The sequence below is a fragment of the Eisenbergiella sp. OF01-20 genome, assembly GCF_003478085.1.
Classification (GTDB): domain Bacteria; phylum Bacillota; class Clostridia; order Lachnospirales; family Lachnospiraceae; genus Eisenbergiella.
The window spans coordinates 57,672-107,409 of record NZ_QUES01000020.1 but is presented as its reverse complement, the minus strand read 5'-3'; the positions used below and the strand labels follow the sequence as shown (position 1 = coordinate 107,409).

Here is a 49,738-nt window from a genome sequence, read left to right as displayed (position 1 = left end):
TTAGGGGGCGTGAACAGTATCGGAGGTACCTGCAGCCGGCAGCGGGAAGAACCAGGAAAGGTTACATATAAAACCAGGAGGTAGGAAGCAAAAACAGGTAAGGAGCTGTGAAAACGGAAAGGGAGAGGGCCAGTTTTTTCCGGATAACAGAATCCGGCACTGCTTTTTTCAGGGAGAAATGATAGTTAAACAGGTAAATGCACAAGCCGCTGAGAAGAATGCAGGCGGCCGACCAGAGAAATGCCGGGAGAGTGGAAAAGGGGTTGAAGGTAACGGCATTTGTCATATTATTGTACCACCATTGGCGAACGGGAGACTGATAATGCGGAAAATCCAGAAGGGAATCAATAATGTTTACCAGGAACATGAAAAAGGTTCCCACAAAATCGGAAAGAAAACCGAAGAGCCATATTTTCCAGATGGAACGTCTGGCCGTTTCCTTACGGCCGGAAAGCTTCAGGCAGCGCATGGTGATGACGAGCACGGCCAAATCAATCAGAAAGTTGGCTGGCAGGATGACTATCCAGGTAACAGGAAAAAGCCACAGAAGCCACAGCGGAAATATGACATTGTAAAGCGTGACCTTTTTTGCGGAAAATTTCAGAATAGACTTAAAAATAGATGATTTTTCTTTAATAATACTTTTTAATTTAAACAATTTTATATTTTCTCCTTACTATATTAAAACAAGGCAATGATGGCATCCAGTATCCCGGCAGCCAGCAGAGCTGGCAGCATATTTCCCACGCGGAATTTTTTGCCGAAGGCAAGATTGACTCCCACACAGAAAATCAGGACATTACCCACAAAAGAAAGATCGGATATGATCTGTGCTGTGAGAACAGGTTCCAGAAATCCGGCAAAGAGTGTTATGCCGCCTTGCCATATGCCTACAGGAAGTGCGGAGAAGATGGCACCTTTTCCATAAGAAGAGGCAAACACGAGAACGATAATCCCATCCAGGACAGCCTTGGCGGCCAGCATGGAATAATCGCCCCGCATACCGTCCTCCAGAGCGCCCACGATAGCCATGGCACCGACACAGATGATCAGGGATGCGGATACGAACCCCTCAACAAACTGGCTGTCATTTTTTCCGCCCGCTTTGATACGTAGCCATTCCCCGAAATGATCCATCCATTTTTCTATTTGGATCCATTCCCCGATAAGAGAACCCAGGACCAGAGAAGAGATCAGCAGCATGGTTCCCGAGGTTTCCAGAATACCGTCTTCTATGCGGTACATTCCCTTCAGGGCACCAGAAATGCCTATAAATATGGTGCAGACCCCCAGGGCCTGCATCAGGATCTGCTGATACCGTTCCTTAAGTCCTCCCTTCAAAAGCAGTCCGATGCCGCCGCCGGAAATAACAGCGGCTACATTAATGATGGTTCCTATTCCTCTCATAGATGTCTCTCCTCAGGCGGACAGATCCTTCTGTCACTAGTTTTTCTGTAATATATTCCATTAGAAGATGTGATTCGTACAGGCTGCGGGCTAAAAGGACATATCGGCAAAGAAGGAAAAGGGCTTTTGGCTGACCCGCCGCCGCCGGTATTTCTTTCCCTTACAGATGTTACGTTACCATGCGGAAAGCCACTTTGATACCTTGTCATCCACCTCGATCAATTGCTTATCATTCCCGCCGGGAGATTTAAAAAACAATATTTTTGTATCCGCCAGATGTTTTGACGCATATTTAGTCATCGGAGGTATTACGAAAATAGAACCTTCCTCAAAAACAAACTCTTCCCCCGTGTCAAGAATTAATATTTTGCTGCTGCCGCTTATCAGGTAATTGTATTCTAGTGCCTGGGTATGCAGGTGCGGAATGTCGGCCGTAAATTTTCGGTAGTGGCTGATGCCCATTTCATTTTTTTCATCATGTATGTACTTTAAATCCTGCGGTTTTTTCAGATTTCCGCATAAATACACCCGGTATTCAGAATCCAGGGCGCTCGTTAGATCTTTTCCATATATATAATTCATTTTATTTACCTCACGTCAGCCATTTTTGCAAGGACTCTAATCCGGCCTCTCCCTTTATCTCGGTACAGATGGATCGGTTATTTTTAATGGAAATAAAGTTATTGATAAAAAAATTATAATTGTCCGGATCATCTTCCTGCCAAATAATAAAACTCCTTCTCTCATAATCTTCAGTAAGCGCACAGGAATACAAATCGACTTTGACATGGTTATATTTGCGATTTCCAAATTCGACATTCAATATTCCATAGGGCATGCTTATTTTGAGAAGGTATAAATAGAATGTGACTGGAACATTTTTATATCTTTTCTGATACACGGTATTGGTGGTAAGCTTGGAGTACATTTCCCGCAGTGCTGAGATTATGGTTTGTTCCGTGCTGCCGGCTCCTTTGTTGACGATTTTGGTAGCGGCATCCGTCAGGTTATACGGATTTGGTTCCGTCAATATATACTCTACTTTTGCTTTTGTTTTAGATAATATCATTTTCAGGACATCTGATAGCTGAAGATCCTTCATTTCACAAAGCTGTCCGTAGTCAGCCATTTCCGGGTTAATAATCAGACTGCCGGCCAGGTTCATTATGCGGATACAGCGGATATCTTTATAATTATTGTCCGAAATATGAAAGCGGCTGTCTACGGAAATGAGTTTATGCAATTTGGTGCGCGAAAGCATCAGCACATTTGTGTTAAAACGTTCTTCCCGGTAATCCTTTACACTATTGTTTAACCATTGTTCCAGTTTCTTTTCCATGTCTTCCATATGGACCGGATCGTATGGAATATAGATTTTACCATCTATGTCGGTAGCTTGATGGACACCGGGAACTTTACACAATGCAATAGCTCCTTCTCCCAAAACTCCGGCAAATATTCCCGCTTCCAATATGACGTTATCCCGTGGAAGCCATTTCGATGTTTCTCCGGTATCACACGAAGCCCTGTCGTCCCGATCAAAGATAAATACGCCACCACTGTGTCCATGGGCAGCCTTTAACAGTGCTTCAAATAAGTATTCCGAAGGCGGGAAGACATTTGAATCTTGCCAAAGTGTCGTCTTTGCTCCGAGTTTTTCAAGGATAGACTGAATCACAAGCGCTTTGTCAAACGCCTGGCTTGAACTTCCAATAAATATCTTTTTCATTTAGGCACCTCCTCTTAATTGGAAATTTTTTACTCAAACTTCGCAGGTGCCAAGTTTGAGTTTTTTATCTATAAAGCTTATTTTAATAGATAAATTATACCAAATGGAAAAGGACACGGCTAGCCTGAATTACAATAATCCGCTACTTTTTGACTGATATATCCGCTTCGGAAGTGAATACCTTATATTTGGGAGTAAAACGGATTCTGTTATTTATAATAGACTCATGTCTGAATTTTCAGATACCTTAATAAAATTCCCCGCAGCTTGCTGCGGGGAATGTATCTTTTTATTCAAATGTTATAGCTACTTTGAAATCTCCATATTTTCCGGAGGCATAATCAAAAGCGGTTTCCCACTCTTCCAGCGAGAAGGTTTTGGAGACTACCCCGTCTGTTTTCAGCTTTCCATTGCTGATATTTTCAATGACAAAGGGGTAGCAGTAAGGGCTGAGATGGGATCCCATAAGATCCAGCTCCTTCCGATCTCCGATAATGGACCAGTCTACGGTAACCGGTTCTCCAAAAACGCTGAATTCCACGAAACGTCCCAGCTTGCGGATCATTTTCAGACCCTGTACCACGCTGGAGGGGTGTCCGGTTGCTTCTATATAAATGTCGCAGCCATATCCGTCCGTCATATCCAGGATTTTTTGTACAACATCCTCTTTTCCCGGATTAATGGTCAGATCCGCCCCGAATTCTTTTGCTTTTTCCAGACGGTTGTCGGCCATATCCAGGGAAATCAGTTTGGCGGGATTTTTCATTCTGGCATAGGTAATCATTCCCAGTCCCAATGTACCGGCGCCGGAAATGACCACCACGTCCTCATTTCCAATCAAGGCGCGGTCAACGGCGTGCTTGGAGCAGCCATAGGGTTCTATCAGAAGTGCCTGATCCAAAGGCATAGTATCGGGGACTCTGGAGATAACCGAAGTCTTGGGGTATCTCACATATTCCGCCATACCGCCGTTGTTGGTATTCTGGAAGCCGAAAATGGAATGGGGCTGGCACATCCAGTATCTGCCGCTTTTACAGAACCGGCATTCCCCGCAGGGCACGATCTGATCTGCGGTAATGCGGTCACCTATGGAAAATCCGTTTGCCGCAGCCGCTTTGGCCCCCATTTTAACAATACGGCCCACAAACTCATGGCCCGGGATAAACGGGGGCTTTACCCAGGGAGCTTCTTTTTCGTCCCCCCAGAACATGGCGGCTCCATGCTGGCATTTCAGATCGCCCGCACAGATGCCGCAGCCCTCCGTTTTAATAATAATGTCGTCCTCTCCGCATGCGGGGACAGGATAGGATGTTTCCAGGCGGTAGTCCCCGTTGCCGTAGGCTACCAGCGCTTTCATGGTGTCAGGTAAATCACTCATTGTGTTATTCTCCTTTTCGGATACAAAGCTAAAATTCATAGGAACACAGATGCGGTATCCCGGCGATGATATCCGCCACTTCCTCCCGTTCCAGACGGGTGGATATCGCAAATACAATACGCAGCCGTTCACTGTGCTTATCCCTGTATTCACATTTCATACGGAGGATATCGATACCGTTTTCTGCAAGCCTGGATGTGATTTCTTCCATGTTTTCCTTCGTATTGGTAAGCTGGAAATCGATCTGCCCTCTCCAGGAATGCCGGGCCAGCCGGATATTTTTGTGCATGAAAAAATGCCCGAACAGAAGGAAAAGGGTGGAAAACAGCCCGATCATATACATGCCGGCCCCCAGGGACATACCGATTGCCACGGTGGCCCAGATGCCGGCCGCTGTTGTAATGCCGCTGGCGTAGCCTTGTTTTCCTGTTATGACAAGCCCGCCGCTCATGAGGCCCACACCCGCCAGGATGCCGGATGCGACCCTGGATACATCTACCGAAGTCCCATCCGGCCCTATGGCATCATAGAAACCGTATTTTGATATAATCATCATCAGTGAAGCTGCAACAGAAATAATAAAGTGGGTTCTTACGCCGGCCGCTTTCGTACGGTACTGGCGTTCCCAGCCGATTGCCACGCCGCAGAGTCCTGCGGCGGCAATCCGGCCGAGATAAACGAGCTGCACCATTATGTAGTCTTGCATATGCCTCTCCCGGGGGTATTATTCATTGAGAATGATGTCTACGGAATCGCTGAAGGTTTTCAGTGATTCATCAATATCCTGATCATCCAGCATGATTGCCTGGATACAGGTCCTGAATTCCGCAATTACAGGAGTCAGGTTAGCGATTCGGTAGCTGTCGTCGCCGTACTGAAGAGCGTCATAAGCGATTTTATAGTTGTCGCTTTCTTTCCACAGCTGCTGGATAGCGTCTGACTGCGCCATGGTTTTGGTAAAGGGAAGGTAACCGGAGCCCATAACAAATGCAAGGCCACCCTTTTCATCTTCAATAAACCACTTCATAAATTTCCAGGCCGCTTCCTGTTCCTTGCTGGCGGCCAAAATGCCGAAGCCGTTTCCGCCGGTAGGCATGGATTCGATTTTGCCTTTTACAAGGGGAGCTACCACATATTCAAAGGAATCCCCGATGGTTTCCCGTCTGGAGGTGATGGCGCCGGAGGAATTGATGGTCATGGCTGCCATACCGGAAGTGAACATCTGGTTATCCTGATCGTTTGCGGGATCGTTGTAGTAAAGTGCGCCGGAATCCTGTAAATCCTTCATAAAGCTGAATGCTTCTTTTGCGGTCCCGTCCTCCAGGCATCCCAGACCTGTCTGATCTTCGTTAAAGAATTTGCCGCCTGCCTGCTGAATCAGCGCAAAGAACTCCCACTGGTCAAAAGGAACGGACAGTCCATAACGTTTGGTTTCCCCATTTTCCACAACGGTACACTTATTGGCTACTTCCTTCAGTTCTTCCCAGGTGGTGGGAATTTCACAGCCCATTTCATCCAGTACGGTTTTATTGATATGAAGTATCTGTGCGGAACGGCCGAAAGGAATAACAACAAGCTGTCCGTCATAATACGCGTCGTTTACAAAGGCGTCCACGAAATCCTTATCATCCACACCGTCCTTCTGCATATAAGGGAGCAGGTCGGCGAAAGCGCCGTTTACGGCAAGCCTGCCCACGTTGTCCTGGGCCACCTGAAGAATATCAGGAGAGTTTCCTGCGAAAATAGCCTGCTCCGCTTTGGCAGCGGCTTCCGCATAGCTTCCCTGGAAGGTGGCAACCACTTCCACTTCATCCTGGGAGCTGTTGAAATCAGTTACCATCTGGTTGATCAAATCCCCGTTAGTACCGGACATGCAGTGCCAGAACTGGACGGTTTTCTTTTCCCCGCCGGCCTGGACGTCAGCGGTGCTTTCCGCAGCCGGTGTCTCCGCAGCCGGTTCCGATTCTGCTGCGGCAGGCGCCGGGGCAGAACTTTCCGTGGATGCCGGGGCCTGGCCGCAGCCTGCCAGAGTGGCCGCAAGAACCGAAATCCCCATTAAAATACCTAATACTTTCTTTTTCATAACAATATCCCCTTTCGTATGGTTTGGTTTACTTAATCCCTGAATAGGCAAAGGATTTCATAATTTGTTTGGAAGCGAACAGGTACACCAGCAGTACGGGAAGAACGAGAATAGCGTTTCCTGCCATGACGATCTGCCAGTTGGCCATTCCCTCCATTTCCTTCAGCTGTGCGATAGCAACCGGAAGCGTCCGGTACATATCCGCATTGGTCATGACAAGAGGCCAGAAATACTCATTCCACTGCCCGACGAAGCTGAAAAGGATAATGGAAGCGATTGCCGGTTTGGACATAGGCATCATTATTTGTAAAATCACCCTCCATTCCGATGCGCCGTCCAGTTTTGCCGCTTCTATCAATTCATTCTCTACCTGCATAAAATATTGTCTTAGTAAGAAGATAGCGAATGCATTTGTTATAAATGGTAATATCTGAGGAACCAGGGAGTTAATCAGCCCCCATTTGGACATCATCAGATAAACGGGTAAGAAAGTAATCTGTGTGGGCATCATCAATGCGATCAGGATGCTGCCGAACATAATTTTCTTTCCCTTGAACTCGTATTTGGCAAAGGCATAGGCGGCCGGAACCACCACCAGCATCTGGAGCAGAATAACGCTGCCTACCACAATAAGCGAGTTTTTCAGATAGATCCACATGCTTCCGCCCGGGCCGGAATGCCAGGCATCCAGATAGTTATGGAACTGGAGCACCGCCGGAAAGAAGGTGGGCGTAACGCGGTTTACTTCATCTATCGTCTGTAAAGAGGTGGATATCATCCAGAAGAAGGGCCACCCGAAGATAAATAAAAGAAACAATTTCATGATTACGCCGCCGATTTTAACCAGTCTTTTTTTGAGCCGCATAAGATTCCTCCCTGTCACCTATTGGTAATGTACCTTTCTGGAAAAGCCCCAGAAGTAAATAATGGTCAGTATACTCACTATAAGAAGAAGAATGACCCCGATTGCAGCGCTGTAGCCGATCCGCAGATTCAGCAGGGCTTCGGTATAAATGCTGTAAACCAGCGTGGTAGTGGCGTTGTTGGGGCCTCCCTGGGTCAGGATACGCACGGTATCAAAGACCTTGAAGGAGCTTATGGTACGGATTATCAGCGTAAAGAACAGCTGGGGTGAAATCATGGGCAGGGTAATTTTGAAAAACATAACCACTTTGTTGGCGTTATCCAGTCTGGCGGCTTCGTAAAGGGAGGCCGGAACACCCTGGAGGGCCGCCATGAAAATCAGAGTGTCATAACCCACGGCCTTCCACACCGATACCAGAATGACGGAGGGCATCGCGGTGGAGGAGCCGGAAAGCCAGGAGGATGTGGGAAGGCCCAGCTTCCTCAGCAGAAAATTAAACAATCCGAAGTTGGGTTCCATCATCCACAGCCAAATCAGGGCAATGGAGACGATGGATACCACATGCGGGCAGAAAACGGCGGCCTGGACAAGCCGGTTAAGCTTTGTGCTTTTTTCATTGAGCCAGACGGCAAGCAGCAGTGCGATTGCCGTTATGATAAGAACCACGGCTATGGTGTAAACCACGGTATTATTTAAAGATTTATGGAAATCCGGCCTGCTGAGAACCTTCCTGTAATTATCCAGGCCGATGAACTTACTTTGGGAAGGATTGAGCATGTTGGTGTTCATAAGACTGAGCTGTATCAGCTTTATGACCGGATAAATGGTAAAAAGCAGAATTCCGGCCAGCGCCGGAGCGGTCATGATGTAGGGTCTTATTTTTGCGGCAAATTTCTTATTTTTCATACAAACATTCCCTCCCTGGTGCTTAACACCTCATTTCCCTGTACGACCTTGACACCTCTGTCCCGGAGCTGGTCAATGAACTCCGAAGGCGTGCGCCAGTCCGTAACTATGCCGTCCAGGTCGGATACGGAAGCGATGAGCCCCAGGGAATCATCTCCGAATTTACTGTAGTCCAGAGCAATATAATGTTCCTTGCAGGATGCCATCATAAGCCTTTTCATCCTGGCCTCCTGCAGGTCGGGAGTGGTAAAGCCATGCTCCAGGGTAAGATGGTTCCCGCTGATAAAGCCCTTGTCAAAGAACAGGGTCTTCATCATCTCCTCCGCATAGGCCCCCACACAGGATAAAATCCGGTGCCGGAAATTACCGCCGATGACAATTACGGAAATATCCTCCGCCTCGGACAGCTCCATGGCGATGTTGATGGCATTGGTACCTACCAGGATTTTGCGCTTGGAACCGCTGCGTATCACCCGGGCAAGCTGGGTGGTGGTAGTGCCGCAGTCCAGAAAAACCGCATCGCCGTCGCTGATACAGTCGTAAGCCGCATAAGCAATGGAAAGCTTTTCTTCCGTATGCTTCCACTCCTTTTCCTTATGGGAAAATTCATTCAGGGATCCATAGGCGCTTATGGCACCTCCCCATGTCCGTTTGACGACGCCTTCCTGCTCCAGGGCCGCCAAAAGCTTTCGGACGGAAACCTCGGATATTTTGAAGGCTTCACTGAGCTGGGATACGGTAACCGAAGATTGGGTGTCCAGCATCTTAATGATAAATTCTTTCTTCTCCTGTGTTGTCATTTAGTAAATCCCCCAAAAACGAAACATAAAATGTTAAATTTAATTACGAATTTCGTAAATATTTGTTTTGATTCTAGCATCATTGTGTTTTGATGTCAATTATTTACAAATATTATATTATTTTCGTAAATATTTCATATAAATTACCTTATAAAACTGTTAAAAATTTCGATTGACTTACAAATAAAGACCTTTTATACTACATTTATTGTTTTGAATAAAGAGGAAAAAAGAAAGTATTATGTTTCGAAACGAAAATATGAAAAGGTAAAAGTTTCATTTCGAATATATTTTGAAAAGGAGAAAGAAGATGAGTCCACATGCTACCAAGGTACTTGCTTTTGATCTGGACGGAACCCTGACACAGCACAAGTCTCCCCTGTCGCCGGAATACAGCGGACTTCTTTGCCGGCTGGGTGAAAAATACACGCTGCTCATGGTAGGAGCGGGTTCCTGTGTCCGGATATTTAAACAAATGAAGCGGTTTCCTATTACTATTATAGGAAATTACGGGATGCAGTACGCTACCGTCAAGGAGGAAGCCCCCCATAACCGGCTGATACTGGAGAGGGATAACCGGGTGGAGGTGGATAAAGAACTTGCGGTGAGCAGGGCGGATTCCCTTCGCAGGAAGCTGGGGTACACCTCCTATCAGGGAGATACCATTGAGATTCATGAAAGCGGTATGCTTACCTTTCCTATATTGGGCACGGCGGCTCCCATCCAGGACAAGCTTTCTTATGATCCCGACCGCACCAAAAGAAGAGAGGTCTATGCGCAGGTGGTGGATATGTTTCCCGAATATAAGGTCTATGTGGGAGGATCTTCTTCCTTTGATATTGTGCCCCACCCCTATGCCAAGCTGTATGCGTTGGATCTGTACTGCAGGGCCGGCGGGCTGACACATGAGGAAATTCTGTATTTCGGGGATGATTATGGGCTTGGCGGCAATGATGAGGACGTGTATTTGTCGGATGTCCCCTTTCAATGTATTGATGACTACCGGACCATTCCGGAATACTTCAAAAAGCTTTTATAAACAGGAGGAGAACATTATGCTCTGGAAGCAGTCGGAAACAAATATCTGGGTGGCAGGACACCGTGGAAATCCTGCAGAAGCCCCGGAAAACACCATGGCTTCTTTCCGAAATGCCATGGAAGCGGGCCTGGACATGATTGAACTGGATATTCAGATGTCAGGGGACGGGGAGCTGGTTATTATGCATATATGAGGTTCAAGAAACAGGCGAAGGTAAAAAACTTGAAATCGGTGGGAAAAGAGTTGTAGTCTTCGAAAGCAACGAATATAAAATCATAAAGAAAGCTGCTGGTGATGAATACGGGCTTAAGGAGATATGGGCTACCGGCACGATATTAGATGGAAACTCATCAGGTAGATTCTTTAGAGATTATTTAATCGGCCGTTACGAAAATGATGGATATGGAGTTCTATATAAGGTTTATGGAATCGGTGATGATCGCTATGATTATCGATATTTTACCGGTCCCAAACGAGCTGGTGCGACAAAAGGCAAATATTATCAGGGAGTTCCTGTGGATCAACTTGAGAGTGAAACTGTACAACGAAAAAAGCCGATAGGTGGCTTTTATGACCTTGCGGGGAATTTTGGTAACTGTAGACATGAGGGGGGAGTGGAATTCCGTAGTGGGAAGAAACCAGAAGCCTTAATTGAGATGATAATTAGATATTTTTCAAATAAGGGAGACTGGGTTTTGGACTCGTTTTTAGGTAGTGGCTCCACAATAGCAACAGCTCACAAAATGGGAAGAAAATGGATAGGTGTTGAACTTGGAAATCATGCTTATACTTTGTGCAAGGTTCGCATGGATAATGTCATAAACGGCGATAAAACAGGAATTTCCACAGATTACAATTGGGAAGGCGGAGGTGGATATCACTTCTACGAGTTAGCTCCGAGCCTGCTCGTTAGGAATGATAAACTGCCGATTTATCAAATTAATCCTTCCTACACCTTTGAGATGCTTTGCGAGGCTATATGTAAAATTGAGGGGTTCCGTTATAAGCCGCAGGATGTCTTCCACGGACATTCCTCCGAAAAGCGGTTTATTCATATAACTACGGAGTTTATAAATGCCGAATATATAAAATCGCTGTCCGCACGGCTTGCTGAGGGTCAATCTTTTCTGATTTATGGCACTAAGATACAGTCGGATATGGTCTTGCCTGACAACATTGAGGTTAAGAAGATTCCGAAAGACCTTCTGGAGAAATGCGATTTTGAAAGCGAGGTACAGTAAATGTCTGAGATAGTAAACAAGATTAAATATGCAATGAGCCTTAGAACTCCGCAGGAGGAGGCTCTCTCTTACTTCGATGCCATCAGTTCGCATTGCGATTACAAGAAAGACAGCAAGGATGTTGTCGAGACGGTCGCATCAAAGTACTGCGAAAAGCAGCGCAAGGTCAAAGCTGGGTTTGATTTCCCGTCTTTCTGCTATGCTATGGCTACTGGTATAGGAAAAACTCGTCTGATGGGTGCCTGTATCTATTACCTGTATAAAACAAAGGGCTATAAGCACTTCTTTGTCCTTGCACCTGGAAATACGATTTATGACAAGCTGCGCAAGGAGTCCAATCCGAATCATCCGAAGTACATCTTCAAGGGGCTGGAATCGGAAATGGGCAGACCGAAGGTCTATGATGGCGAGAATTATAGTAGCTATCCTGTGAAATTTGAGCAGATGATGCTGCGTATCGATAAGACATCTGAGATTCAGATTTTCATTTTCAACATCGGAAAGATTTTTAACAGCAAGACGGATACACAGTTTAATTTCCATAAGTTCAAGGAGACGCTGGGGGCTTCCTTTGCGGATATATTGGCACAGTTTGATGATCTTGTAATCTGCATGGATGAGGCACATCGCTATTATGCCCCGGCTTCAATGAAGGCAATCAACTATTTGAAGCCTGTTCTTGGATTGGAGTTTACTGCTACACCTAAGACCACCGCGAATGTGATCTATGCTTATGACTTGGCTCGTGGTGCTGTTGAGGGATATTTGAAAATTCCGGTTGTGATGGGACGTTCCAACATTGCGGGCTATAATCAGGATGATATCGAGGAGATGAAAATCCGTGATGGTCTTACTCTCCATGAGCATCGAAAGGCCATACTGCGCGAATATTGCAGTGTGAATGATTCAAATTATGTGAAGCCGATTGTTCTTATTGCCTGTAAGGATACAGACCACGCTAAGAAAATCCGCACGCTGATTGACAGCAATGACTTTCAGAACGGAAAGTATAGGGGCAAGGTTATAGAGATACATTCAAAACAGACTGGTGAGGAATCGGAAGAAAATATCCGGCTTTTGCTCTCTATAGAGAGCGCATCTAACCCAGTTGAAATTGTTTTGCATGTTTATAAGCTGAAAGAAGGCTGGGACGTCAATAACCTGTTTACAATTATTCCGCTTAATGCTGCAAAGAGCGACATTCTTGCCATGCAGACTATTGGTCGTGGTTTGAGATTGCCGTTTGGAGAACAGACAGGAAACGAGGACTTGGACTCTCTTGATATCGTTGCTCATGACCACTACAGAGAGCTTGTGGACGAGATTAGGAGCAGCGACATCTTCCGTTGTCGCGACCTTGATGAGATATCTGTTGAGCCATTTGAGTCGGTAGGCGTATCCGCCACCGTGGACGATGGGCAGCTTTCTTTACTGGATTTTGTGATTACAGCATCTGGCGTGAAGTCTTTTGCCGAGGTCAGCAAGCCGAAGACACAGCTTGAGATTTATCAAGAATATGTGAAGAATTTTATGGTTGCGCAGAAGAAGGACAAGAATGAAACCTCAGGTCAGATGACGCTGTTTGAACTCCACCCTGAAATGCTTTCCGACGATACCGCTGAATCTGCAGCATCTGCACCGGAACAGTCACAGACTTCAACTGGTATGAAGTCTGGTAAACAGCCACTCAGTAAAGATGAGTTTGTGAAAGTCATGTCAGAGTATTCGTCAAAGGCAATATCTGTTCCGAAAATCCTGGTGCAGACAACTTCTGAAGTGGAGTTTAACTGTTTTGAGGTAAAACGCACAATTGTTGATTTTGAGGTTGCTATGGCGAAAATCGAGCGTTTTGATGCAATCAATCAGCAGCTTCTTTCTGTCGTGGATGCACAGATTCTTGAAGTCAATGATGCTATGAACACGCTTGCTTGTATGCTCCTGGATTCTATCAGCGAGTTATCTTACGATGATGCCGACTTTGTTATTGACATAGTAGAGCAGTATCTCACCCAGATTCCGGGTGATGAAGAAAACAAGCGGAGAATTGTCCGCCGATATGCTTCTCTGATTGTGGCTGATATTCATAAGCAGATTTATGAGCATATGGTTAGGAAAACGCAGGATGTTCATATCATTCAGAAGGATCTCATTTTGTTCCGTAAGTTTGTAAAGAATGTCAAAGAGGATGGAAAGGTTAAATTTGATAAGCCTTTTTCGGACAAAAGCAATATTAAGAAGTACTTGTTCACCGGTTATAAGAAGTCATATTATCCGGCGAATGCGTTTGATAGCGATACAGAGCGTTTGTTCTCCGTCATTTTGGAAGAAGACCCGGATGTAATCCATTGGATTAAGCCACCGTTGAATCAGTTGGGGCTGTTTTGGAAAGCCGGGCAGCAGTATAACCCAGACTTCCTTGTAGAGACAGCTACAGAAAAATTCATGGTTGAGGTTAAGGCACTGAATGAAGTGACTTCGGAAGAGGTCGTATCTAAGGCGAAAGAGGGTATCAAGTGGTGCAGGTTCGCTTCTACGGCTGATCCGGATCTTAAACAGTGGGAATACAAACTGATTTCCGATGATAATATTCATCTTGGAAATACTTGCAAGTATATATTTGGTACTGCACACGCCGTGAAGGAGGAAGCATAATGGCTGACAGATTTAAGTATTCAGAGGTCAGGCAGAAAATCATTGATGCTATACGAACCGACCTTATTGGTCCCAGAGAAAAGGAAGAGGTTCTTGAAGAGAATCCCCGCTATGCCTATCTCGTGGGTATGCTTGACATTCAGAACGTTGATGAAGAATATTCCAGCGCAGGTGAGCAGGAAGTCGATACTGATATGGCATTTGAGGACGGCGTGGATTTTACTGCTGGTGAAGACGATGACAATGCCCCCATCTCTACGACTCATTTTCAACTGCCTTCTTCCATAGGTATCAGCTTTTATATTCAGAGCGATCTGCTTGGCATCAATCTGGATGTAAAATGGGGCGACTATTCAAGGTCGTCGGAAAAATACATGGGAAAAGATGAGAAGGAGTTCAGCAGAGCAATTTATACCCGTATTCCGATGAAGGAAACTGTCCGGGTGAATTTTGCGGATTTTACTCGTACAAAGGATTACCAGCTCGTTTGCGATTCCAATGTGCATGTTCATGTATCCCGTATAAGACTTAAGGGGGGCTATTCTCTTGTTACTGCATATGTGATCAATAAAAGGAGCAATCCGGCGAACAGTGTCGAGGCCATTATGTTTCAGGTAGAGTTGAAGGCATATGCTGAAGACGGATCAGCTGCGTTCATAGCGGAACATATCTGCCGCGAAATTCTCGCAACAGATGAGTTCTATTTTGAACAGCGTCCCATTCTTGGACGAGGGCGTGGCTGCGCAGCCGTATGGGATACCCCTGTTAATGGGAGAACAACATCCGTAAGATCCGCTTTCATCCCGGAGTATGAGTTTCCCGGGGTCAGTGCGGCACTTGACGGTTTCGACAAGTATTTCTTTTCTACCCTTACCATGTCCGCAAAGGCAAAGAAAGAAGAAACTATCGGAAAGCTGAACACATTGACGGATTCTTATGAGAAATGGATAAATAAGGCGCTGGTAGGTAACGCGAGAATGAATAAAGCTGATTTCGAAGAAAAGGTCGGTAATACTATAATTTATCGCTGCCAGGATGCGCTCCGACGTATTCGTGAGGGGATTCATATCATTGAAACAGATGAGACTTCATTTGAAGCGTTCTGTTTCATGAACCGTGTCATTTTTCTTCAGAACAGCATCAAGAACTATGCAAAGAAACATGGCACTGGTATAGAATGTAACTTCCAGGATTTTATGAATCCACGAAACGCAGAGAATAACTTCGGATGGCGTCCTTTCCAGATTGCGTTCATTCTGATGAATCTGGCAGGTATTGTTGACCCGACGAACAAAGAGCGCGAGATTGTTGATCTTCTTTATTTCCCGACAGGTGGCGGCAAGACAGAGGCATATCTTGGTCTGATGGCTTTTGTAATTGCGAACAGAAGGCTTCACGCTAACGAAGGAGGAGCATATAATCTTGATGGCGGCGTGACCGTATTACTCAGATATACTCTTCGACTGCTTACAACACAGCAGCGTGACCGTATTACGAAGATGGTTGTGGCGGCTGAAATGATAAGACGCCAGGCATATCCACGCTTCGGAAAGGAACCAATAAGCATCGGATTCTGGGTTGGAGGCGGAGTAACGCCTAACAAGTTTGAGGAATTTATCGAAAAATCTGATAGGCCACAGGATGCAAGAAGTGCAAGAAACCATGTTTACAAACAGCTATTGACCTGTCCTTTCTGTGGAAAGCCTCTGAAGGAAGAAAACTTCAATATCGACATAGACAAAAAGTCGATTGAAATATACTGCTCCGACAAAGACTGTCAGTTTTTCAAGTACAAGAACGGCAGAATCCCAATTCCGGTCTATATGGTGGATGAGGAGATATACGGCAAATGCCCGACTATTATTTTATCTACGGTTGATAAGTTTGCAAGACTGCCGTGGGATGTGAATACGAATGCCTTGTTTGGGCGTGTTGACCGCAAATGCAGCCGTGATGGATATGTTGCCATTGGAGCGAAGCATGGCAGGCATAACAGAACGAACTCGCTACCGGCTTCAGAACTCATAAACATCCGGCAGTTCCTTCCGCCAGAACTGATCATTCAGGACGAGCTTCACCTTATTACGGGACCACTTGGCACTGTTTACGGTGCTTATGAAACTATCATCGAGGATATGTGCACCCACGATGGTATTAAACCGAAGTATGTTGTTTCAACGGCAACGATCAAAAATGCGGAAGCACAGACCAGATGTCTTTATGCAAGGAAGCATACGACTCAGTTCCCGCCGAATGGATTTGAAATCGGTGACAGCTTCTTTATCAGAGAGATTCCTGTCGAGAAAGATCCATTCAGAAAATATGTGGGTGTTTGTGCCCCCGGACAATCTGTAAAGACTGCGTTGCTGCGTGTTTATGCGATCATACTGCAAGCTGCATATATGTTCTCTCAACAAGAAGAGTATAAGGATGTTATAGATCCTTACTATTCCTTGGTTGGTTACTTTAACAGTATACGAGAGCTAGGTGGTGCCGTACGTCTTCTCCAAGACGATATTCCGAAGAGAATCTATAGGATCAAGAATAAGTATGGTCTGGAAAAACAGCGGTATCTGAATCATAACGTGGAAATTACCTCTCGTATGTCTTCATATAAGATACCCGAAAAGCTGAATCAGCTGGAAACAACTTGTAAATCGAAAGATTGTCTGGATACTGCCATTGCAACGAATATGATTGCTGTTGGAATGGATGTCGATCGTCTGGGGCTTATGGTTGTAACCGGGCAGCCGAAACAGAACTCAGAATACATACAGGCAACGAGCCGTATTGGACGTGCATTCCCAGGACTTGTCGTTACTATTTACAATGCTTATCGGCCGCGTGACCTGTCTCATTATGAGAATTTTACGGGATACCATTCCCAACTGTATAGATTTGTTGAAGGAACAACTGCAACACCGTTTTCTGCAAGAGCAAGGGACCGCGTTCTGCATGCACTGATTATTTCCGCTATAAGGTTGAATTATCCGAACATGGCAAACAATCCTGATGCTGCGGCAATCGGTACTCTGACGGTGGAACAGCTTGATTCTGTCAAGAACCTCGTCATTGACAGGCTGAATATCATTAAGCCATCAGCAAGAGCGGATGTCGAGATGGAAATTGACCAGTTTATTGATTGGTGGAAACTGCGTGCAGTGCAGACAAAGCCTCTACGGTACTATGTTGTGGGAACTGAAAGATATAACCGTTTGATGAGTCCATATGACAAATCGCACGATGAAGATGAGAAAGCTACTCTGCAATCAATGCGTGAGGTTGAAAGCTCTGCAAGTATGTTCTATTACACGGAGGATTAGTATGGCTTTTAATAATAATAAACTTGGAGAGTTGCGTCCGAATCAGATTATTACTACCTTTGGACCGGGCTCTGTTGTGGACGCAGTCAAAGATTCGGTGACGATTCTTGACATCTCTTACTGGAAGAACAAGGGGCAAAAGATAATTGATGGCAGGATGGCATCTTACTTGGGCGTAGACTGCTTCTATATGCCGCGCACCAGCTTTTCAGGGGATGTTCCTGTTGTAACATTTCCTTACTGGCATGTATGCTCTAATCTGAAGTGTGGCCGACTGTTTGATGCAAGGAAGAATTTTGTTCTGGACAAGTATCTCAAATACGGCGTGACCTGCCCGGAGTGCCACCGTCCTGCGTATCCATCCCGTTTTATTACTATCTGCGAGGATGGACATATGTCTGATTTCCCATGGAAGTGGTGGGTGCACAGGAGTGAATCTGACTGCAACGGAGCATTGAAGATGTATTCGACCGGTGACACGTCCACACTCGCCGATATGTGGGTGGAGTGTTCCTGCGGTGCAAAACGTAGCATGAACGGAGCTACCCAGAGGGATAATTTTGACGGGGTGGCCTGCCTTGGTCATCACCCGTTTAGACCGAATGTAAAGAATCAGAGATGCAATAAACCAGTTATCCCTTCTCAGCGTGGCGCATCCAATGTCTATTTTGCGGTCAGCAGAAGTGCTATTTCCATTCCGCCTTGGATTAATCCTTTGTATAACCTGATTGATGAACACTTGAGAATCATAGAGAGCTACAAAGAAGATTTTGGAGAAATGGGCTTGCAGAAAGTATATGAGAAGTACTTTTCGTCTTTTTCCAGAGAGGAATTTGACGCAGCGCTAGAGCGCCGCATGAAAAACATCAAGGAGTATATGGAAATCAAGCAGATGGAGTACAATGCCATCACGCATTTTGATGATCCGCTGTATGAATTAAACAAGAAGCATTTCAAAGCAGAAGAAGATGCGCTGCCTGGATATCTGAAAAAGTATTTCAGTCGTATTATCCGGGTGACAAGACTCAGGGAAGTCAGAGTTCTTCTCGGTTTTACCAGAGTGGATGCGCCTGATCTGGATGCTGATGAGCAACCTAATGTCGTGAAACTCAGCAAAGGGAAAACGGAACGGTGGCTCCCTGCAGCTGAGGTCAATGGCGAAGGTATCTTTATCGAATTCAATAAGGACACACTTGGAGAATGGTTGAGCAACGACAAAGTGAGTGCAATTTCTCAGAAGTATGCCGAGTCCTATCGGGAATTCTGTGATTCCAAAGGCTGGACGGTAACAGTATTGCGCGATGCAGTTTATGTGCTCATGCACACGTTTGCCCATATGATGATAAAACAGATGTCCATGTCATCCGGATATTCTTCATCCGCTATCAGAGAGCGAATTTACTTCGGCGATAAAATGTCCGGCATACTTCTGTACACAGGAAGCTCAGACAAAGAGGGTTCACTTGGTGGATTGGTAGAGCTTGGCACGATAGAACAGATGACGGGTCTCATGAGGGATGCTTTTCAGGAGGCACTGGTTTGCACCAATGATCCAGAATGTATGAGCAATCTTCCTGCTGGAAAGAACTCTAACGGAGCGGCGTGCCATTCCTGCTGCATGATATCAGAAACGGCATGCGAGAATGGAAACAGAATGCTTGATCGCGGGCTTGTTGTTCCGATTCCAGGCCGCGAGGAATGTTCGTATTATAAGGAGCTGGTGAGTGAGCTATGTCAGGTGGAAATTTAAACAGAGAAATACTTCTGAACACGATTAAAGGCGATGCGGCAAACGGAACCTCAAATGCAGTACTAATGATAAGGAGAGGATTCCCGGAATTGTCAAACGCTCAATGTACTGTTCTTGTGAAGGTAATAGCGGATGCTATGAATACCAGTGTTGCTGACAAGGTTTCACTGGTTGTAACTGCGCCATCTTCATTTTCGTTTAATGCGAGAACCACTATGAACGTTGTTCAGTCGATGATTGATAGTGCTGAACGGAATATTCTGATCACTGGCTATTCACTTTCCTCATATTTTTCTGAACTGGTAGATACCATAATCCAGAAGAGCCAGCATGGTGTGTTTGTGAAGTTCTTTGTTAATGACCTAGACAAGCAACTGGAGTTTGAGAAAGTCCTCAGATACAGGGGGAGGTTTTTGAAGGTCTACAATTTCCGCCAAGAAGATGACAAAATGGCGGCTCTCCATGCCAAGGTGATTTCTGTGGATCAGCAGCAGACCCTGATAACATCAGCTAACCTGTCATATCATGGTCAGCAGGGCAACATTGAACTCGGAACACTGATTGATTCGAAGCAGATAGCAAAGCAGATAGAGGATGTGTTCACAAAGCTGACATTCTCAAAAGTGTTTACTGAAGTTTGAAATTTGTATGAAAAGAAGGTGGGGATGATGGCTGACAGTTTATCTCCTGAAAAGAGGAGCTGGAACATGTCACGTATTAAAGGGAAAGATACATCGATAGAGGTAAAGGTCAGGAAATATCTTTTCAAACAGGGATTCCGGTACAGGAAGCATGTGGCTTCCCTGCCCGGAAAGCCGGATATCGTTCTGCCAAAGTATCATGCAGTTGTTTTTGTAAACGGGTGTTTCTGGCACAGACATCCAGGCTGTAAAGAAGCATATATGCCGAAGAGCCGGGTTGAATTCTGGCAGGAGAAATTTGAACGAAATGTTCAGAATGACGCTTTGCACAGAAATGAACTGATTGCTGCTGGCTGGAGAGTTTTTACTGTATGGGAGTGCGATGTCAAAAAGTACTTTGAAAAAACCATGAACAGCCTGATAGAGCAGATTAAAGATGATAATATTCAATCTGTATAAAACATGAAGATTTAAAGAAAATACAAAGGACGAAACATGTATCGTATTAAAACTAGACCTGTGGGTTTTCATGACGAGGCCTTGTTGATTACAAATAACTATATACTAAAAACAAAAGATTAATATCTGATTTTACATCCTATATATAACGGAATGCATTATGCTGAAAAAATGACGGAAAAGCAACTAAAGCAGTTAAAAAAATATCTTGAGAGGTGAATTCATAAATTGCTATGAAATTCTTATTTGGAGCGTAAAAAAGATATTTCAATTTGACCTGGTAGTTCTCTTAATTGTGGAAAGGGACCGAAAAAATGAATGATAAATATGCTTCCCAAACCCTGGACTACTACAATCAGAACGCCCACCGGTTCAGCAGCTCCACGCAGTCCCTGGATTTTGCTCCCATACAAAACAAATTCCTCTCCTTTTTACCTCCACAGGCACATATCCTTGATTTCGGCTGCGGTTCCGGAAGAGACACGAAATATTTCCTGGATCACGGATATCATACAGATGCCATCGACGGTTCCGGAGAATTATGCCGAATTGCATCTGAATACACAGGAGTCCCTGTAAAACAAATGCTTTTCCAGGAACTGAATGCCGCAGAAGAATACGACGGCATCTGGGCATGCTCCTCCATTCTCCATTCTACCAATTATGAACTCAAAGATATCCTGAAAAAGCTTGCCCGTGCATTAAAAAAAGAAGGTATCCTGTATGCATCCTTTAAATACGGGGATTTTGAAGGGATGAGAAATGGCAGGTATTTTATTGACCTGACAGAAAGCAGACTCCAGAAAATATTGCAGGAAACAAATGTATTAGAACTGAAGGAAAAATGGATTAGTACAGATATACGTCCGGGAAGAGATGAAGAAAAATGGATGAATATAATTCTTGTAAAGAAAAGCTGCATTTAGTAAGCGCATCTAAGGATAATACATGGATGGAAGGTTCGGCGTGCGGAGCCAGTATGGGCGGTGACATACCGGGCAACCATCTGCTGACCTATCTGGAAATGAGTATAAACAGTGCTGAAAGCATTGATATCATCGTATCTTTTCTGATGGAATCAGGCGTTCGGCTTTTGTTGCCTGCTCTGAAATCCGCGCTGGACAGAGGTGTTAAAATCCGTCTTCTGACAGGAAATTACCTGGGCATTACGCAGCCAAGCGCCCTTACCCTTCTTAAATACGAGCTTGATGACAGAATCTGCATTCATCTCTATCGGGAAAAGAACCGTTCTTTTCATCCGAAAGCATACATATTCCATTATGCGGATGACAGTGAAATTTATGTGGGTTCATCCAATATATCCCGCAGTGCTCTTACGAGAGGTATTGAATGGAACTATCGTTTCACCAGAAAGAAGGATGAAGAAAATTATAACAGGTTTTATCAGGAGTTTGAGGATCTTTTTGGCTGCCGTTCCGTTGAGGTAACGGATGAGGTATTGGAAGAGTATACAAAGAGCTGGAAGCGTCCGGCCTTGCAGAAAGATATGGAACGGTATCAGAATAATATGTCGGAGGAGCAGACACAACTGATGCCTGTATTTCCCCGGGATGCTCAGATAGATGCGCTGTATGCGTTAAAGAAAAGCCGTGAGGAAGGTGACCAAAAAGCTTTGATTCATGCGGCGACAGGTATCGGTAAAACCTATCTTGCCGCATTTGATTCGGTTGGATTTAATAAAGTACTGTTTGTAGCCCATAGAGAAGAAATTCTGAAACAGGCCTCTGAGAGCTTCAGAAGGATCCGCCCTCAGGATGAACAGGGATTTTTTAATAAGGCTCGGAAAGATACGGATAGGCCGATTATCTTCGCATCGGTAAGCAGTCTTGGAAAAGATGAATACTTGAATGAAAAAATTTTCCCACAGGATTATTTTGATTATATCGTGGTTGATGAGTTTCATCATGCGGTAAATGACAACTATATGAAAATAATCAGTTATTTTAAGTATCAGTTTCTATTAGGACTTACAGCGACCCCGGACAGAATGGACGGACGGAATATTTATGAGATATGTGATTACAATGTCCCTTTTAAAATCACCTTGAAGGATGCTATCAATAAAGGAATGCTGGTGCCGTTTCGTTATTATGGAATCTATGATGGAGTGGATTATTCCGGGCTTCCTGTCGTCAGGGGAAAATACCTTCAGAAGGATCTGGATATCAAGCTGATTGTTAAAGAAAGATGTGATCTGATATATAAGAATTATAAAAAATATGGTTCACGGCGTGCTCTGGGCTTTTGCTGTTCCAGGGCGCATGCAGAAAAAATGGCAGAGGAATTTTGCGCCAGGAATATACCGGCCTGTGCGGTATACAGTGATTCGGACGGGAACTTTTCAGAGGATAGAACCGCTGCAATAGAGAAGCTGGAAAAAGGAGAAATTAGTGTTATTTTTTCAGTGGATATGTTTAACGAAGGTGTGGATATTCCTTCACTGGATATGGTCATGTTCCTCCGCCCTACGGAATCCCCTGTAGTTTTTCTTCAGCAGCTGGGCAGGGGGCTGCGGAAAGCGGCTGATAAAGAGTATCTGACGGTTCTTGATTTTATTGGGAATTATGAGAAGGCGGGAAATGCTCCTTTTCTTCTGAGCGGAGAACCATATTCCAGGGAAGCTGCGGAGAAAAAGGAACAAAAAGACTTTGATTTTCCTTTGGACTGCGTTGTTGATTTTGACATGAGGCTGATTGACCTCTTTAAAGAAATGGCATGCAGAAAGGAAACACGCAGGGAGCGTATTCAAGGGGAATATTTTCGTATTAAGGAATTGCTTGGAGGAAAGGTTCCTACGCGTATGGATCTTTTTACTTATATGGATGAGGAAATATATCAATTATGTATGAAAACCCCAAATGAAAATCCATTTAATCATTATCTTGATTTTTTAGGTGATTTAGACCAGCTGACCGATAAGGAATGGAAGCTTTTCCAGGGAACGGGAAAAGAATTTCTGCATGAATTGGAAACAACTTCAATGTCTAAATCTTATAAGATGCCTATACTTTTGGCATTTTTCAATGACGGACAGGTTAAAATGGGAATTACGGAAGAGGATGTATATCTCAATTACAGGTCTTTTTATGAAAGAGACGGAAACTGGAGGGATATGGATCGGGATAAAGGAACAAAGGGGTTCAGAAACTGGAAAAGAGAGAGATATCTCAGCGATGCGAGGAAAAATCCGATTTATTATCTGGGGGGATCCAAGAGTGGCTTTTTGGTTAATAAGGAAGGCTTTATGCTGGCACTGAGGGATGATTTGAAGGACGTGATAGACGAGCCGGCTTTTGTGGACCATATGAAGGACATAATAGACTATAGAACGATGAATTATTATCGTCGGAGGTATGAAGAGGGACATAAGCTTGAAAAAGAAAAAAAATGAATATGAATATGATTTTAATGAGAAAAAAGAATATTATATTTATCTTTATGCATGTGAGAGAAAACTAAGAAAGAAAAAACTTGCAGTTATAGGTGGAAATAAATATAGTTAAGGATAAATATTATTGCTTGTTATATGCAATAACATTTATTCAAATAGCTGTGAAGTTCCTGGAGCATTATACGAAGTATTCCCTGTCATACATAACGGAGGCCACCCCATGTACTACCATGCATCTCCCATAAAAGCTCTCAATATATTAACCCCACACACTTCCAACCACGGCTCCCCGCTGCTATACCTCTCCGCAAAACGGGAAAACACCCTCCCATACCTATCAAACGCCATAGAACTCTATGGCAAACGTTCCGGGAAATTCCCCGAAGGCCCCTATCACAAGTGGGCCAGCTACGGATTTACCGGGGAGGGTATCCTGCGTCTTGAAGAATACTATCCCAACGCAGCAGAAGAAACCTACAAAGGCATATCCGGCTATATTTATACCATAGCCCCATCCCCAGATATAAAAAAGCAGCAGGACATACCCTATGCTTATACTTCCGAATACAGTATGCCTCCAGTTTCCTGCGAATACATCCCCGATGCATACGAGGCAATACTAACCGCCGCCAGAGATCATAAAATAATTATCCAAAAATATGAAGACAATTCAGTATCAAAGCTGCAATGGATAGAAAAAACAATCAAAGAACAGTTCATTCATACACAGAGGCCTGAATACAAAGCCTTTTTACAGGCTAAATTCCCATTCCTGCAAGACTAAAAAGATAAGCTGTTGGATTACCCCATTCACCCCACACCAAAGAGGCACCCCACCATGGAAAAATACAAAGAATCTCTGCATTCCGATGCCCGCCGGCTAACCATCTACGCCCGCACATTCCCCTGCCTTTCCCGCGCATTCTACCACATATTCGGAAAAAAGCTTTTGGAAGAAGGCTGTGTGGACTGCAGCTATGTACTTAAGGCCCTGGGAAAAGGCAGCTACTACTCCCGCCTGAACAGCCAGGGATCCAACCTGTATAAGCTCTACGCCAAAAGCTGCATGACCTCAGAAAACATAGAAATCACGCTGGAGTATCTGGAAGCCATAGCCGGAAACCAGGACAGAAATCTGTCTCCTCTCGAAGAAGAGGCCCTGGTATACTGGATCTTCCTTCCCTGCACCAGCACCAATACTCCCAAGCGGGAAAAAAAGAAAGAATACCTCATAGCCATTCTGAACTGTTTTGCACCTGAATGGAAAGAACAATACAACGACATCAATGAAGAATCCGCCCCGAAGCAAATGGACCTTCATGAAAAGAACAACATCATCTACGATGCAGAACGCTGTGAACTCGAATTAATCGATTCAGTAAGCGGCTATGTAAAAGACATCTCCTTCATGAAACAGCAGGATACCGGCCGTGTCCTTTACTTCCGAGGCCATTCCAGGCTCTCCTATGCCCTGCTCCCCAGCATCAAGAGAAGCCCCGGCTGGCAGGAGAATGAAAACAGGATGTACCAGGAGCTGATCATACGCTGTGCCTCAGATTTTGCACAGTGCCAGTCCCATCTGGACTATCTGGTGGAAATGCAGCATTACGGTCTGCCTACCAGACTGCTGGACATCACGGAAAATCCCCTGGTAGCTCTGTATTTCGCCTGCTGCAGTAGTCCCGGGGATGTGGGGGAGGTTATCGTCCTGCAGACGCAGATTGCCGCCATGAAATATGCCAAAAGCGATACGGCGGCTATTCTGGCTGCCCTTCCGGTTTTTGACGCTTCCTTCCGGACGAAACTGTATGAGTCATGTATCAACGGAATACCCGAAGAGGAAGACCCGGAATATATAAGCCTTGCCGCAAAGCTGGCGGGGGAGGTAAAATCAAAGAATCCCGGATTCGAGCCCCGTATCAAAAAGAAGGATCTTCTCAGCCATGTTTTTATTATGCCGCTGCGGAATAACCGCAGAATCATCAAGCAGGACGGCTCCTTCATCCTGTGCGGCCTGGGAGACGGAAACGGGGAAGGAAACAACCTCCGCGGCCTCCGATATCGGAATGAATCAGGCAAAAAGCTGATTTTCATCGTCGGAAACAAGGAAAATCTGCTGCATGAGCTGGATCAGTTTTCCGTAAATAAAGCGTCCCTGTTCCCGGAAATCGATGATGTGGCGGAATATATAAAGCTGAAATACAATGGGTCAGAGAAATAAAATGAAAGAAAAGAGAGAAAAAGGAGACGACACATGAAAAAACAATTAAACCGATACAAATTTGATAAGATTTCCAATATGATGGCCAAAGAATTCGGAAAAATCGAAGAGGGAAAAGAAGACGAATATAACATGATTTTTGCCCCCATGGAAGGGAACCTGCTTAAGATGCACCGGGAAAACGAGAAAAGAAACGGAAGAGTGGCAATTGAAGCAATCCATGTATGCCTGCTGCTGATAGACGGATATCTGACAGATACGGAATATGATTTAAACGGATACCGTACACCTGAAAATGAAGCTTTTGTCACAGGACTTTTGATGAGTTTTGATCCGTTTACAAATGATGAAGTCAAAGCGGCTGCGTCAGGGTACTGGGATTTTACTTCACCTTCTGATTTGCGCGCCTACTTTCAGGTGCCTGTTCTTTGTCTGCTGAGAATAGAGAAATCCATAGAAACGTGGACAAAGAATATGGGTACAAACGGATACTTCAATTTTTTGGAACAAACGATAGGATCGACAGTAGCCGGAGATCTGAAAATGAATTACACCTTCCTGGTGAAATCGTAAAAATCTATATAAAATGGAGAAATGTTATGGGAAAAGAAGCAATAACAAAAGAACTGGAAAAGCGCCGTATTCCGGAACTGCTGCGCCTTTCAGACAACACGCCTGTGGACACCCCGCAGCTGTGGGAAACCCGCCGGAAGGAAATCCGGGGCATTCTGCAGAAAGAATGCTATGGATATATACCGGAATCCGGCTGGGAAACAGAATGGGAGACCGTATCGGAAGAGGAAAATGCCTTCGGCGGAAAGGCCCGTATGCGCACGGTGGATGTGCGGATTCGTTCCGGCAGGGGATATGTTTCCTATCCCTTCCAGCTGACGGTTCCCAAGAATATAGAAAAGCCGCCGGTATTTCTGTACCTGAGCTTTTTCCCGCTGTCATCCGCGGAAATCGTGGAAGAAATCACTGATAACGGTTTTGCGGTTGCCAGGGTATCTTACCAGGATATTGCGCCGGATCAGAATGATGGTTTTCAGAACGGCCCCGGCAGCCTGTTCCCGGGGAATGCCTATGACAGTTGGGGGAAGCTGGGTGTATGGGCCTGGGGACTGAGCCGTATCATGGATTATCTGGTTCAGGAGAAAATGCTTGATGCGGGGCGCGCTGCAGTAGTGGGCCATTCCCGCCTGGGGAAGGCTGCGCTGCTGTGCGGAGCGATGGACGATCGTTTTTCCCTTGTCATAGCCTGTGAATCCGGAGCCGGAGGAGCCGCTCTTTTCCGGGGAAAAGAAGGGGAAAATGTGGCGGATTTGTGCCGGAATTTCCCTTACTGGTTCTGCGGCAACTTTAAAAAGTGGCAGGACAGGGAGGAGGAACTTCCTTTTGACCAGCATTTTACGGCGGCTCTTGCTGCGCCCAGGCATCTGTATTTAGCCGGGGCTGTAGAGGATGAATGGGCGGATCCTTTGTCGGAATTCCTGACCGGTCAGGCAGTGACGCCTGTCTATGAAATGCTGGGGCAGCAAGGGCTTGTGGCGGATCGTCTTCCGTCCATGGGTGATGTATTCCATGAAGGCCATGTCGGTTTCCATCTCCGTCCCGGAACTCATTATATGGGAAGGGATGACTGGAAGCTGTTTATGGAGTACCGGAAAAAGCAAGGGGTATAGGATGGATATTCCGGGGATGATTCCGTTCTGCGGATCTGCTATAATTGTCACATAAAAGGAGAGGAGGATAACCATGCAGATAAATGTCATTCACATATACGGTGCGTCAGGATCCGGTACCTCCACCCTGGGCGGCGCCGTCTGCCGGGAATCAGGTTACTATTATATGGATACCGATGATTATTTGTGGCTTCCCACAAATCCCCGGTTCACCCAAACAAGAGAAAAAGAGGAAAGGCTGCATTTGATGGAACAGGATATAGCACAACACAAAAAGGTGGTGATTTCCGGTTCTCTCACAGGCTGGGGCGATCCTCTCATTTCCGGATTTGATCTGGCTGTACGGCTGGTAACGGATACACAAATAAGAATTGCCCGAATCAAAGCCAGGGAAGCAGAACGGTTCGGGGATCGGATCCTTCCGGGAGGTGACATGTACAAACAGCATCAGGACTTCCTTGAATGGTCCGCCGCATACGATACCGGTGATGTGGACATCCGATCCAAAGCGCTGCATGATCAATGGCAGAAGCTTTTGGGATGCCCCCAGCTTGTCCTGGATGGGGGAAGGCCTGTGGAAGAAAATCTGGAGAGGATCCGGACGGAACGGAACCAATTAGAAAAACAGGGTGCAGGACAGCCTGCATAGGTATCCGTTTCAATATACAGTCCGGAATGCGGAGGATTCCTTCCCGTTAAGCTTTCAGGCGATAGTAACCGGTGAGGTGATAAAGAATGAGAATGAAATATACATACCGCTGCAGATAACGGAATTTTTATGACGGGTATGGACATATGGCAGGATACCGCCATATTATAAATAGCAAATGGGTAAATGGCAGGCGGCGGAATATGCTGAAGGAAACAGGTTATCGCAGGAAGGATGCATTGCTTTATGCAAAGCAATGGGCATTATCCAGAAATCCAAGATATCTGGATTTTGAAAATATGGGAGGGGATTGTACGAATTTTGCATCACAATGTATCTATGCGGGAAGCGGAGTGATGAATTATACCCCCACAACCGGCTGGTACTATAACAGCGGATGGGACAGAACACCAAGCTGGACCGGAGTGGAATATCTGTATAAGTTTCTTGTGGGGAACAAGTCTGTGGGACCGTATGCGGTGGAAACGGAGGAAGCGGGAGCACAGCCTGGGGACATCGTCCAGTTGGGGAACGCGGACGGATTTTATCACAGCCCGGTAATTGTATATGTAAGCCCGGAGCATATTTTTGTGGCGGCCCATACGTACGATGCATATATGCGTCCGCTGGATTCTTATATATATGAAAAGGCCCGTTTTCTCCATATACAGGGAGTGCACAGTTGGTAAACCGGTTTGCAACAGGCCGTACATATACATCTGCGTGTACTGTACATTCGGCCTGTTGCGGAATGGTAAAAGGGTAACGTAACGTTCTTATTTTATGGCAGAATATGAGGATTACTATTGATTTGTTTGTATAAGAGCATTAATATCGAAGTGTATACACTATTATAAAGATAAAGACGAGGTACAAATCATGATAAAGCCGGAAGAGGTTGCAGAATATGCAAAACGTAAGGAGAACGAAAACATTCGTTTCCGCACTTATTTAAAAATCCATGCAAATGAGAAAACATTGGACAGGCAGTTCCTTGAGCTGCATAAAGAAATATTTAGCGGGTATGATTGCCGCAAATGCAGGAATTGCTGTAAAATGTATCATGGTTCTATCCCCGGGGAGGATGTGGATAGGGATGCAGAGGGCCTGAAACTGACCAAAGATCAGTTTATTGATTTTTTTCTTATCCATAATGAAATTACGGGTGATTACGAAACGAAACATATGCCCTGCGACTTCCTGAAAGAGGATGGCACATGCATGCTTGGAGAAAACAGGCCGGATAATTGTCGTGAATATCCTTACACAGACCACCCCTATCGGCTGGAGAGTCTTTATAGTGTCCTTGAAGCGGTGGAAGTATGTCCGGTGGCTTATGAAATATGGGAACGGCTGAAGAAAATATATCATTTCCGTACAGGAAGGAATAATTGATGGAAAAATTCAAAAGGCAGCCGATAATCTGGAAAAGGATTATCAGATTTTTTTGGATTATTTGGTAACGAATGAAGTACGGATTTCTAAGGCAACGGAACATATCGGGAAAAAGGACTGTTTTAACCTCAACAGTCAATACTGTATAGTAAAAAAGGGGGAGCCGGGCCGGCATATGAAAAACGGGATAACTATGCTTCTTTTTTCAGAATGTCTTCTATGGAAAGATATATCCTTATGTTAGGGGTATGGCTTGGGGATTATTGGAGGTTTTAAATAAAAGGCTGATAAAATTATTCGGGAGTATTCTAAAGATAAAGAGCTATTTGATATAGATGAATTGAATAAAATCATAACAAAAGCAGGAGAAGGAATATGGGCGGACAAACAAAAGGCAAATGTAAATATTGCGGGAAAGAATATACGAAGTCATACATGATCAGGCATCTGGCGGGATGTAAGGAGCGTATGGCCGGGATTGCCGCTGAAAAAGGTACGAAAAGATGCGGGTATTATGAACTCGCCATTACCGGGAAATACGATAAAGCCTATTGGCTGATCATTGAAATAAGTGAAAATGCCACCTTAAAGGATCTTGATTCTTTTTTAAGGGATATATGGCTGGAATGCTGCGGGCATTTAAGTGCCTTTGAGATATATGGTACCAGCTACGAGATCGCCCCCGATTCGGACAGCTTCTGGGGAAAACCGGCCAAAAGCATGAATTATAAACTGAAATCCGTGCTGCAAAAGGGTATGGTCATTAACTATGAGTATGATTTTGGTTCCACCACGGAGCTTGTTATAAATGTACAGGAATATAGGGAGTCCTATTGGAAAAAGGATAATCTGGTCATTTTGTCAAGGAATAATCCTCCGGAAATCCTGTGTGATGAGTGCAATGAGAAACCGGCTGTTGTTGTTTGCACACAGTGTATATATGAGGGGACGGGGTTCTTATGTGATGACTGTAAGGAAACGCATGAATGTGGGGAAGACATGCAGTTAATGGTTTGTAATTCGCCCAGAATGGGGGTTTGTGGATACGAAGGAAGCGTTCTCTATCCGGATCAATTTGTGCCGGATAAGGAAAAGTAGTGCCCTGGCGGCCTGTGCGGCCAGGACTGGAAAAGTAAAAAACAAAATCAATGATTTCATACAAAATCAGCTTTCCAGGCATGAATAATGCATAAGAAAGCTGATTTTGTTTCTTTATAATTGTACAAAAACAACATATACTTGAATCAGCAACACAACCACGATATAAGACCGGCCGGGCTTATAGGAAAACGAATCAGGAAAGGGAGTTACATTATGCAAAAGAAATTACTGTCATGCTTACTTACCGCAGTTTTAGCCGGTTCCCTGCTGGCAGGCTGCGGAAGCTCTTCCGGAAACACGTCTTCAACAGCGGATTCTGTTCCGGCGGAAAACAAAACAGAAGCCGTATCGGAGGAAGGAGGAGCACAGGAACAATCAGATCCGGCCGATAATATTGCAATCAATGCAACAGGAACCGTATATGATTTAGGAGGGCTAACGCTTCCTATCTGCGATCCTGGTTCCGTTACACTTACTTACATGGGAAATGATACCTGGTGTGCCGGTGTCAGCTACAATGACGGAACGGCAGTTCAGAAGGAAATTGAAAACCGTACCGGTATTCATATTGAATGGGATACGTACAGCAGCGATGTGGAAACCGTCCTTCAGACCAGACTGGCCTCCATGGAGGGACTGCCCGATATGGTGGAAATACCGCCCTTTGATTCTAATGTGGGTGTGGATACGTATTCCAGCAATGGCGTGCTGATTCCGCTGAATGATTTACTTGAAGAATATGCCCCTAACATAAAGGCATTATTTGAAAAATATCCGGCGCTGGAAGCCATGTGTACCTCTTCTGACGGAAATATCTATGCGCTGGCGGGCTGGTGGGGGGATATTAATGATTATGTTCCCGATTACCTTTATATCAGACAGGACTGGCTGGATAACCTGGGGCTGGAAATGCCGGAAACGGTAGATGAGCTTTACGATGTGCTGGTAGCCTTCAAGGAGCAGGATGCCAACGGAAACGGAAATCCCAAGGATGAAATTCCCATGGCAACTAAAAACGGCATTAAACAGCTGTATTACCTGATGACAGGTTTCGGTTATGACACCAACTCCTTATGGTATACCGATGACAGCGGGAACGTGCATTATGCTGCCGTAGAGCAGCCATATAAAGAAATGCTGGCATTCCTGAATAAATGCTATTCAGAAGGGCTGATATCCGACGATCTGGACGGCACTCTTCTCACCCAGAATATAACGGAGGACAAGGTGGGGATTGTCTGCCATGATCCTGCCGATAACATGGCATCCTCCGATGATTTGGCAAGGACAAGCAACCCTGACTGTGACTATGAATTCATGCCGGTTATCCAGGCGGATGAAAACGGCACGGCCCGTATGACCAAAAGAGGCCTTACCTGGCATTATTATGGGGTTACCTCCGCCTGCGAGAACCCGGAAGCCGCAGTCCGGTGGATTGATTATGTATATGCAAGCCAGGACGGCCTGATGCTTTACAACTATGGGATTGAGGGCATGTCCTACGAATATGATGAATCCGGGGAAATCCGGTTCACCGATTTGATAACCAATAATGAAACCTATACCTCCGCTTTTTCCGCGCTGAGAAGTATCGGCGCATGGCCTACTTATTTTATCAACGATTCCGGCGAGGCCTTCATGAAAATATTTGAAGGAACCAAGGTGGAAACCGCATGCAAAGAGGCCTATGGAAATATGGAGAATCCCTTCCCGGAAATGCTGGGAACGGCGGAGGAATCCGAGATTTATACCAGTATATGGCCTGATCTTTCCACTTATCTGGATGAAATGTTCACAGCCTTTGTTATCGGGACCCAGTCACTGGATAACTTTGATAACTATGTGGAAACAGCCAACAGCATGGGAATGCAGGATATTATTGATATGAAATCCGCACAGTACCAGAGATATCGGGAAATTGTGGGACAGTAAAAAGAATGAGGGCGCTTCCTTGCGCCCTCCGGAGAGGAAGATATATGAAAGCGCTTCGTACCTTACAGAAAAACTGCAGGCGGGATTGGATGCTTTTGCTGATCGTTCTTCCGGGCGTGCTGTATTTTGCCATCTTTTGTTATGGCCCCATGTATGGGATATTGATAGCTTTTAAAGATTACAACATATCCAGGGGAGTATGGGGAAGCCCCTGGGCGGGGATGAAGCATTTCAGGGAATTGGTGGAATCCGTTTACTTCGGACGTCTGGTTAAAAATACATTCTTGCTCAGCATTGAGCAGCTGCTGTGGTCCTTCCCCGTACCGATAGCCTTCGCCCTGCTCTTAAATGAACTTAAGCACAGCGGAATCCGCAGGGTGGCCCAGACGGCGGCTTATCTTCCCCACTTTGTTTCTGTGGTGGTAGTGGTGGGAATCCTGAAAGATCTGCTGTCATCCAACGGCGGTGTGCTCACACAGCTGCTTGCCGGTTTCGGTGTGCTGCCTAAAAATTATTTTAACCTTCCGGAAGCCTTCCGCACCCTGTATGTGGGTTCCGGTGTCTGGCAGGAATTCGGCTGGAATTCTATTATCTATGTGGCGGCTATCGCCGGAATAGACCAGGAGATGTATGAATCTGCCTCTCTTGACGGTGCGGGCCGGTGGAAAAAACTGATATACATAACCCTTCCATCTATCGCCCCCACCATCATCCTTCTTCTGATCCTGAATATGGGAAATATGCTGAACATTGGTTATGAGAAGGTAATCCTTATGTATAACTCGGCAACCTATTCCACTGCCGACATTTTTTCCACCTATGTATACCGTAAAGGGCTTCTGAATGCCCAGTACAGCTTTGCTTCCGCCGTGGGGCTGGCCAATTCTATAATCAATATAGTGATTTTGCTGGGGGCCAATTTCCTGGCGAAAAAAACCACCGAAACCAGTATATTCTGATGGAAAAGGCAGAAAGGCTGCGAGACGGATGTGAGAAAAGACAGAAACTGAAATCCGGCGGAGGAAGGATTAACCATGAACAGAAAAGAAAGATTGATACCATCGGACATCCCGATTATGATAGCGACTGTTTTTATCATTATTTTTACTTTATATCCGGTCATTTATGTGGTGAGCATGTCTTTCAGTGAGCCTTCCCATGTGCTGGCCAGAGATGTGTATTTTCTGCCGAAGGGGTTTTCCCTGAAGGCCTACCGCATGATTCTGGATAATGCCACAGTGCTGCGTTCCTTTGCCAATACCATCTGGTATACGGCGGTGGGAGCGTCTGCCAGCGTAACACTGACAGCAACCACAGCCTTTGTTCTGTCCAGAAAGCGTTTTTTCCTGCGCAGACAGCTTTCTCTGCTGATGACGCTGACGATGTTTATCAGCACAGGGCTGGTACCTCTTTATATCCTGGTACAGAAAATGCATTTATACAACACCAGATGGGCCATTGTTCTTCCCTATATTATCAGCGCCTATAACCTGATTATAACCCGTTCCTTTTTTGAATCCCTTCCGGAGGAGATGGCGGAAGCTGTAAAAATAGACGGCGGATCAGAATGGACGGTAATGACGCGTATTTTTTTCCCCCTATCCAAACCTATCATTTCCGTGCTGATACTGTTTTATGGTGTGGGTTACTGGAACAGCTATTTCGCGCCGCTGATTTTTCTGTCCGATGAAAAGCGGAAGCCCATTCAGCTGTATCTGCGGAGTATACTGATTACCAGTGAGGTCCAGGCATCAGGAATGGGGCTGGATGCGGTGCTGATGAACGAGCAGATGAAATATGCCGTGATTGTCATAGCCTGCTTTCCTGTCATGATCCTGTACCCCTTTATTCAGAAATATTTCGAAAAGGGCGTACTTATCGGCGCTGTAAAATAGTCAGGAATTATATAATTCATAACAGAAAGGATAAATATATATGAATAGCAAAGCACCGGAAGGAATGAGCAGCGCAGAGCGCATCGCCTTTTATGATTGTGAGGAAAACCGGAAATACTATCAATACGGAACTGGCGGAGGCTGGAAAAAATACGGGAAAAACCCGGTATTCGGCGGGGACTATGCTACCTGCTTTGACGTTTCTCTTTTGCTGGAAGAAGGAAAAGAAGGGGAACCGGTATTTAAAATGTGGTTTTCCTGGCGTCCGAAACGGGCTGTCGGTTATACGGAAAGTACGGATGGCATCCATTGGGAAGAACCGTGTGTCGTATTGGCCCCGGTGCCGGGTTCCTCCTGGGAAGCGGATGAAATCAACCGACCCACCGTGATTCATCATAACGGACAATATTGGATGTGGTATTCCGGGCAGATGAAGCCCTATCTGGAGGACGGTCGGTCGGTGATCGGCCTCGCAGTCAGCTCTGACGGAATCCACTGGGAACGCAGGAGGGAACCGGTGATGGAGCCGGACCGGGCATGGGAGCTGCAGGCCATTATGTGTCCACATGTATTATTCGACGAAGAGGATATGCTCTATAAAATGTGGTATGCCGCCGGCTGCAACCACGAACCCGACGCCATTGGTTATGCCTGCAGCCCTGACGGTATCCATTGGGAAAAATATGAGAATAACCCTGTATTAGCCGGGGATAAATCCTGTTTGTGGGAACAGCATAAGGTGGTGGCTCCCTGTGTGATCAAACAGAAAGGGTGGTTCTATATGTTCTACGTGGGCCATCTCCATGAAGAAAGGGCACAGGTAGGCCTGGCCAGATCGGCGGACGGCATTACGGGCTGGGAAAAACATCCGGACAATCCTCTCATATGTCCCACAGAGGGGGACTGGGATTCGGTAGCCGTGTATAAGCCTTTTGTCCTGCGGGCAGGGGATAAATGGATGATGTGGTATAATGGAGCCGCATATGAAGAATCCATGTGGGTATTGGAACAAATAGGCCTGGCAGAATTGGAAGGTCCGGATTTATTCCCGCGGGCAGCGGGCCGGGAGTAAGCTTAGGCGGCCTTACGGCTGCGGCGGGGGAGCGGAACATGAGGAAGGGTAAAAAATTTCAGACAAAGCATAAGATGTTTGTTTCTTATGTCTGCATACCGGTGGTTATTCTCACGGTAATTTCCTGCCTGTTTTCATTTCTTTATTATCACATGACTCGGGAACGGGTGCTGAATTTCGAAAATTCCATTGCGGAAAATTTGGACAGTGAGCTGAAAAATCTGATGGATAACCTGATAAAATCATCGGCCCAATACTCCATGACTCCCTGGGTAACCCGTCTGAAATATATGCAGAGGATACCGGAGCTTATGTCCCGGAACATAACCGCATCGGACATTTCTGATTATGCCAGCACCCTTTCACTGACGGAAATCAACGACAGCATGGTGGAATCTATCTACATTTACTACAGCCTAGGCGGTTTTGGAATCAGCAGTATCGGAAAAGTGAACTGGAAGGAATACGTAAGCATTTATCAGGTCCAATGCGGGGATACCGCCTTTTTGTCCGGCGCCATGCTGGATCAGAATAACCAGAAAACCATCTGCCACAATGCAAGCCTGATGAAAAACGGGAAGCGGGTGACGGGTTTCTTTATGCTGCAGACCATACCCCTGCAGAATTCATATTCAGGAGAAGTAAATATCCTTTTCTTTGTACCCTATGATAAAATCTGCGCCTATATTGAGAATTTCATGGATGACGGAACCTCCTGTTTTTACCTTACGGACGGGCAGAAAATAATTTATGCCTGGGGGACGGACAAGGGGCCTTTTCGCCCGGGAGATTCTATGGAAACCCTGAAGACGGCAGACAAGGAATACCGGTACAGCGAGGAGTTTGGAGTATACCTATCCCAATATACCAAAGCCGGTATGGAAATGGGCATTGTGCAGATTCTGGATACTGATTTCCTGTACAGGGATTTTACTGTTTTTACGGAATGGCTGGTTATGGGATATCTGGTGCTGCTGGCGCTGATTGTGGTAGTGGCTTCCCGGATGGCCAAATACAGCTACCAGCCGCTGGAACATATCATGAACATGTTGGCGCAGGAGGATTCGGAGGGCAGTGTTAATGAGTACCAGATCATAGAAAAAGCACTGGAAGAACTGGACTCTCAGAAAAAACGCCTCGAAGTGACAGTCTTCGAACAAAATCCCCTCATCGAACAGTATATTCTCCATACGCTTCTCCAATCCAATAAACCGCAGGCTAACGAGGTGAAATATGTAAACACCATGCGTCAGTATTCCCTCTACCGCTGTCTGGCACTTAAACACAGCCCGGAAGCAGGGCAGTATATCAAGGAAATTGATTCCTGTCTTGCGGTCTATCCCCAGATCCATTCTGCCTTCGTGGAAGAGGATAAATACTATATCTGGGTGCTGAGTTATGGAGAGGAAAGCCTTATGGAAGAGATTTCCGATCTCCTGTCCCAGACCTTTGACGATTCCGGCTACAAAGATGCTGCCCTTGGTATGAGCAAGGTACATGAAGATATTCTGCACATTTTATCCGCCTATAATCAGGCGGTGAGGGCGCTGGAATACCATTTCTTCTATCCTGAAAAAAAGGTCATCCGTCTGGAGGAGGATCGCATAGAGGAACGGGATTTAAACTGTTCGTCCTTTGAAATACCGGAAGATAAAAGAAAGAACATGGAGAAAGCGGTGCAGGATCTGAACGCCGGAACGTTGTTTGAAGCCTATCAATCGCTCCTCCTGTACAATTTTCATACACGTTTCCTTCATAAAGAAGCTTATTTTGCAGGCATTCACAAACTGAATGCTATGCTTCTGGAACTGTTTGGCGAAAAAAGTCTGGGTAAGCTCACGCCCCAGATGGAACTGCTGGAACCGGAAAGCTTTGCAGGCCTGGACAGCTACTTGCAGACCTTCCGCCTGAAAACACTCCGGCTGATCGAACAGTGCGTGGCGAAAGAAAACCCGGTATACTATGCCAGAAACCAGATGATCCGGCAATATGTGGAGGATCATCTGACCGACGCCAATCTTTCCCTTAATGAAACCGCCCGGGTGATGCACTATACCGCTACCTATTTCGGGAAATATTTCAAGGAGCAGTTCGGCTGTACCTTCCAGAAATATGTGGCATCCAGAAGGATTGAATGCGCCATTTCCCTTATGGAAAAGAAGAATATGAATGTGCAGGAAATTGCTTTAAAATGCGGGTTTACCAATGATGTGACATTCAGGAGGACATTTAAGATGTATGCGGGGGTTACCCCTTCCCAGTATGAGAAGGGGCAGGAAGCGGAATAGGATGCAGCCCGTCCGTATTTCGAAGAGCGAAAAGGTTTACCGATATTTTTCCGCGTCTGCTGCAGCCGTTTGAAAAAGGAGATGCTTATTGGAAAATAAATAAGATGGGTGTATATGTGTATGTCCTGTTTTAGACGATAGAATCGAGTTTAAAGGTTTTGAAGGCTTAAATTTCTCTGTGGATGTGGGGAGAATTTCAAGTCATCCTCACTGAAAATTTATTTTCATTTTAGATGATATTTATGGTAATGTGTTGAATTTTATTTTATATAACCATAAAAATATGCTTTTGTATTGATGAATAACATGATAGAATATCGATAAAACAGAAACTGTAATTTGATATGAAAAAAACGCACTGGATTACCAAAGACGGAATATAAGTACAATATGTGTTAATAGAGGAAAGGACAAATGGAGAAAGGAGCTTAAAATGCCGCACTATCCTGTAATAGATAAAGTGAAAACCGGTAACCATATTTTACAGCGAATCCTCTGACAAGGCGGAATCCGGCTTCATGTCGGATATATTTGCTTCCGGCTGCGTATGCAGAGGATATAAATTATTCAGGGCCGGCAAGAATTCACTTGATTTCTATATAGCATCTGAATTGGGCAGAATTGTTCGGATGAAAAGCATACGGTCATTCTTGATTCTACGATTGAGAAATGTATTCATGAAGCTCAGGAAAGGAACGAACGGACATATCATGTCAGACAGCGTTTGAAAAAGGTAAGTATTGAAACTGAATTATCCGCATATAAGGAACGTAACCGTATGAAATCATTAGTCCATAACGCCCTTGCGGAGACTGAGTTTGCAGAAACAGCTGGAATATCCGTCCCGGATATTCCAGCTTGTTTTTTATACATCCTTACTACACATTTATGTTACAATAAACTGGAAAATCCATCATCTGGTATATGCGATATAATACAAATATAAGAAAAGAGGACAACCCATGAACCGTCCAATCACCGCCAAAACCGCTCTTCTGAAAATATCCATGCTGTTTCTAATCCCCTTCTTTCTCTTTATGTTCGGCCTGAACGTCTACAGTAATACCATTTACAGACAGCGCCTTACGGAAAACAATCAAACGCGGCTCACCATGTATGAATCCTTTCTGGAGGAGGATTTGAAGAATATAGAATACTTCATGTCGGATATGATTGCCAATGACGGCGGTTTTAATGCCCTGCGTTATCCCTTAAGCTATGTAGACAGCTATCTGCAGGTCCAGCAGCTTCAGGAAAAATTCGAATCCGTCATGAAAACCATTGACAGCATATCGGCCTTTTGCATTATCAGCCCGAAAAGCAATATTACCAACGGCCCATTCCGTAAGAATGTTTCCTACGATGAAAAGGAGAATATTAAAACCTATCTCAACCGGCTTGTGAAGGAAAAAGGGGATGGGGCTATTACCGACTGGCGGGTACAGAAAATAGGTGATACATACTATTTTTTGAAAATCATGGGGCTGGGCGGCGTTTACAGCAGCTGTATTATCGATGTGGGAAATGTATCCGCGATTGAGGAAATAGGAAGTGAAAACAGTTATCTTGTGTTTGAAGAAAAGGAGGAAATCCTATCTTATGAGGAACAGATGAAGGATCTGGGAATCCGTGTACAGGAAGGGAAAACCTCCTACCTGACAGGCAACGCCAGAAATCAGTTTGTAGTGATGAGCTATTCAGAAATCCTGAATTGCTATCTGATGTTGGTGGAACCATACCGGGGGATTTGGAGTATGGAATCCCTGCCTCTTGTCATGCTGCTTCTCTCGGTCTTTTTTGTTATCCTGTTGTTAAGATGCTACCGCATGCTGAAACGTGACTTCCTTAATCCGTTGGAACAGATGGTGGAAACCATGGAACAAATCGGCGATGATGGGTTGGAATCCCGCCTTTGTGTGAGAAATGAGGTTAAGGAATATAAAAAAATGGAATCTACCTTTAATGCCATGATGGATCGAATCAAGGAACTCAAAATCCTGGCATATGTGCGCTTGATTCAGGCCCAGCAGACAGAGCTGCAGTATTATCAGATTCAGATACGTCCCCACTTTTTCCTGAACTGTATGAAAAACCTGTACGCGATGACGGCGGCCCGGAAATATGCACAGATGCAGGAAATGATATTGACTCTGTCCGAATATTTACGGGCGGTTTTAAAGGATCATGATATGATTGTACCTTTGGGAAAAGAACTGGACAGTGTCCGTTCTTATGTAAAGCTGCAGCAGATGAGCAGTGCCAGGCCGCCGGAATATGAGGAGGATGTGAGTCAACCGCTTATGCAGTTCGGGATACCGCCTATGTCTTTGCTGACCTTTGTGGAGAACTCCTTCAAGTATGAAAAGAGCGGGGAAGGATCCATGCAGATATTGATTAAGGCAAGGCTGTTCCTGGACGGGGAAGAAAAATTTGTGAATATCACTATTATGGATAATGGGAAAGGTTTTCCTGAGGAGGTTCTGAAGATTTTGAATGATCCTGAAAAGAGGATGCCGGGGGAACATATGGGAATCAATAATGTGGAACAGCGTTTTTCTCTTGTTTATCAAAAACCGTGCAGCTTTGTATACAGCAATATGAGCGGGGCCTGTGTGGATATTTTTATCCCCTTTGAAGAAGCAAGGCGGCCGGCAGTTAATTTGTAAGGGAGGAAAGTAACTATGACAGTGTTGGTGATTGATGATCAGATACATGTGGTGGAGGGGATTCTGTCCGAGGTACCCTGGGAAAATCTCGGAGTGGACAAGGTCTGGAAGGCTTACAATGCGGTGGAAGCAAAAGGAATCCTTCTGCTTCATAAAGTGGACATCATGCTTTGCGATATAGAAATGCCGGGAGAAAACGGACTTTCCCTGCTTAAGTGGACGCAGGATCAGGGGATGGAGACAGAATGTATCTTTCTTACCGCCCATGCAGATTTTGTTTATGCCAGGACAGCTATGCAGCTGGGAAGTTTCGACTATATTCTGCAGCCTGCCAGATACGAAGATATCGGGAATGCCATTTTGCGGGCAAAACAGAGAATCCGGGATAAACGTGAGCAGCAGAAATTTTATTCTTATGGAAAAACACTTTTTGAGGAGCGTGACCGGATAACGGATCAGCTTTTCAGGGAATGGTATCAGGAACCGGAAAATGGGGAGAGGTACCGGAAGCTGTTGGTGGATATGCAGAAAATGGGGCGGAATATCTGTGATTCCAGTCCGTGTTTTCTTATTTTATACCAGATCCTGAGTTGGAATAATGCACCATGGGAACAGGATTTATTCCGTTATTCCTGCGCCAATATTCTGGAAGAACTGTTTCAGGAATGGAAAAGCAAGGTCTATATCGGCTGCCTGAGTCATGAGGAATATATATTCCTTGTTTACGGAGAGGAAGGAAAACAACCTGACGAGGAAAAAATAAGAAGGCAGTTGGAGAATTTTTATAATACTGCTTCCCGTTTTTTCTGCTGTGAACAGGCGCTGTATGTGAGCGGTACCGGAATGTTCCGTTCGATGCCGGGGAAGTTGGATGCCATCAGGCATAAAAATAAGGATAATGTAGCCCGGAAGCCGGGAATTTATGTGGAAGAGGAGCGAAAAGAAACGAAAACGGCCCCAATCCTCCAGCCGGATTTCAGAACCTGGGAAACGTTGCTTGTCCGGGGAATGGGAAAAACGGTTTATGAAGAAGCCTGCCGGTATCTGCAGGAACTGGCGGATGCGGATGCGCTGAACGCGGAGAGCCTTCAGAAGTTTTATAATGGTTTTTACAGGATTATCTGTCTGACGGAAGAAAAGACGGATACGTCCTGGGAGGATATATTCCCGGAGGAACAGCAGCGGCAGACCGCGCTGCACGCCTATGAGACGCTGCAGAATATGTTGGCCTTTTTAAAAATCGTTACTTCCTATTTTGCAGAGGAGGAGGAAGATGCAGGAAGAGCAGGAGGACAGGTGGAGGCCATAAAAGAATACATATATCACCATCTGGACAGTGACATCCGCAGGGAGGATATCGCAGTACAGGTATTTATGAACCCCAACTATGTTTCCCGCCTGTTTAAAAAAGTGGAAGGAATTTCCCTAAAAGAATTTATTGTCCGTGAAAAGATGAAAATGGCCAGGGCGCTTCTTATCGGTTCCCAGCTTCCGGTGAGTATAGTGGCGTTGAAGGTTGGCTATAGTAATTTTTCCCACTTTTCCCAGGTTTACAGAAAAACGTTCGGTGTCAGTCCGACGGACGAAAGGAAAAAGCAGGAAGAGTGAACAAATTCAACAGCGAAATGTCACTTTTTTGACAATAGACGGCGAATCTATCAAAGAAGTAATAATTATGACAATAACAGGTTACAAACGAGGCGGAACCGGGGGAGCTGCCATGCTATAGTAGAATCATCAAAAACAAGGGAGGGAATGAAATGAAACGAAAATGGTTGGCAGGCTTACTTACAGCAGCGCTGATTTCCACAGCGATAGCGGGCTGCGGAGGAACGAAGGAACAGGCGGGCGCCCAGACGAATACACCGTCCGCCTCCGGAACGGAACAGGCGGAAAGCACAGCTTCGGAGGCAGATGCCGGTGATTTATCCGGGCAGGAAGAATATGTCTGCAAGATTGTATGCGTCGGGGATGCCGCCTCGGAGAGCTGTGAAAAGGTAGCGGAGGCGGCTTCTGAAATAACGCTGGCCAAGTATAATACAAGGATTGAACTGGTGCGTTTAAGCTACGGCAGTTTTTCAGAGGAAGTAAACCTCATGCTTTCTTCCGGAGAAAAGCTGGATCTGTTCCCGAATTTCGCATTTTCCACAATTACGGCAGCCAATACGGGGCAGATTTTGGCCCTGGATGATTTACTTCCGGATTATGGAAAAGATATTCTGTCTGTCGTACCGGATACGGACTGGAACTGTGTAAGCATAGGCGGACAGATTTACGGCGTACCTAACAATAAGGATAAGGCGGAGGGCTTCGGCATCGCTATGAGAACGGACATGCTGGAGGCATCCGGCTACGATATTTCCGCCATTAAGACGGAAGAGGATCTGGAAGGCCTGTTCGCCGCTGTAAAAGAAAAATACCCGGACAGCTATCCGCTGGTATCCGATAATGGAGGCATGGGCTATTACAATATTACCAGGGATGATTTGGGCGGTGACTTCGGCTGGCTTGAGAACTGCCTGGATGATTCGGAGATGACGGTGGTTGACTGGTATGAAACGGATACCTTCAAAGACATTGTACAGCGCAGGTATGACTGGGCACAGCAGGGGTATATTATGCCTGATGCGGCGACAAACACCCAAAATGCCTATGAACTGATGGCGGCAGGAAAGGGCTTCAGCTACTTCTGTAATACAAAACCCGGGATCGAAGCGGAGTGGAGCAGGAAAGTAGGCAAGGACATCACGGTTGTGGAGCTGGTGGAAACTTACCGTACCTCCGCATCAGGAATGAATACCTGGTATATTGCCCATAACAGTGAAAAACCAGAACGAGCCATGCAGGTGTTGAACGAAATATACAGCAACCCCGATTTAAGCAACATCCTGATTAACGGGATAGAAGGGGAAAACTTCCTGATTGATGAGGAAAAAGGCGTACTCACCTATCCCGAAGGCGTGGATGCATCCAATACCACCTACAGCAGCGTGGCCTGGGTATGGCCCAATGAACTGATCAGCATTCCCTGGGAGGTTGACGGCGCGGATATTTGGAAGCAGACGGAAGAATTCAACAATAACGCAAAGCTGAGCAAGGCATTCGGCTTTGTATGGGATAATTCCGATGTGCTCAATGAAATCACGGCATGCAACAATGTTATGGCAAAGTACAAAAATGCCCTGGACTGCGGCTCCCTGAATCCGGAAGAAGCGGTTCCCAAAATGATGCAGGAGCTGAAGGATGCGGGCATCGATACCATCATAGCCGAAAAACAGGCACAGCTGGATGCCTGGGCGGCGCAGCAGTAGGCAGAGATTTTGCAGGAAACAAGAGGAAAATAAGGCGGTAAAGCAGAAGGAAAAGGGTGTGGAACGCACCCTTCTTCCCTATCCGCCCAAACAGGAGGGAATCCGGTGAACAAAATGAAACGTGCAAGATGGAGGAGATACCTCCCCTTATATCTGATGCTGCTGCCGGGAGGCATCTATCTGATCCTAAACAACTATCTGCCTATGGCGGGAACCGTGGTAGCTTTTAAAAAATATAATTTTCAAAAAGGAATCTTCGGCAGTGAATGGAACGGACTGAAAAACTTTATATTCCTTTTTAAGACCAAGGATGCCTGGATCATAACAAGGAACACCATCTGCTATAATCTGGTTTTCATTCTCCTGGGTACGGCAGCAGCGATTACCGTAGCCATATTACTGTCGGAAATCAAAGCGGTGCGGGCCAAAAAAACATACCAGACGCTGATCCTCCTTCCTTTTCTGGTGTCTATCGTAGTTGTCAGCTACATCGTATATGGGTTCTTAAGTACGGAATACGGGTTTGTGAACCATGTCCTTCAAAACATGGGAAAGGATAAAATTTCCTGGTATTCCAACCCGGCCTGGTGGCCTCTGATTCTTGTGCTGGTCAACCTTTGGAAAAATATCGGCTATAACTGCGTATTGTATTATGCCACACTGATGGGAATTGATTCCTCCTATTACGAAGCGGCGGTGGTGGACGGCGCAGGCCGCTGGCAGAGAATCCGTTACATAACGCTTCCCGCTTTGGTCCCAACCATCAGTATCCTGACACTGATGTCGGTATCCAGGATTTTTTATTCCGATTTCGGGCTTTTTTACCAGGTACCCATGAACAGCGGCCCTTTGATCGACGTTACCAACACCATTGATACCTATGTTTACAGGGGTCTGATGGAAACCAATAATATCGGCATGTCTGCGGCGGCCGGACTTTACCAGTCCCTGGTGGGCTTTATTCTCGTGATGACGGCAAACTGGGCGGTAAGAAGGCAGAATGAAGAAAGCGCGCTTTTTTAGGAGGGAAACCATGGTTGAAAGAAATAAGACATTTCAGATAGTGGCAAACGGGATTATGATTTTACTGGTTATTTTCTGCCTGCTCCCGCTGATCCTTCTGTTTTCCTCCTCCCTGAATGAAGAGCATGCGCTGATTGTGAACGGGTATTCCTTTATCCCTTCCAGGCTGGACTTTTCCGCCTACCGATATATTCTGGTGGATTCCTCCCAGCTTTTGCGGGGATATGCAATCTCCGCTCTGGTTACCGTGGCGGGAACCACAGTAAACCTTATGTTTACGGTGTTGTTCGCCTATCCGCTTTCCAGAAAGGATTTGCCGGGTAAAAATATCATAGCCTTTTTCCTGTTCTTCACGATGTTATTTAACGGAGGGCTGGTTCCTTCTTATATTATGTGGACACAGAATTTCCATATTAAAAATACCATATGGGCACTGATTGTACCCAACCTTCTTATGGGCGCCTTTTATGTCATTATGATGCGGACCTATCTCACCGGCAATATACCCGAGGAAGTCATCGATGCGGCCAGGATTGACGGCTCCGGGGAAGGCGGGATACTGCTCCGTATCGTAGTGCCCATGGCAAAGCCTATCCTGTCCACCCTGGCTTTGCTTGTGGGGCTTGGTTATTGGAATGACTGGCTGAACGGCCTGTATTATATTAACAAAGATACCCTGTACAGTATCCAGGTGCTGCTGAACCGGATGCTGCTGGATACCCAGTTCCTGATGAGCAGCGCAAGTCAGGGCATGAATATTGATACCAGCCAGCTTCCTTCCACAGGAATTAAAATGGCGATAGCGGTTATGGGGATTCTGCCTATTCTGGCAGTCTATCCCTTCCTGCAGAAATATCTGGTACAGGGAATTACGATCGGCGCGGTGAAAGGTTAGATGAGGAAAATGAATACAATGAAAGGTTTTTTACATACGGAAGGAAAGAAAATTACAGACGGTTCAGGAAAAGAAATCCTGCTCACCGGATGGGGTCTTGGCAACTGGCTCCTGCAGGAGGGGTACATGTGGAAGGCATACGGGAAACGGTTTGACAGGCCTTCCCGTATCGAAAAATGTGTGGAGGAACTGACCGGCCGGGAGTACGCCGGCTATTTCTGGAAAAAATACAGGGAAAATTATATCCGCCGGGAGGATATCCTCGCCATGGCCGCATTGGGGTACAATTCCGTGCGGATTCCCTTCAGCTACCGTCTGTTTATGGAGGATGGTCCGGGCATCCGCTGGAAGGAGGAAGGATTTGCCCTGCTGGATCAATGCCTTGCCTGGTGTGAAGAGGCAGGCATGTATGCATTTCTTGATCTGCATGGGGCACCCGGCGGACAAACCGGTTCCAATATTGATGACTCTGTGGATAACGTCCCCCGATTGTTCATAGACAGGGACTGCAGGGACAAAGCCTGTGCATTATGGAAACAGCTGGCCCTGCGTTACCGCAGCCGGGAGGTGGTGGGGGGATATGATCTTCTCAATGAACCCATTATTCCGCCGGAGGCGGGCAACGGCGATTACGATTACCTGCTTCCGGCACTTGAGAGTTTTTATGAAGAGGTAATAACGGAAATCAGAAAAGTGGATACCGGACATATGCTGTCAATAGAAGGCGCCCATTGGGCCACGGATGTCCGCATTTTCCATAAAAAGTATGATGCCAATATGGTCCTCCATTTTCACCGGTACGCCGAAATGCCGGATAAAGCCTGCCTGAACCGCTTCATAGAGGCCGCCGGACGGCTGGATGTACCGCTGTGGATGGGGGAAACCGGCGAAAATACCAATCCCTGGTACGCCGCCTTGTACCCCCTGGCGGGCGCTCTGGGAATCGGTTATAATCTGTGGCCCTGGAAAAAAATGGACACCGCCAATTCCCCCTGTTCCATCAGGGTACCGGAGGGCTATCATGAAATTCTCAGCTACCTTGAGAAAGGCCCTCACCCCGGGTACGAAAGGGCGCAGCAGATTTTGGAAGAATATCTGGTAAACATCCGTTATGAAAATTGTGAAAAGCATCCGGAGGTAACGGCCCATGTATTCCGCAGACCGCCTTTTTCCATGCAGGCCGTGGATTTTGACGCTGTTCCGGGGGAAGGGGTTTCCTGGAAGGGGAATGGGCTTCCGGGGGAAGACAAGCCGTATCGGAAGGACACCGCATTGGAAATCCGGGAAAGGGATACGGCATGGGATAAGAAATTTGCATTTGACTGCGGCTGGGAACGGCTGGGGCTTGTGCTGCATGCCGGGGAATATGCCTGCTACAGCCTGGATTGCAGCCTCTGCCCGGTACATGTGCTGAAGCTGGCCTTTACCTGCCAGACGGAGGAAGAAGCAGTCGTGCAGTTTGGCCGGAAGGAGGGGAACACCATTCAGGTTATCCTGCATAAGAACGAAAAAGAAGCGGCTGTTTCTCTAGGTGTGATCCCTCCGGGCACGGGGAATACAACCATAAAAATCGAAATCCTCAAAGGTACGGTTCTCTTCGGACAATTACATATTAGCTGAGAAAAAGGACAGACTGCTGCCGGCACGGTCCTTTCCCGCATACGGTTGTTTTGGGCGATGCCCATACCTGAAGAGGAAAGGAAGTGCCGGTTTATTCTGTTTTTATTCCCTATTTCATACCTCCCCTTGAGTTTTCCGCGCCGATAAAGTATTATTATATTACTATTCAATAAAAAGAAAAGGCGGAAGATAATGAGGGAGCAGAAGGACCGCTGTATTTTTTTTGTCCTGGAAAATTTCTTTTTCCTGATCCCCCTCCCATTTGTAGATAAAGTGATAGGAAATCCTTTTACGGAAGGTGAAAATCCGGAAACAGGGTATGTCGATCTATGGGAAGGATGCGGAAAAGATGAGAAAAACAAATACTGGATTCTCTTTTGCAGTGAAGAGGAAATCCTGGGAATGCCTGCATCGGAGGTAATGGGGTTTCCGGATATCGGGGAAAGCCGAATATGGGAACTGCCGGAACAGGTGCGCAGGGAACAGAACCGGTATATAAGCGCTGTCGTTGCAGTCCCTACAGGGGATGAAAGACCGGATTTAGCTTATCTTCTGGACATGGGGGAACTGCGGCGTTGGAGGAGAACTGCCCGGTGAACGGAAGGAGCCGGAGGTATATAGCGGGAGCGGAGGGAACCAGATGGAATACATAACAGCGGATACAGGCAGTAAAAAGCTGTATATAGAGAAAGAAAGCATACAGACAATTCTGACGAGGCCGGATATCTGCCCCGTGCCGGGGGCGGAGGATACTATCCAGGGCCTTTCTTTTTATGGGGAAAATCTCGTGGTGTTTTATCGGATGGGAGACCGGGAGGAGGCTCCCTGCGGTGTCGTTCTGGAGGCAGATGGCGGGCTCATGGGGATCGCTGCGCTGGCCCTGGGAGAGGAGGAGGCCGCCCGGGAAGAACTGGAAGGAATCCTTCCCGGAGTCTGGGAGAAAAAAAGTGATTAGGCTTAAGGAAGAGGAATTCACAGATATTGTGAAGTACATGCGCCAGGAATACGGAATCAATCTGGAGAAGAAGAGGGTCCTGATTGAATGCCGCATGACCAGGGTTCTGGAGCGCTATGGCCTGGATTCCTTTTCCGGCTACCTGGATATGCTGCATCGGGACAGAAGCGGGGAGATGGCCGGGGAAATGGTGAACCGTCTCACCACTAATTATACTTATTTTTACCGGGAACCGGATCATTTCGACCGGCTGCAGGATGCCATCCTGCCGGATCTGCTGGAACATGTGCCGTCCGGGGTGCTGGATATCTGGTGTGCAGGCTGTTCCACCGGAGAAGAATGCTATACCCTGGCTATGGTCCTGAAAGAATACCGGCGGAGCCGGAATGACGCGTGCAGGGCCAGGATACTGGCGACCGATATCTCCGGGGAAGCGCTGGAGAAGGCGAAAAAGGGCGTATATCCGGTCAAGGAGCTGGAAGGCCTCCCTCCGGAGTGGAGGAGGCGGTACTGCGGAAAAACAGACGGCAGGACCTTCGGTGTGGAAGAGGATTTGAAAACCTGTGTCCGTTTCCAGCGCCGGAATCTGATGGAACCTGCACGGGCATCGGAAAAATTCCATATCATCCTGTGCCGGAACGTGATGATATATTTTGATAAAAGCTCCAGAGAGAGACTGATTACAACGCTGGAGGACGCGCTGGACAAAGGAGGGTATCTCCTGATAGGACACGCGGAGCTGCTGAATGCAAAGGAAACCCGGCTGGAACCGGTATATCCGGCTGTATATAGAAAAAAACGGGAGTAAGGAAGGATTTGGTGAAGGAGCACGTATGGGGAAGAAAATAATGGTGGTGGATGACGCCTTATTCATGCGAAAGGTAATCCGCAAGAATCTGGAGGAATGCGGATATACGGAAGTATTTGAGGCGTGCGACGGTGAGCAGGCTTTGGAGCAGTATGATGTCTGCAGTCCGGATCTGGTGCTGCTGGATATTACCATGCCGGGAATATCAGGGCTGGAGGTACTTGAGGAAATAGAGAAGAGGGATCCCGGGGCCAGAGTCGTCATGTGTTCGGCAGTGGGCCAGGAGCAGATGATCCAAAAGGCGGTGATGCTGGGAGCCAGGGATTTTATCGTAAAACCCTTCCGGCCGGATGAATTCCGGAGGATTATCCGGAACGCAATGGAAAGCTGACCCGATAATAACAGCGCAGCGGGATGTCCCGGATGAAAGGATGCCAGAAGATGAAAAAAAGATTTGAGGATATGAAAATAGGATCGAAGCTGGTAGCGGCATTTGCTATTATTATATTCTTATATATGATAACCATAGTCACAGTGATT

At 46.0% G+C, this 49,738-nt stretch carries 45 protein-coding genes (1 of these 45 running past the window's edge); 35 read left to right on the top strand and 10 right to left on the bottom strand.

Translation table 11 applies throughout. The features are described from left to right. Positions 1–61: 61 nt before the first annotated feature. The 10 genes from DXA36_RS20790 to DXA36_RS20745 form a co-directional block, all read right to left on the bottom strand. Entirely contained in the window at positions 62–658 is a 597-nt protein-coding gene (locus DXA36_RS20790) for a hypothetical protein (protein ID WP_243114701.1), read from the bottom strand. A 23-nt stretch (positions 659–681) separates the two neighbouring features. After that, complete coding sequence (locus DXA36_RS20785) at positions 682–1,407, bottom strand: DUF554 domain-containing protein (protein ID WP_118681365.1); 726 nt, start codon at positions 1,405–1,407, stop codon at positions 682–684. Between the two features lie 174 nt (positions 1,408–1,581). Beyond that, on the bottom strand, positions 1,582–1,989 hold the full coding sequence (locus DXA36_RS20780) for a cupin domain-containing protein (protein WP_118681364.1): 408 nt from the start codon (positions 1,987–1,989) through the stop codon (positions 1,582–1,584). Positions 1,990–1,999: 10 nt separating this feature from the next. Beyond that, a complete protein-coding gene (locus DXA36_RS20775) occupies positions 2,000–3,136 on the bottom strand; it encodes a TIR domain-containing protein (protein WP_118681363.1) in 1,137 nt (378 codons plus the stop codon). A gap of 289 nt (positions 3,137–3,425) precedes the next feature. Continuing rightward, the gene (locus DXA36_RS20770; protein ID WP_118681362.1) at positions 3,426–4,514 is read right to left on the bottom strand and encodes an alcohol dehydrogenase catalytic domain-containing protein; all 1,089 of its coding nucleotides are present in this window, start codon (positions 4,512–4,514) and stop codon (positions 3,426–3,428) included. A 28-nt stretch (positions 4,515–4,542) separates the two neighbouring features. Further along, positions 4,543–5,220, bottom strand: coding sequence for an MgtC/SapB family protein (locus DXA36_RS20765; RefSeq protein ID WP_118681361.1), 678 nt, complete (start codon positions 5,218–5,220; stop codon positions 4,543–4,545). Between the two features lie 18 nt (positions 5,221–5,238). Then, positions 5,239–6,597, bottom strand: a complete 1,359-nt coding sequence (locus DXA36_RS20760; RefSeq protein ID WP_118681360.1) for an ABC transporter substrate-binding protein — start codon at positions 6,595–6,597, stop codon at positions 5,239–5,241. Between the two features lie 28 nt (positions 6,598–6,625). Continuing rightward, a complete protein-coding gene (locus DXA36_RS20755) occupies positions 6,626–7,462 on the bottom strand; it encodes a carbohydrate ABC transporter permease (protein ID WP_118681359.1) in 837 nt (278 codons plus the stop codon). Positions 7,463–7,480: 18 nt separating this feature from the next. Further along, entirely contained in the window at positions 7,481–8,368 is an 888-nt protein-coding gene (locus tag DXA36_RS20750; protein WP_118681358.1) for a carbohydrate ABC transporter permease, read from the bottom strand. Then, a complete protein-coding gene (locus DXA36_RS20745; RefSeq protein WP_118681357.1) occupies positions 8,365–9,168 on the bottom strand; it encodes a DeoR/GlpR family DNA-binding transcription regulator in 804 nt (267 codons plus the stop codon). The genes DXA36_RS20750 and DXA36_RS20745 overlap by 4 nt, the downstream gene beginning before the upstream one ends. A gap of 310 nt (positions 9,169–9,478) precedes the next feature. Between DXA36_RS20745 and DXA36_RS20740 the strand changes: the two genes are divergently transcribed. The 35 genes from DXA36_RS20740 to DXA36_RS20565 all read left to right on the top strand — a co-directional run. Beyond that, positions 9,479–10,207: an HAD-IIB family hydrolase gene (locus DXA36_RS20740; RefSeq protein ID WP_118681356.1), complete on the top strand. Its 729-nt coding sequence runs from the start codon at positions 9,479–9,481 to the stop codon at positions 10,205–10,207. A gap of 16 nt (positions 10,208–10,223) precedes the next feature. After that, a complete protein-coding gene (locus tag DXA36_RS20735; protein ID WP_207666371.1) occupies positions 10,224–10,400 on the top strand; it encodes a glycerophosphodiester phosphodiesterase in 177 nt (58 codons plus the stop codon). After that, positions 10,345–11,448, top strand: a complete 1,104-nt coding sequence (locus DXA36_RS20730) for a DNA methyltransferase (protein ID WP_243114700.1) — start codon at positions 10,345–10,347, stop codon at positions 11,446–11,448. Before DXA36_RS20735 ends, DXA36_RS20730 begins: the two co-directional genes overlap by 56 nt. Beyond that, positions 11,449–14,100: a DEAD/DEAH box helicase gene (locus DXA36_RS20725; protein ID WP_118681355.1), complete on the top strand. Its 2,652-nt coding sequence runs from the start codon at positions 11,449–11,451 to the stop codon at positions 14,098–14,100. Then, a complete protein-coding gene (drmA, locus tag DXA36_RS20720; RefSeq protein WP_118681354.1) occupies positions 14,100–17,423 on the top strand; it encodes a DISARM system helicase DrmA in 3,324 nt (1,107 codons plus the stop codon). The genes DXA36_RS20725 and drmA overlap by 1 nt, the downstream gene beginning before the upstream one ends. Position 17,424: 1 nt before the next feature. Further along, positions 17,425–19,173, top strand: coding sequence for a DUF1998 domain-containing protein (gene drmB / locus DXA36_RS20715; RefSeq protein WP_118681353.1), 1,749 nt, complete (start codon positions 17,425–17,427; stop codon positions 19,171–19,173). Beyond that, positions 19,155–19,814 (top strand): phospholipase D-like domain-containing protein, encoded by a 660-nt coding sequence (locus DXA36_RS20710; RefSeq protein ID WP_118681352.1) that lies wholly within the window; start codon positions 19,155–19,157, stop codon positions 19,812–19,814. The genes drmB and DXA36_RS20710 overlap by 19 nt, the downstream gene beginning before the upstream one ends. Positions 19,815–19,838: 24 nt before the next feature. After that, complete coding sequence (locus tag DXA36_RS20705; RefSeq protein ID WP_330425075.1) at positions 19,839–20,273, top strand: very short patch repair endonuclease; 435 nt, start codon at positions 19,839–19,841, stop codon at positions 20,271–20,273. 314 nt (positions 20,274–20,587) lie between these two features. Further along, complete coding sequence (locus DXA36_RS20700) at positions 20,588–21,199, top strand: class I SAM-dependent methyltransferase (protein ID WP_118681350.1); 612 nt, start codon at positions 20,588–20,590, stop codon at positions 21,197–21,199. Then, positions 21,160–23,685: a DEAD/DEAH box helicase family protein gene (locus DXA36_RS20695; RefSeq protein ID WP_118681349.1), complete on the top strand. Its 2,526-nt coding sequence runs from the start codon at positions 21,160–21,162 to the stop codon at positions 23,683–23,685. The genes DXA36_RS20700 and DXA36_RS20695 overlap by 40 nt, the downstream gene beginning before the upstream one ends. Further along, complete coding sequence (locus DXA36_RS33880) at positions 23,666–23,797, top strand: hypothetical protein (protein WP_279221557.1); 132 nt, start codon at positions 23,666–23,668, stop codon at positions 23,795–23,797. Before DXA36_RS20695 ends, DXA36_RS33880 begins: the two co-directional genes overlap by 20 nt. Positions 23,798–23,905: 108 nt before the next feature. Continuing rightward, a complete protein-coding gene (locus DXA36_RS20690; protein WP_118681348.1) occupies positions 23,906–24,469 on the top strand; it encodes a hypothetical protein in 564 nt (187 codons plus the stop codon). A gap of 54 nt (positions 24,470–24,523) precedes the next feature. After that, complete coding sequence (locus DXA36_RS20685) at positions 24,524–25,906, top strand: FRG domain-containing protein (RefSeq protein ID WP_118681347.1); 1,383 nt, start codon at positions 24,524–24,526, stop codon at positions 25,904–25,906. 33 nt (positions 25,907–25,939) lie between these two features. Beyond that, positions 25,940–26,479, top strand: a complete 540-nt coding sequence (locus DXA36_RS20680) for a hypothetical protein (protein WP_118681346.1) — start codon at positions 25,940–25,942, stop codon at positions 26,477–26,479. A gap of 26 nt (positions 26,480–26,505) precedes the next feature. Next, positions 26,506–27,588, top strand: coding sequence for an alpha/beta hydrolase family protein (locus DXA36_RS20675; RefSeq protein ID WP_118681345.1), 1,083 nt, complete (start codon positions 26,506–26,508; stop codon positions 27,586–27,588). 73 nt (positions 27,589–27,661) lie between these two features. Then, positions 27,662–28,237, top strand: a complete 576-nt coding sequence (locus tag DXA36_RS20670) for a shikimate kinase (protein ID WP_118681344.1) — start codon at positions 27,662–27,664, stop codon at positions 28,235–28,237. A 206-nt stretch (positions 28,238–28,443) separates the two neighbouring features. After that, positions 28,444–28,926 (top strand): amidase domain-containing protein, encoded by a 483-nt coding sequence (locus DXA36_RS20665; protein ID WP_182479193.1) that lies wholly within the window; start codon positions 28,444–28,446, stop codon positions 28,924–28,926. A 190-nt stretch (positions 28,927–29,116) separates the two neighbouring features. Next, positions 29,117–29,632, top strand: coding sequence for a YkgJ family cysteine cluster protein (locus DXA36_RS20660; protein WP_118681343.1), 516 nt, complete (start codon positions 29,117–29,119; stop codon positions 29,630–29,632). Between the two features lie 375 nt (positions 29,633–30,007). Continuing rightward, the gene (locus DXA36_RS20650) at positions 30,008–30,730 is read left to right on the top strand and encodes an IS1096 element passenger TnpR family protein (RefSeq protein WP_118681341.1); all 723 of its coding nucleotides are present in this window, start codon (positions 30,008–30,010) and stop codon (positions 30,728–30,730) included. Positions 30,731–30,946: 216 nt separating this feature from the next. After that, the gene (locus DXA36_RS20645) at positions 30,947–32,665 is read left to right on the top strand and encodes an extracellular solute-binding protein (protein WP_118681340.1); all 1,719 of its coding nucleotides are present in this window, start codon (positions 30,947–30,949) and stop codon (positions 32,663–32,665) included. Between the two features lie 44 nt (positions 32,666–32,709). Further along, positions 32,710–33,624: an ABC transporter permease gene (locus DXA36_RS20640; protein WP_118681339.1), complete on the top strand. Its 915-nt coding sequence runs from the start codon at positions 32,710–32,712 to the stop codon at positions 33,622–33,624. A gap of 75 nt (positions 33,625–33,699) precedes the next feature. Then, the gene (locus DXA36_RS20635) at positions 33,700–34,560 is read left to right on the top strand and encodes a carbohydrate ABC transporter permease (RefSeq protein ID WP_118681338.1); all 861 of its coding nucleotides are present in this window, start codon (positions 33,700–33,702) and stop codon (positions 34,558–34,560) included. A gap of 40 nt (positions 34,561–34,600) precedes the next feature. Further along, positions 34,601–35,632, top strand: a complete 1,032-nt coding sequence (locus DXA36_RS20630; protein WP_118681337.1) for a family 43 glycosylhydrolase — start codon at positions 34,601–34,603, stop codon at positions 35,630–35,632. A 38-nt stretch (positions 35,633–35,670) separates the two neighbouring features. Further along, positions 35,671–37,920 (top strand): helix-turn-helix domain-containing protein, encoded by a 2,250-nt coding sequence (locus DXA36_RS20625; RefSeq protein ID WP_118681336.1) that lies wholly within the window; start codon positions 35,671–35,673, stop codon positions 37,918–37,920. Positions 37,921–38,882: 962 nt separating this feature from the next. Next, positions 38,883–40,586 carry a sensor histidine kinase gene (locus DXA36_RS20615; protein WP_118681334.1) on the top strand — a complete coding sequence of 568 codons (1,704 nt, stop codon included), beginning with the start codon at positions 38,883–38,885 and terminating at the stop codon, positions 40,584–40,586. Positions 40,587–40,601: 15 nt separating this feature from the next. Continuing rightward, entirely contained in the window at positions 40,602–42,194 is a 1,593-nt protein-coding gene (locus DXA36_RS20610; RefSeq protein WP_118681333.1) for a response regulator transcription factor, read from the top strand. Positions 42,195–42,346: 152 nt separating this feature from the next. Then, a complete protein-coding gene (locus DXA36_RS20605; protein WP_118681332.1) occupies positions 42,347–43,897 on the top strand; it encodes an ABC transporter substrate-binding protein in 1,551 nt (516 codons plus the stop codon). Positions 43,898–44,011: 114 nt separating this feature from the next. Then, positions 44,012–44,920 carry an ABC transporter permease gene (locus DXA36_RS20600; protein ID WP_118681373.1) on the top strand — a complete coding sequence of 303 codons (909 nt, stop codon included), beginning with the start codon at positions 44,012–44,014 and terminating at the stop codon, positions 44,918–44,920. Positions 44,921–44,930: 10 nt separating this feature from the next. Next, positions 44,931–45,815 (top strand): carbohydrate ABC transporter permease, encoded by an 885-nt coding sequence (locus DXA36_RS20595; protein WP_118681331.1) that lies wholly within the window; start codon positions 44,931–44,933, stop codon positions 45,813–45,815. A gap of 18 nt (positions 45,816–45,833) precedes the next feature. Then, positions 45,834–47,435: a glycoside hydrolase family 5 protein gene (locus tag DXA36_RS20590; protein ID WP_118681372.1), complete on the top strand. Its 1,602-nt coding sequence runs from the start codon at positions 45,834–45,836 to the stop codon at positions 47,433–47,435. Positions 47,436–47,627: 192 nt separating this feature from the next. Further along, positions 47,628–48,032: a hypothetical protein gene (locus DXA36_RS20585; protein ID WP_118681330.1), complete on the top strand. Its 405-nt coding sequence runs from the start codon at positions 47,628–47,630 to the stop codon at positions 48,030–48,032. Between the two features lie 43 nt (positions 48,033–48,075). After that, complete coding sequence (locus tag DXA36_RS20580) at positions 48,076–48,390, top strand: hypothetical protein (protein ID WP_118681329.1); 315 nt, start codon at positions 48,076–48,078, stop codon at positions 48,388–48,390. Continuing rightward, positions 48,383–49,198 (top strand): CheR family methyltransferase, encoded by an 816-nt coding sequence (locus tag DXA36_RS20575; RefSeq protein ID WP_118681328.1) that lies wholly within the window; start codon positions 48,383–48,385, stop codon positions 49,196–49,198. The genes DXA36_RS20580 and DXA36_RS20575 overlap by 8 nt, the downstream gene beginning before the upstream one ends. A gap of 25 nt (positions 49,199–49,223) precedes the next feature. After that, the gene (locus DXA36_RS20570) at positions 49,224–49,589 is read left to right on the top strand and encodes a response regulator (RefSeq protein WP_118681371.1); all 366 of its coding nucleotides are present in this window, start codon (positions 49,224–49,226) and stop codon (positions 49,587–49,589) included. A 50-nt stretch (positions 49,590–49,639) separates the two neighbouring features. Beyond that, positions 49,640–49,738, top strand: partial view of a methyl-accepting chemotaxis protein gene (locus tag DXA36_RS20565; RefSeq protein WP_118681327.1) — the start only. The gene runs 1,578 nt beyond the window's last position; the window shows 99 of its 1,677 coding nt (coding positions 1–99); its start codon is at positions 49,640–49,642; its stop codon lies off the right edge, out of view.

Bases quoted from the DNA above. Each gene is read 5' to 3' on its own strand.
- DXA36_RS20685 (WP_118681347.1), top strand. From the start codon at position 24,524: ATGGAAAAATACAAAGAATCTCTGCATTCCGATGCCCGCCGGCTAACC.
- DXA36_RS20765 (WP_118681361.1), bottom strand. From the start codon at position 5,220: ATGCAAGACTACATAATGGTGCAGCTCGTTTATCTCGGCCGGATTGCC.
- DXA36_RS20585 (WP_118681330.1), top strand. From the start codon at position 47,628: ATGAGGGAGCAGAAGGACCGCTGTATTTTTTTTGTCCTGGAAAATTTC.
- drmA (WP_118681354.1), top strand. From the start codon at position 14,100: ATGGCTGACAGATTTAAGTATTCAGAGGTCAGGCAGAAAATCATTGAT.
- DXA36_RS20760 (WP_118681360.1), bottom strand. From the start codon at position 6,597: ATGAAAAAGAAAGTATTAGGTATTTTAATGGGGATTTCGGTTCTTGCG.
- DXA36_RS20590 (WP_118681372.1), top strand. From the start codon at position 45,834: ATGAAAGGTTTTTTACATACGGAAGGAAAGAAAATTACAGACGGTTCA.
- DXA36_RS20625 (WP_118681336.1), top strand. From the start codon at position 35,671: ATGAGGAAGGGTAAAAAATTTCAGACAAAGCATAAGATGTTTGTTTCT.
- DXA36_RS20605 (WP_118681332.1), top strand. From the start codon at position 42,347: ATGAAACGAAAATGGTTGGCAGGCTTACTTACAGCAGCGCTGATTTCC.
- DXA36_RS20750 (WP_118681358.1), bottom strand. From the start codon at position 8,368: ATGAAAAATAAGAAATTTGCCGCAAAAATAAGACCCTACATCATGACC.
- DXA36_RS20610 (WP_118681333.1), top strand. From the start codon at position 40,602: ATGACAGTGTTGGTGATTGATGATCAGATACATGTGGTGGAGGGGATT.
- DXA36_RS20770 (WP_118681362.1), bottom strand. From the start codon at position 4,514: ATGAGTGATTTACCTGACACCATGAAAGCGCTGGTAGCCTACGGCAAC.
- DXA36_RS20735 (WP_207666371.1), top strand. From the start codon at position 10,224: ATGCTCTGGAAGCAGTCGGAAACAAATATCTGGGTGGCAGGACACCGT.
- DXA36_RS20690 (WP_118681348.1), top strand. From the start codon at position 23,906: ATGTACTACCATGCATCTCCCATAAAAGCTCTCAATATATTAACCCCA.
- DXA36_RS20630 (WP_118681337.1), top strand. From the start codon at position 34,601: ATGAATAGCAAAGCACCGGAAGGAATGAGCAGCGCAGAGCGCATCGCC.
- DXA36_RS20595 (WP_118681331.1), top strand. From the start codon at position 44,931: ATGGTTGAAAGAAATAAGACATTTCAGATAGTGGCAAACGGGATTATG.
- DXA36_RS20725 (WP_118681355.1), top strand. From the start codon at position 11,449: ATGTCTGAGATAGTAAACAAGATTAAATATGCAATGAGCCTTAGAACT.
- DXA36_RS20675 (WP_118681345.1), top strand. From the start codon at position 26,506: ATGGGAAAAGAAGCAATAACAAAAGAACTGGAAAAGCGCCGTATTCCG.
- DXA36_RS20695 (WP_118681349.1), top strand. From the start codon at position 21,160: ATGGATGAATATAATTCTTGTAAAGAAAAGCTGCATTTAGTAAGCGCA.
- DXA36_RS20780 (WP_118681364.1), bottom strand. From the start codon at position 1,989: ATGAATTATATATATGGAAAAGATCTAACGAGCGCCCTGGATTCTGAA.
- DXA36_RS20755 (WP_118681359.1), bottom strand. From the start codon at position 7,462: ATGCGGCTCAAAAAAAGACTGGTTAAAATCGGCGGCGTAATCATGAAA.
- drmB (WP_118681353.1), top strand. From the start codon at position 17,425: ATGGCTTTTAATAATAATAAACTTGGAGAGTTGCGTCCGAATCAGATT.
- DXA36_RS20615 (WP_118681334.1), top strand. From the start codon at position 38,883: ATGAACCGTCCAATCACCGCCAAAACCGCTCTTCTGAAAATATCCATG.
- DXA36_RS20705 (WP_330425075.1), top strand. From the start codon at position 19,839: ATGATGGCTGACAGTTTATCTCCTGAAAAGAGGAGCTGGAACATGTCA.
- DXA36_RS20580 (WP_118681329.1), top strand. From the start codon at position 48,076: ATGGAATACATAACAGCGGATACAGGCAGTAAAAAGCTGTATATAGAG.
- DXA36_RS20785 (WP_118681365.1), bottom strand. From the start codon at position 1,407: ATGAGAGGAATAGGAACCATCATTAATGTAGCCGCTGTTATTTCCGGC.
- DXA36_RS20570 (WP_118681371.1), top strand. From the start codon at position 49,224: ATGGGGAAGAAAATAATGGTGGTGGATGACGCCTTATTCATGCGAAAG.
- DXA36_RS20600 (WP_118681373.1), top strand. From the start codon at position 44,012: ATGAAACGTGCAAGATGGAGGAGATACCTCCCCTTATATCTGATGCTG.
- DXA36_RS20670 (WP_118681344.1), top strand. From the start codon at position 27,662: ATGCAGATAAATGTCATTCACATATACGGTGCGTCAGGATCCGGTACC.
- DXA36_RS20680 (WP_118681346.1), top strand. From the start codon at position 25,940: ATGAAAAAACAATTAAACCGATACAAATTTGATAAGATTTCCAATATG.
- DXA36_RS20650 (WP_118681341.1), top strand. From the start codon at position 30,008: ATGGGCGGACAAACAAAAGGCAAATGTAAATATTGCGGGAAAGAATAT.
- DXA36_RS20740 (WP_118681356.1), top strand. From the start codon at position 9,479: ATGAGTCCACATGCTACCAAGGTACTTGCTTTTGATCTGGACGGAACC.
- DXA36_RS20710 (WP_118681352.1), top strand. From the start codon at position 19,155: ATGTCAGGTGGAAATTTAAACAGAGAAATACTTCTGAACACGATTAAA.
- DXA36_RS20635 (WP_118681338.1), top strand. From the start codon at position 33,700: ATGAACAGAAAAGAAAGATTGATACCATCGGACATCCCGATTATGATA.
- DXA36_RS20645 (WP_118681340.1), top strand. From the start codon at position 30,947: ATGCAAAAGAAATTACTGTCATGCTTACTTACCGCAGTTTTAGCCGGT.
- DXA36_RS20745 (WP_118681357.1), bottom strand. From the start codon at position 9,168: ATGACAACACAGGAGAAGAAAGAATTTATCATTAAGATGCTGGACACC.
- DXA36_RS20700 (WP_118681350.1), top strand. From the start codon at position 20,588: ATGAATGATAAATATGCTTCCCAAACCCTGGACTACTACAATCAGAAC.
- DXA36_RS20660 (WP_118681343.1), top strand. From the start codon at position 29,117: ATGATAAAGCCGGAAGAGGTTGCAGAATATGCAAAACGTAAGGAGAAC.
- DXA36_RS20775 (WP_118681363.1), bottom strand. From the start codon at position 3,136: ATGAAAAAGATATTTATTGGAAGTTCAAGCCAGGCGTTTGACAAAGCG.
- DXA36_RS20640 (WP_118681339.1), top strand. From the start codon at position 32,710: ATGAAAGCGCTTCGTACCTTACAGAAAAACTGCAGGCGGGATTGGATG.